This window comes from Chryseobacterium sp. FP211-J200, from assembly GCF_001643375.1.
Lineage (GTDB): Bacteria > Bacteroidota > Bacteroidia > Flavobacteriales > Weeksellaceae > Epilithonimonas > Epilithonimonas ginsengisoli.
This window is the reverse complement of record NZ_LSHB01000021.1, coordinates 1-57,671: the sequence shown is the minus strand read 5'-3', so window position 1 is coordinate 57,671 and position 57,671 is coordinate 1. Positions and strand designations below refer to the sequence as shown.

The window sequence follows — 57,671 nt, the reverse complement described above, 5'->3', positions numbered from 1 at the left end:
GATGTACCATTCCGTGCAGGATTTCAGCAAGTTGCCTGAATTTATTCAGGTTTGGCCAGGACATGGAGCCGGTTCTGCTTGTGGAAAATCTTTGGGAGCGGTACCTAGTTCTACCGTCGGTTATGAGAAGATCCGCAACTGGGCATTTCAATATGAAGATAACGAAGAAGGTTTTGTCAACTATTTATTGGAAGGTCAGCCGGAACCACCGAAATATTTTGCAATGATGAAGAAGCTCAATAAATTAGAAAGACCTTTGTTACCAGAAGTTCCAAAGCAGAAGAAACTTTCCAAGAAGGAGTTTTTGAATGCTTACCATGACGGAGTAAAAATAATTGATACCCGAAATAAGGTCGATTTTGCCATAGGTTTTATTCCCGCAAGTATCAATATTCAAGATAATAATTCCTTTTCTACGTGGATGGGATGGTTGATCGATTATTCAGAACCCTTTATTTTGGTCGCTCAGGACCATCAGATGGAAGATCTTACCCGAAAGCTTATGAGAATCGGAATGGATCATATGATGGGCTACATTGATGATATCGATCATCTGGAATTAGAACTTCACAAGGCTGATGTGATTGATATTTCAGAATTCAAATCATATTTGAATAAAGATCATATACAGATTGTAGATGTGCGAGGCAAAACAGAATTTGACGAAGGTCACATTAAAGGAGCCGAAAATATTTTCGTAGGTACGCTTCCTGACAATCTTTACAAAATGAATAAGGATAAGCCAGTCGTTATACACTGCCAGAGCGGTGATAGAGCTACAATTGCTTATTCTATTCTCAGAAAGAACGGTTTTACCAATGTTAAAAATTATGCAGGAGGAATGAAAGAATGGAAAGAAATGGAAAATCCTGTTACAAATAAAAATGTTTAAAATGATGCAGAATATATTTAAAAATTGGAACTTTGTTCGAATACTGCGCTTGGCAATGGGAATATTCCTGGTGGTAGAAGCCGTGAAATCAGGAATGTGGCTGTTGGTCTTCGTTGGAGCAGTTTTTGTAGCAATGCCTTTATTGAATATCGGCTGTTGTGCTACAGGAAACTGTTCTGTCCCGACAAGAAATTCAAAAAATAATAAGGACGAGGTCGAATATGAAGAAATCAAATAAAATCTGAAAAAATGAATAAATTTCAAGAACTTATCAATCAGGATAAGCCTGTTTTAGTAGACTTTTTTGCAGAATGGTGTGGTCCGTGTAAAATGCAGGCTCCTATTCTTCAGGATCTAAAAAAGAAAATAGGAGACTCTGCCAATATCGTCAAAATTGATATTGATAAAAATCAGGCGGTTGCAGCTCAGTTCGGAATCCGTAGTGTGCCTACCTTGATGATTTTTAAAGCAGGTGAAGTTAAATGGAAACAGTCCGGTGTCTTTCAGGCAGATGAATTGGAGAGATTAATAAAGCAAAACAGCTAAAATGTATAAAAACCTAATTGTTGCATTTTTTCTCATCGTACTCACAGGATGTGGAAAAGCACAAAACAATAAAAAAGGAAGTAGTCTTACTGCAACAGAATTTTCTCAAAAATTAGATCAGACCAAAGATGCACAATTGGTCGATGTGAGAACGTCGGGAGAATTCCGTAACGGACATCTCAAAAATGCAATGAACATTGATTGGACTGCCGGAGATTTTGCTGAAAAAGCAAAAGCTTTAGATAAAGATAAACCTGTATTCGTGTACTGTATGAGCGGACCGAGAAGTTCTGCTGCCGCTGAAAAACTCACAGAAATGGGCTTTAAAAATGTCTATGAAATGAATGGTGGAATGATGAAATGGAGAAATGCCAGTCTTCCCGAAATCAAAGCCTCCACTTCAGCCGGAATGAGTCTTGCCCAGTACAACGAAATGCTGAAAAGTAATACACCTGTTTTAGTAGATTTCTATGCAGAATGGTGCGCACCGTGCAAAAAAATGGAACCATATTTAAAAAAAATGGCTTCGGAAATGCCGGATAAATTGAAAATAATCAGAATCAATGTGGATGAAAACACAGAACTTTGCAAAGAGCTGAATGTTTCTGCACTCCCGGTTTTGAAACTGTACAACAATAACAAGATAGTCTGGGAAAACCTTGGTTTTGTAACGGAAGAGAAAGTTAGAAAACAAATTTCCAAATAAAACTATTTTATAAAGTCTGTTAATATTTTTGAGATAACTATATAAACCTCTACTTTTGTCTCAATGACCTCCAGGAAGTTACATATCAATCATACAATGAGAAGCATCATCGGAATGTTTTTCATTGTATGCATTTTGATTTCTTCGTGTGCCGTAAAGTATGGTATCAAAAACCTGCTCAATGTATCTCCGACTTCTAAAAGTCAAAGTCATTCTTCGGTTCCAAAAGACAGATTCACCACCACAACTTCTGTTTCGCAATGTAATTTCTGTAAGGAAAATGAAATGACGGCAAAAAACGATACCCAATTTGCCGTTTCGGATTTTCACGAGATTGCTGCATTTACATTTATTCTTTTTGCAGGCGCTTTTCTTTTTGTCAGTATTCCGAAACATCCTGTCTACAGCTCTTCCAAAATAGGGAATGCTGTTCCCATCTTTATACAATACCGCAAACTTATCATTTGATTTAAAATTGATTCAATCTGTTAGCAATAGCAGATGTAAATGATTTTATTTTTTTAAATCCTAACCGGAAAATTTTTGGTTAGCTATTAATTTCTAAAAAATGATAAGAAAAAGTCTTTCAGTCCTTTTCTTGGGACTGACAGCACAACACCCCTGTCCTTTTTTTCAGATGAATGAGTGTTCGATGCTTTTTCTCCCAAAGATAAAATTCTTGAAAGACCTTCCGAAGAAATAGAAGAAGGAAAAATACAAACCTCAAAAAAATAACAAAATGAATACAGTTTTAAAAACGAAAACAAATATTTTTATCCTGATTATGGCATTGATTTCTTTTGAACTCAACGCAAGACCGATTTCTTTTCTTAATGAAGATAAAATTTTGGTTTATCCTGAAAAAACAAAGGATAATGAAGACCTCATTCTGATTGACGAAAACGGAAAAAAAGTGGTATTGAGCGAACTGAAAGGAAAGGTGGTTTTTGTGAATTTCTGGGCAACTTGGTGCAGACCTTGTGTGGAAGAAATGCCGACCATCAGTAATCTCAAAAACAAATTTAAAGGAAATGACAACATCGTCTTTGTGCTTCTAAATGTGGAAGCCAATCTTGCGAAATCCAAGAAATTTATGAAAGATAAAAACTTTGATCTGCCCGTCTATGTAGCAGGGAACACCATTCCCTCAAAGTATTTTCAGGGTGCTATTCCTACGACATTGATCTTTAATAAGGATGGCGAACTTGAGGCGCAAATTCAAGGTGGCAGAGATTTTGACCAGCCTGAAATTTACGAAGCTTTAAAAACCTTAACTGAAAAATAATTTAAAAACTAAACAATGGAAAAATTTAAAATATGGCTTAGGAAGAACTGGAGCACGACGCTTCTGTTCACGGCATTTGTGGTTTTATTGTTAAGCCCTGATGCAAAAGCGTGGTTGATGCGACAAATTATTTCGACAGGTCTGCTTAATTCGAAAATCAAAGAAAAACCTGCCGAACAGCTTGCGACCGAAAATATTGCAAGTATATCTCAAAACTTTAGTGTACAAGATGAAAGCGGAAAAATTATCAATACCTCCGAACTGAAAGGAAAGGTGGTTTTTATTAACTTCTGGGCATCGTGGTGTCCACCGTGTCGGGCAGAATTTCCTTCAATTCAGAAATTTTATGATAAGTACAATTCAAATAAAGATTTGGTTTTCCTCACTGTAAATCTTGATGATGAAGTGGCATCAGGAAAAACGTACCTCGAAAAAGAAAAGTTCAACGTTCCGTTTTTAATTCCCAATGGGAATATTCCTAATGAATATTTCAGCGGTTCACTCCCAACTACGGTAGTTTTAGATAAAGCTGGAAAAGTGAGGATGCATCACGCCGGAATGGCAGATTACAGCAAAGATTCGTTTTACGACGAAATCAATCAACTTCTAAAAGAATAAAAAATGAAAAATTTAATAAGAATATTTATTTTGTCAACAATGCTGATGGCATTGAAAACTTTCGCCCAAGAATCTTCCTCTGTTTATCAACCTGCAAAATTGAGCAAAAAAGAGTATAAAGTATTGTATGTGATCAATGAATCTGATGAAAATAAGATCAGGGCAATTATTAGAAATATCAATAATGCATTGGAAGACCCAAGACTTAAGGGAAAACTGAAAGTGGAATTGCTGGCTTTCGGTGGGGGCGTAGAAATGTACAGAAAAAAGAATCCATATGGATCTCTTTTGATAGACCTTAAAAATAAAGGTGTTACGATGGTCCAGTGTGAAAATACGCTTCGGGAAAAGCAGATAGACCAATCGGAACTTTTCGAATTTGTGAATTATACATCCAGCGGAAATGGAGAAATGATTCTGAGACACGATGAAGGCTGGGCAATTATTAAACCTTAAAAATAAAATTATTAATAAGATTGATCAACGGTGTTCAGGGTTATCTGGAACCGTAGCCGGGACTTTGTTATGACAATTAAAAAGGCTAAAAAAAAAGTCTGGTGTGTACGCCGGAATTCAGGTTGTTTTTAAAATCATCAAAGTCCTCTTTTTTCAGACACCATAAGGAAGCAGGTCATGTCTAAGCTCTAATAATGTATAACCATCCATATTATTTCATCTAACCTGATATGTAAACACAGTGTTTTCATTAATTTTAGTTGATTGATATTGGTGTTTATATGTTTGAATTAGAGGTATATTTATAATCATTCTTAACGTAATATTTCTTAATTTTAATATGTGAAAAAATGGATTTCCATACTGTTACTTTCTTTTTATTTGGTTTCGACAACTGAACTGTATCAGCTATTAAAAATCCCGACACTGATAGAGCATTTTATTGAGCATAGTGCAGATAATCCTGAGATGACACTGATTTCTTTCCTTAAAATGCATTATGATCACCCTGTGAAAGATGCAGACTACCAGACAGATCAAAAATTACCTTTCGTAGTCCACTCATTTCCGCTCATTCTTGTATTTACCATAATTTCTGATTTCAAAGTTGAAATTAAAAAGGAAATACCATCAGATGATCATGAGAGCATCTTCTCCTATGACCGTCTATTCTATTACAAAGACGTTGTAAATTCTATCTGGCAGCCTCCTAAAAGCTGACAATTAACCTTTTTTTTATGTTTCAACACACATCCTGTGTTGAGCTCTACTTTGATTCTATTGTTTAAAATCAAAACAAAAATCGTTTCTGCACTTACTTGTAAGCGTAGAGGTTTTAATGAACATTGTTGATAGGATCGAAGAGCAAATACCATTTGTTTAAAATTAAGATTTAACAGAATTAATTATGCTTACAAAAATCATTGAGTTTTCTGTGAAGAATAAACTCATTATAGCATTATTGGTATTCGGGTTGATAGGCGTAGGATCCTATCAGGTGACCCAATTGCCAATAGATGCCGTTCCTGATATTACCAATAATCAGGTTCAGGTGATCACAACGGCGCCATCATTTGGGGCGACAGATATAGAGAGATTGGTCACTTTCCCAATAGAACAGGCCAACAGTAATATTTCAGGACTGAAAGAGATCCGCAGTTTTTCAAGGTTCGGGCTTTCACTGGTGACCATTGTTTTTGATGACGATACTGATATCTACTGGGCGAGACAACAGGTTGCAAAAAGACTTCAGCAGGTTCAGAATCAGATTCCACAGGATGTAGGAACACCAGCTTTAGGACCTATTTCAACAGGACTTGGTGAAATTTATCAATATGTTGTCCGTCCGAAAAAAGGATACGAAAGCAAATACGATATTACAGAACTCAGAACGCTTCAGGACTGGATTGTCAGAAGACAATTGCTTGGTGTAAAAGGCGTTGCGGAAGTCAGTAGCTTCGGTGGTAAACTGAAACAATATGAAATTTCAGTCAACTCGGATAAACTGAATGCTTATGGAATTACCATTACAGATGTTTTCGATGCGTTGAAAACCAATAATCAGAATACAGGCGGTTCTTATATCGAAAAAGGGCCGACTGTTTTATACATCCGAAGCGAAGGATTGGTTGGAAATCTGGATGATATCAAAAACATTGCTATCGCCACCAAAAACAATGATGTTCCTTTGTTTATAAGAGATATTGCAGAGGTGCGGTACGGTTATGCGACAAGATTTGGGGCAATGACTTACAATGACATATCAAGACGTCTTCTGACATTCCTCAGACAGGAATTTCTGCGGACTATGGGCAAATCAACAGCGCTTATCGTGATATGAAATTCGGAGTTTCCCAGAGCATTGCATTTCCCACCGTTTACAAAAAACAGAAAAATCTGTACACAGAAGAATGGAAAAAAAGCGAGCTGAATATTTCATTGAAAGAATATCAGCTGAAAAAAGGCGTGACACTGACATTCTACAACATTCTGTATTGGCAGGAAAAGGACAAAATCCTGAATGAATCATTGGATTTTTATGCTCAATTTCTGGACAAGGCAACTTTAAGATTGAAAAGTGGCGAGAGCAATATTCTGGAAAAAGCAACTGCTGCCAATCAAAAATCAGCTATTGAAATCCAGATCAAACAGGTGAAACAGGAACTCAGAACTTTACAGCTGCAATTGCAATGGCTTTTGAATTCAGAAACAGAATTTATTCCCGATGGAGAGCGTATTTTTTCTCTTTCAAATCTTCAAAATGATGTTTCCACAAATCCTTCGTTAAAAATATTGGAACAGCAAAAAACCATTGCAGCACAGCAAACTGCTTTGGAAAAATCCAAATTATTGCCGGGTTTGCAATTCGCCTATAATCTCAACAGTTTCCGTGGGATGGGTGCAGATGACAAAGTGTACAATGCTTCACCACAGTTTCATTCGGTTCAGGTTGGCGTTTCGGTTCCGATATTTTCTGGGGGACAAAAAGCAAGGATTGAAGCTTCAAAAATTGCAGAATCTGTGACCGAAAATGATTTGCAGAATGCGGAGTTTACGTTAAAAAACCAATATAAAAAACTATCAGAAATTCAGCAGAAAAACCTGGATATAGTTTCTCAGTACGAGAAATATGAACTGAAAAATGCTGACACGATTCTTGAAACCGCTCAAAAACAGTTCATCAACGGAGAAATTAATTATCTGGAATTTGTAATGCTTGCCAACCAGGCGATCAGCATCAAAAATAATTATACAGATGCCGTTTGGAATCTTAATGAAAGCATTGTTGAGCTGGAATATATCACTTTAAATCAATAAATTATGTCAAAATCAATTCAAAATAAATATTCGGTTTTATTAATGCTTGTCCTCTTTTTTGCGGTTCAGTGTAATCAAAAAGAAGAAACTGTTGTAAAGCCAACAGCTCCTAAAGATGAAACTACGGTTAAATTGACCGATGCTCAGCTTAAAAATACGACCATCGAAACAATGCCATTATCTGAGAAAAACATTTCTACGGTGCTCAAGATCAATGGAAAAATAGATGTTCCACCTCAGAATTTGGTTTCGGTAAGTGTGCCTTTGGGCGGTTATCTGAAAAATACCAATCTCCTTCCGGGAATGCGGGTAAGCAAAGGACAGGTGATTGCCGTGATAGAAAATCCTCAGTTTATACAGCTTCAGCAGGATTATCTGATGGCAAAATCGAAGCTTCATTTCGCAGAACTGGATTACAACAGACAAAAAAAGTTGAACCAAAGCCAGGCAAGCAGTGATAAAGTAATGCAGATGGCGCAGTCTGAGATGAACAGCCAGAGAATTATGATGAATACTTTGGCGGAACAGCTTCGGCTCGTGAACATCAATGCGGGAAGTCTCACTTCGGGAAATATCAGAAAAAGTGTTCTGGTTTACAGCACGATTAACGGTTTTGTGAGCAAAGTGAATGTGAATATCGGAAAGTTTGTGAATCCTTCTGATGTTTTGTTTGAACTCATCAACCCCAATAACATTCACCTGAACCTGAAAGTCTATGAAAAAGACCTCCAAATGCTGAAAATAGGGCAAAAATTTACAGCTTATACCAACACGCAGCCGGAGAAAAAATATGGCGGAGAAATTATCCTGATCAGCAAAGATATCAATGCAGACGGAACGGCAGACGTCCATTGTCATTTTGAGCAGTATGACCAGAACCTGACTCCCGGGATGTATATGAACGCCGAAGTAGAAACTGAAACATCCTTTTCCAACTCACTACCAGACGAAAGTATCGTAAATTTTGAAGGTAAAGATTATGTTTTTGTTCAGGAAAAAAAGCAAACTTATAGAATGATTCCGGTAACGCTGGGAGAAGCTGAAAACGGTTTCATTCAAATCAAAAATATTGAAGATTTCAAGAATAGAAAAATCGTAACTAAAAATGCGTACACGCTTTTGATGAAGCTTAAAAATACAGCGAGTGAAGAGGAATAATTCCGCCTAAATAATTAAAATAAATTCTAAAACCTAAAATAATGAATAAATCATTTTTCACCATAAAAAATATATTAACTGTGTTACTGCTGCTTTTTATCGGCATTCAGTTTATTGATGTCCAGAAAAATATCAGCCAAGATCAATCTGCCAATGCAATCGGAAATCATTACAATGTACCTCCAAAAGTAAAATCTATTTTGAAAACCAGTTGTTATGACTGCCATTCCAACAACACTATTTATCCTTTTTACAGCAAGTTGCAGCCTGTGAAATGGTGGTTGGCTGATCACGTCAATTCGGGTAAAAGACATCTTAATTTCGATGAATTCAATTCTTACACCCGTGAAAAAAAGCTTGAAAAACTGGATGAGATCGTAGAAACCGTCAAAGAAGGCGAAATGCCGCTTGCTTCTTACACGGTTATTCATCAGGATGCAAAATTATCTGCTTCTGATCGGGCTGAAATAGAAAAATGGGTAAATGAAACAAAAAAGGGGATCAAGTAGATGATCAGATTTAGCTTCAAAACTAAGAAAATATTAATAATCATTGGTTTAACCTGTTCAAATATTTGTTTTGGACAGGTTAAATCTGATTCAGCCGAACTGAAAAAACTCGATGTAGAAAATTACGGTGATTCAGTGTACAGACCAAGCTACAAAAAACTCATTATTCCAACAGTGTTTATTGGCTTCGGAGTGGTCAGCCTAAGTTCTGATGCGCTCAAAAATCTAAACAGTTCCACAAAGTATGAGATCGGAGAACATCAACCTAAGCATATCACGCTTGATAACTACACCCAATATTTGCCTGCAGCAATGGTCTACGGTTATCATCTTGCAGGCATAAAAGGAAAGCATGATCTTAAGGAGCGAACTATTATCTACGGAACCTCTCAGCTGATTTCAGCTGCATTTGTTTTGCCTTTAAAGCATCTTGTAAAAGAGGAACGTCCGGATGGTACCAATCATCTTTCTTTTCCTTCCGGCCATACAGCGACTGCTTTTTCTTCCGCCCATTTTCTCTTCAGAGAATATCAGGATGAGAATATTTGGATTGCCCTTTCAGGATATCCGATTGCAATTTTTACAGGTGTTTACAGGACATTAAATGATAAACATTGGGTAGGCGATGTGGTTGCAGGTGCTGGATTTGGTATCCTGAGCACCGAGATTGCCTATTGGATATTCCCCATTGTCAATAAGATCTTCAAAAATAACGAATCGAAAGGCGTCACCTTCATCTATCCGGTCATTCAATCGAAGTCTGCCGGTCTGGGTTTGGTTTTGAATCTATGATGGTGTAGTATTAGAATAAATCTAGAAGCATTAACCAACAGCTATATCAATAAAGCTGATCAACAATAAGGTCTTGCCATTACTCAAGTGTTCGATGTTAATTTTAATATTCGGATATGTACTGTCGTGTATTTTGTCAATAATATGACCTCATTTATAAATGACCTTGGTCTGCAAATGATAAATTGCTAACTATCTCGCCTTTGTGATTTGCTCTTCGATCTTGCGCCAATCGTAGTAATGAAATACTTTTCCATTGCTCATGGCCACAAGAACGCCTTTAGGAAAACGATCACCTAAAGGGATCGCTGTAACTTCAGATCCGTCACTTTCGCTTGTAGAGAATGGTACTTCTGCGATCTTTCCTTTTGCAGGATCTTCTCTCAGGTAGACATTGAAGGTATCTGCCTGCTGATTGGAAATTAAGATATAGCCTTTACCTTTTCCTGTCGGATAGATCGAGATTCCCTCGATATCTCTCTTGAAGTCGCCTTGGCCAAATAACAAAATTTCTTCATCTCCTTTTGCCGGGTCAGCATGATAGACGTGTACGCCAAACATCTCATCAGAATAGTAGATGAATCCCAATTCTGCATCAACAGCGATGCTTTCTATCTCTTTCAGTCCGCTGAACTGGCCTAATTTTCTCACGACATCAGCTTTTATCTTGCCTTGGTCATCAGAAAGCCTGTACTGCCACAAGTATTGATCACTCGGCCCTGTCTTCCTTCCTACGATCACATAGATGTCTTTCGATTCAGGGTCTTTGTATACGGATATTCCCATCGGTGAACGGAGCTCTTCACCATCGAATACTGAAAATTCACCAATTTCTTTTAATTCCGGTAATGAATAAATTCTTACTTTATCGGTGTCTCTTTCAGTAACTGCAGCAAAATCCACTAATTTGCCATTCAAAGAAAGTCCATAACCAATATCAACATTATTTGGACGACCAAGTCCTGTTACTTTATTGATAATTTTCCCTTCAAGATCAAATGCATATAATCCCCCATCAGTCAGCTTATCTGTTCCCACAATAATGCTTTTTGAGGCATCATCAGGATTTATCCATATTGCTGGATCATCAGTATCGAACATCACTTTTTCTGTAATGATGTCGGGTTTTAAAGCATTTTTGTTCTTTTTCAATACTGAGCAAGATGTCAACAACGTCAACATTCCAAGCACAACAAAACTTCTTTTCATATATATTCTTTTATTCATTTTCTTAAAAATCAAATTTTAATCCCAGCGTATATCTCGGCATATAATATTCCATCTGCATGGTTCTGTTTTTTTCACCCTGATAGTAACGTAACGGCTGGTTGGTCAAGTTATTGGCCTCTGCAAAAACTCTCATGAAGCTTGTAAGTGCGTAAGAAACATTGGCGTCCACAAAAGTCTGTTTGTCATAGTAGCGGTCATCAAAATCCGTGGAACCAAACTCATCAAGATAGGCCGCGGCGTGATTCAATGACAGTCTAGCAGTGAATTTTTTGCTCTCCCATGATAAAGATGAGTTGAACATATGAGGCGCCGTTCCCGGCAACATCACATTTGTCCTCAGATCTCCGTCCGCATTATATACACCTTTTGCCTTGGATTTTGTGTAGGTGTAGTTTAGATAGACGCCAAAATGCGAAAGAAAGCCAGGAAGAAAATCAAGCTGCCTCTGCACCGCCGCCTCAAAACCGTAGACCTGGACAGACTCACCGTTCTGTGGCAATACCAACGTGTAGTTCTGACCGCCTTCTAAAGTATTCGAGATATCTGGAAACATCTGTGCAAATTTTTCTCTGTTGAAACTTTGATCTCTGTAATCGTAGATGAAATTGTTGATCTTCTTATAGAAACCTCCCAAAGACAAGATCCCGACAGATTTAAAATAATATTCTCCCATCACATCATAATTATGGGCGTAAGAAGCCTTCAAATCAGGATTTCCAGCAGAGACCACTCTGTCATTCGGCAAGATATTGACATAAGGCGATATTTTGAAATAACTAGGTCTTGCCAAGGCGGTGGAGTATGCAACCCTCAGTACCAGATCCCTATCAGGAGCGTATTTGAAAGCAATGCTCGGCAACCAGTTGGTGTATTGGCTTTCGATACTTCTGCTTCCTGTAAGATTCTCTTCGTCCTCAACCACATTTCCAGTGTAGTCGATCTGGGTATTTTCAACTCTAACTCCGATGATCATGGAAAGTTGATCAGTAAAGTTCTGGTCCCACCTCAGATAACCCGCGTAAATCTTTTCGTTCGCCGAATAATTTGACGAAAGAAATTCTGAAGGCTCACTTGACTGCTCGTAAGATGGAGCGTTTAAATTTAGATTTCCTAAATAAGTGTTGCTTGCAAAAAGTCCGGGAGCATAAGCTGAATTTGGATTGAAACGTCCATTCCAATTCACAAGACCGGTCTGCCCTAGATTATCCATGAAATTTCCGGTAGGTTCGTAGGAAAAGAAATCATTTTCACGTTTTTTGAATTTCAATCTGGCCTTTCCACCAAATCTCAAACGGCCTTTTTGATTTTCAATGATAGAAAACGGAACTCTGAAATTCAATCTGCCCGTGATCTCCTCTTCATAAGTAAGTCCGTTTTGCTGGCTCAACTCATCAAAAGCATACTGATTGAGACCAACCTGATTCTGTAATGTGAACATTGGCTTTTTGGTTGAAAAATTACTTGACAGTCCGATGTCATCACCGTTATCTGCAGTTTCAGCTTCGTAGGTCAAATATCTTTCGTCGGGTCTCTGTTCCTCAGCCTTTGAGTAAGAGGCGCCCCAATCCATCTCCAGTTTACTACCGATAACGTGATTTCCGAGTATCGAATAATTCTGCATGATCTGTCTTTCCAGACGTCTTGAATCATTTAGCTTATTATTGATCCCACCTTTTGTTTGACGGTTCAGCACCGCATTGAATCCTGAGATATTGGTCTCGGAAGCATCAGAATAAATAGGTTCGATATCTTTTATTCTTAATCTGTATCTGTTTTCCCAATCGTCTCTCCAGTTGTACAAAGCAGAAACTCTGATGTTATTTTTATCATTAAATTTAAAATCAAGATCAGTTCCTATACTTTTTCTTTCACGTTTTACATCGTACTTTCGGATGTCCATTTCCTCCATATAAACATTTCCCGCATCATCTTTTGTCCAGACGCCTTCCACATTATCAGAACCGTAATCATTGTTATTGTATGAACCGTTTAAGACCAATCCTAATTTTCCACCTGCAAACCTGTTGCTGTACACAAAACTGTCCGCAAACAAAGCTTTTGAACGAATTGGATTGTAGCCCGAGGCCGTAGAAATTGAAATTCTCTCCTTTGCCGATGCGGTTCTAGTGATGAGGTCCACAGATCCTCCAATCGCGTCGGCGTCCATATCAGAAGTCAATGTTTTATTGACTTCAACGATCTGGATCATATCTGAGGGAATCAAATCCATCTGCACATTTCTGTTATCTCCTTCAGCAGACGGAATTCTGTTCCCATTTAAGGTTACGGAATTCAGTTCGGGAGCCAAGCCTCTAATGATTATATTTCTCGCTTCCCCTTGGTCATTCTGCATGGTGATTCCTGGAACTCTTTTCAAAGCGTCACCAATATTGGCATCAGGGAACTTTCCCATTTGATCCGCTGAAATGACATTGGTAATATTGGCATTGCTTTTTTGCTTATTGAGTGCACGAGCTTGGTTTTGTAAAGCTAAACCTTTGATCTTTACCTCAGAGATCTGCTCTTCCTTTGTAGTGAAAACAATATTCTGTCTTGTGTTCCTATCTGAATCTACCAATATGGGGATACCTTTTTGACCATATCCGATATAATCGACATTCAAGGTGTAATTTCCTGCAGGAACATCAAGGAAGACGAAATTACCGTGTTCGTCTGAGACCGTAAAAATATTGCCTGGACTCAACGTGATTTTTGCGCCAGGCAGTGCTATCCGAGAGTTGTCGTTGATATTTCCTGAGACTGTGCCTTTCTGTGCGAAAATGATCATTGATGCACACAGTAAGACCGTGCATAATACTTTTTTCATTTTTAAATTTTAGATAGCAACAAAACTATGAGATTCGAGACCATTCTTGATTAATGCAACCTTATCAGTAAATGAACAAACCCTTAACAAATCCTTTTAAATACTGGTTATTGTAAACAAGATGTTATTGATTGATTAAATAAAATTTAATTTTCACAGTACCGAGACTGTATAAATGGCCTAGCTATTTAAGCTTCAATATATTAGCGCGATTTTGATTTCATAGGTTAATGTCTTCGACATTTTTGTGCATTTAACTGTCCATAAAATTGGAATGTATCGTTTCCTCTTTGGAATAAATAAAAATGGTTAAAACCAAATTTACTCTAGGTGGGACCACTTTAAAAAAAAGATCACTTCTAATATCAAGCAATATTTTCCACATCAATGGGCGAATGTTCTCATCATAAGAGATATAGTTGCTCATAAAATGAGGATCTACACAGATGGCGTTCTCATCTCTAAGGGCGATGAGACGGCTATTACTGGACTTGGTGATGCTAGTGATCTTGTCATTGGGAATATTGGCGAACTTGAGTTCAAAGCGGATACTGCTCCTTCGCCGTAAAAAGCTACGTTTGCTGAATTTAAAATGTTCAATTATGCATTGTCTGATCAAGCGATATGAGTGGAAAAGTTATCCTTAAAGAAAAAATCAATTGCACATCAAAAGAAGTTTTCAACCTTGATATGGCTAAAAAAAAGTGTCGGAAACTACTATCCTTAAGAAATATCAGGTCTAGTTTTTCACTGAAACCCTTCTAATTGGTTTTTGAAGGTTTTTTTATTACTATTTGTTGACAAAGTTCAGAGATCGATATACCTTATTAAAGATCAGAATGGTGATTTTTAAGTTGTCTATTATATCTTTTGCTCCTATGAATACTTACTTCTACCGAGATTTTGTGGTGCTCGATCTAAACTGTCTTGTACTGTCCTGTGCTGATGTTTCAGAAAATATATATAATTTTAAAAAGCAGGAAATTTTAAATATGGCTAAAGACTTAAAAGTTTTATTTAAAAAACACTTTGTGCGATCGATTAACCTTTAAATTGATTCAGAGGAAACAATCTTTAAAACAAACCAGATCAATGAATAATACCACTCCAGAAAACCCAATTTCTTCTTCGAAAAAGAGGAATTACAGTTTTCCACTCATTCTTATCACGAGTTTGTTCTTCTTCTGGGGATTCATCCATAATCTGGACCCTATCCTGATCAAACACCTGCGAAGTGCTTTTCAATTGAACCATTTTCAAGCTTCGCTCGTAGATTCATCTGTTTTTGCAGCTTACTTTTTACTGGCAATTCCTGCCGGACTGATCATTCAGAAATATGGCTACAAAACCGGAATTCTGGTTGGTCTGTTCTTTTTCGCAGCGGGCTGTTTTATGTTTGTTCCGGCTGTCAATACAATTAGTTACCCGTTTTTTCTCGGAGCTCTTTTTGTCTTGTCTTGTGGGTTGGCGATTCTGGAAACAGCAGCAAATCCTTACATCACCGTCTTGGGGCCGCCTGAAAAAGCAACACAAAGATTGAACTTTGCACAGTCTTTTAATGGTTTAGCCGCTTCTGTTGCCCCTATTATCGGCGGAATTTTTATTCTGGGTGAAGAACCAAAATCACAGGAAGAAATTACAGCACTTGACCAGGCAGCAAAACTAGCTTACATTCAGGCCGAAACTTCGCTTGTAAAATGACCTTACATCATATTGGGACTGATCATTCTGTTGGTTATGTTTTTATTTTTATTGGTAAAACTACCGGAAGTAACAGAAAGCAAAGAAAAATCAACAAAGAATTTCCTACAGGTTTTAGGTGTGAAAAATGTCGGATGGGGCGTTCTAGCTCAGTTTTTTTATATCGGTGCCCAAATATACATCTTCAGTTTTCTCTTGGTCTTTGCTGAAGATGCCATCAATATGAAAGGTCAGGAAGCAAAATATTACGCTGGTGTGGCAGGATTTCTATTTATGACCGGACGTTTTGCAGGAACTTTTTTGATGAGATATATTTCGCCACAAAAACTATTGACGATCTATAGCATTATCAGTATTGTTCTCAGTATCTGGGTAATTGCAGGGTCAGGGGTCTCAACATTGTATTCGCTTGTCGCGCTTACATTTTTCATGTCAATTATGTTCCCAACTATTTTTGCTTTGGGAATAGAAGGTGCAGGATCAGATACGAAACCTGCCTCCAGTTTATTGATAATGTCAATTGTTGGTGGTGCGATCATACCACCATTGGCAAGTAAGATCACAGATATTTCGGGGAATATCCATTTCTCTTATGTTGTTCCCTTGATATGTTTTGTCATTGTGCTTATATTTTCACTTGTATCCAGAAATAAAAAGCCATCATTATAATTAATGCAAATCTAAGTAATGAGCAATTTGATTTTAAAAATAAACCATAAAGATAATGTTCTGGTCGCTTGGCAGGATATCGCTGCGGAAACCGAAATTATATTTGAAGGAGTCAATTATACGACCCTTGAGGTCATCCCTGCCAAACACAAATTCTTTATTAATGATATGAAGCAAGGTGACGCGATCTTTATGTATGGCGTTTTGGTAGGTAAAGTGCAGTACGATCTCGCAGCGAGAACCCGAATGACTACAGACAACACCAAACACGCTGCTGAACCTTACTATTACCGCGATGTTGACTATCATTGGACAAAACCCGATGTGTCAAGATTTCTACACAAGACCTTTAAAGGTTATCACCGCTCGAACGGCGATGTGGGAACGGCCAATTACTGGCTTTTTATTCCGACAGTTTTTTGTGAAAACCGTAATCTTGATATTATCAAAGAATCACTTTATGACAACTTAGGATATTCGGTTGATGCAAAATACAAAGATTACACCCATCAATTGGTGGAAGCCATTTCAAAAGGAGAAAGTATTGATGATCTAAATTTTTCACCGTCAAATATTCCTGCAAAAGATCGAGTTTTTAAGAATGTAGACGGTATCAAATTTCTCAATCATACAGGTGGTTGCGGCGGAACAAGACAGGATGCTGATACACTCAGCAAACTGTTGGCAGCTTATGCCGACCATCCAAACGTCGCTGGGATCACTTTGTTAAGTTTAGGTTGTCAGCACCTTCAGATCGACAATTTTAAAAAGGATTTATACAATCGAAATCCTGATTTCGATAAACCTCTGCTTGTTTTCGAACAACAAAAAGCGGTAAGTGAGGAAACAATGATCAAAAATGCCATTTTTGAAACCCTGAAAGGACTTTTAGAAATTAATAAAATTGAACGTGAAGATGCCCCAATCAGCAAACTTTGTGTCGGTGTAAAATGTGGCGGAAGTGACGTTTTCAGTGGTATTTCTGCCAATCCAGCTGTAGGACATCTTGCTGATATCCTTTCGGTTTTGGGAGCTAAAGTTTTATTGGCAGAGTTCCCTGAATTGTGTGGTGTCGAACAGGAATTAATAGATCGTGCCGTTGATAAACCAACCGCTGAAAAATTCATCAGATTGATGACAGAATATGATGAACTTGCCCACGCAGTAGGTTCAGGATTTTATATGAACCCATCACCGGGAAATATTAAAGACGGATTGATCACAGATGCTATCAAATCTGCAGGCGCCGCGAAAAAAGGAGGTTCAGCACCAGTTGTTGATGTTTTGGATTACACTGAACCTGCAACCAAACCGGGATTAAGCCTTGTCTGCACACCGGGAAATGATGTGGAAGCTACCACTGGAAAGGCAGCTTCCGGAGCAACTTTGATTCTTTTTACGACAGGTTTGGGGACACCAACAGGAAATCCGGTTTGCCCTGTCATCAAAGTGGCTACCAATTCTGTTTTAGCAACAAAAATGTCAGATATTATCGATATTGATACAGGTGCGGTTGTAAGTGGCGAAAAAACCATTCAGGAAATGGGGGAAGATATTTTAGATTTCTGCATCGACGTTGCCAGCGGAAATATCATTCCCAAAGCAGTAGCATTGAATCAAGATGATTTTATCCCTTGGAAAAGAGGCGTCAGTCTTTAAAAAAGTTAATCTTTTAATTAATAAAAATGTTTTCATTAAAAAGTAAAAAAGCCGTTGTAACCGGCGGAGGAAGCGGGATTGGACAAGCCATTGCCGTTCAGCTCGCAGCCAATGGTGCAGAAGTTCACATTCTCGAAATTACAGAACAAAGCGGACAGCAAACTCTCGAAAAAATTAGATCGTACGGAGGCAATGCTACAGTGTATGCTTGTGATGTTTCCAAACAAAAAGATGTTTTGGAAGTTTTTGCACAAATTGGGGCGATCAATATTCTTGTCAATAACGCAGGCATTGCGCACATCGGAAAAGCGGACACTACTTCAGAAGATGATTTCGACAGAATTTATAATGTCAATATTAAAGGAGTCTACAATTGTCTGTTCGCAGCCATTCCACAAATTAGAAAATCAGGAGGCGGTGTGATCATCAATATGGCTTCCATTGCCGCATTGGTCGGGATCCCTGACCGTTTTGCCTACAGTACGGCCAAAGGTGCGGTGAAAGCAATGACCATGAGTGTTGCCAAAGATTATATTAATGAAAATATCCGTTGCAATTCCATTTCTCCGGCACGTGTACATACGCCTTTTGTGGATGGATTTTTACAGAAAAATTATCCGGACAACATAGAAGAGATGTTTGAAAAATTATCCAAAACCCAACCAATCGGAAGAATGGCTCAGCCTGAGGAAGTAGCCTCTTTAGCATTGTATTTATGCAGTGATGAAGCTTCATTCATAACAGGTGTAGATTACCCTATTGACGGTGGTTTTACAACTTTAAATAATTAAAAAATATACAATGAAATTAATAAAATTCGGAAAACCGGGACAGGAAAAACCAGGCGTCATCATTGACGAAAAAAGATATGATGTTTCCCACTTGGTAAAAGATTATGATGAAAACTTTTTCTCTGGTGAAGCTTTAGAAAATTTAAGGTCTGAAATAGATATTCAGAATCTACCCGAAGTTTCTCCAGATGAGAGATTGGGTGCACCTTTGGCAAGACCATCCAAAATCATTTGTGTCGGACTGAATTATAAAGACCACGCGGCAGAAACCAACGCTCCGATTCCTGAAGAACCTATTCTGTTTTTTAAGGCAACCACAGCAATCGTAGGTCCAAACGATGATTTAATTATTCCAAAAACAAGTACAAAAACCGACTGGGAAGTTGAATTGGGAATTGTCATCGGAAAGAAAGCAAGCTATGTTTCTGAGGAAAATGCGCTTGAACACGTTGTAGGATACGTTTTGCACAACGATTATAGTGAAAGAGCCTTTCAACTCGAAAGAAACGGACAGTGGGTAAAAGGAAAAAGCTGCGATACCTTTGCGCCAATCGGTCCTTTCATCGCGACACCTGAAGAAATTGAAGATGTCCATAATTTACGTTTATGGTTGAAAGTTAATGGACAAATGCTTCAGGACGGAAATACTTCCAATCTGATTTTTGATGTTCCTTTTATGATAAGTTATATCAGTCAGTTTATGACTTTGCTTCCGGGGGATGTGATCAGTACAGGAACGCCTGCCGGTGTCGGTTTGGGACAAAAGCCTGAGCCTTGGTATCTGAAACCGGGAGATGTGGTAGAATTGGGAATTGATGGTTTGGGGAGCAGTGTTCAAAAAGTAAAAGCGTACGGAGAATAAAGGAAATTCTGAGTGTTAAGTAAAAGATGCTATTAATTTTGTCTCGGAAATAAACTGCTTAAGATGATAATTGATTCTCACGTCCACTTTTGGAAATTCGATGCGATCCGCGATGCTTGGATCACGAAAGATATGATGGTCATCCGGAAAGACTTTTTGCCCAACGATTATTCCTTGGCCATTGGAGAGAACAGCATTGATGGTTGCATTGCGATTCAGGCTGACCAGAGTGATGAAGAGACAGTTTTTCTATTGAATATTGCTAAAGAAAACACTTTTATCAGAGGTGTAGTGGGTTGGATCGATCTAACTTCTAAAAATATTGAAAGGTCACTTCAAAACTATCATTCTGAAAAACTCATTAAAGGTTTCAGACATATCGCTGAGGGAGAAAAAAATGGTTTTTTGTTGCAAAAAAATGTACTCAATGGAATTGCTGCACTTCGTCAATATGACTATACGTTTGATATTTTGCTGCGACAGGATCAACTTTCTGACGCTGTCAAACTTTCGGTAAAACTACCAGATCAACCTTTTATTTTAGATCATTGCGGAAAACCTGACCTTAATACTAATGAGTTAAAAGACTGGAGATTTAACATTACAGAATTGGCTCAAAACCCCAATGTTTATTGCAAAGTTTCGGGACTTTTAACTCAAGGGAATTGGAATATTATTAATGAAAAATCAATTTTTGAAGTTCTGGATCTTATATTTTCACAATTTGGAATAAGACGTGTCGTATTTGGAAGTGATTGGCCTGTAATGTTATTAGGCGGAAATTATATTACCTGGATTGAATTGATTTCAAAATATCTTCGCCAATTTACAAAAAGTGAACAGCAACTTTTCTTCTGCGGAAATGCAGTAGAATTTTACAATTTATAAATTATGAATTTAAATCTCGACAATAAAATAATCATTGTAAGTGGCGGTACAAAAGGCATCGGAAATGCAATTGCGAAGATCTTGGCTGAAGAAAAAGCACTGCCGGTGATCATTGGCAGAAATGAAATTGATAACAAAAATGCCATTCAGGAAATTATTGAAAATGGAGGAAAGGCCGACTATGTAACTGCCGAACTGTCCCAGCCCGACGAATGCAAAAAAGCGATCGAAGAAGTCGTGAAAAAATATGGAAAAATTGATGGGATAGTCAATAACGCTGGAGTAAATGATGGGGTAGGTCTGGAAAAAGGTTCTTATGAAGGTTTCATAGAATCGTATCATAAGAATGTGGTACATTACTATCTTTTGGTACATCATGCACTGCCTTAAAAGCGTTGCAACAAAAAGGGCAGTACGTGGCCATGACCGGTGATGGTGTAAATGATGCTCCTTCGTTAAGAAGAGCTAATATAGGTATAGCCATGGGAATGACAGGTACGGATGTCTCCAAAGAAGCTGCACACATGATTTTATTGGATGATAATTTTTTAACCATTGTTAAGGCCATAAGAGAGGCCAGGAAAGTATACGATAATATTCTCAAATTCATCAAGTATCTTATGACCACCAACTCCAGCGAATTACTGGTTTTGCTTCTGGGACCACTACTGGGGCTGCCCATCGCATTATTACCTATCCATATATTATGGATAAACCTTATCTCTGATGGCCTGCCTGCTATTTCATTATCATACGAGAAGGCAGAAAAGAACATAATGAAACGGCCGCCCCGCCCTCCACAACAAAATGTCTTTGCTAATGGAAGAGGCTGGCATATGGTCTGGGTAGGAATAGTTATGGCAACTATTGCACTGGCAGCACAGTTCTGGGCTATTAGGTATGATTTACATTGGCAAACCATAGTTCTGAACGTTTTATGTCTAAGTCAGATGGGACATTTGTTGGCTATAAGGACTGAAAATAATTTTTTTATCGGAGTTGGTATGTTTTCAAACAAACCGCTGATTGCTGCGGTATTTCTCGTTTTGATCCTCCAGATCGTTATCACCTATGTTCCTTTTTTACAGCAAATTTTTCATACTGAAGCCTTAACAGTTAACGAATTTATAGTAGTTGCGGTCTTATCCGTTCTCGTATTCTTTGTTGTGGAGATCGAGAAAGCTTTCAGGAGAAGAAAAGAAAACAAACAAAACAGATGAAAAAAATAACTGAAAGTAGGTATAGAATCCCAAAAGAGCTAGCCATAATGGGATATTGTAAAGTCAATTGTTCATAATTCTCATGGCTGATCTATAACAATTTAGAATCTTCGATCGCATCAATATGAAGGAAAGCTTTTTCTTAAGTAAGGAAACTATCGAACTACGAAATCAAAAAGTTGATTCTCTGATTTCCTTTTTCGTCCATAATAAGATTTAAAAGTGCCTTTGCCTATGAAAGTCAGTTTTTTGAAAAATATCGCCTTCTCGTAGCAGATATTCTTTTTTATGAAATTTTTTATGGATGAAAATGATTTTTGCAATTCGATCTGATTTTCTTCAATGTCAACATGGTACATAAAAAGATCCAACACAAGATTGCTTTTTCTCTGTAAGGATATTGTCTATTAATGATTTGATCTTATCTGTAATAATTCTCCCTTTTTCAGATTTGAAATCAGAATGTATTATCAAAAATTAAAATCAGTAAACATTTGAAGCTACCACGCAATGAGCAAAAATTTAACTTCTAAAATTTAGAAATTATATTTAACATGAAAACCGGTGAAGAAATAGGCTTTGTTGGGTCCAGGATTGACATCCGTAAATGTGTTGCCGTTGTATTGATTGTCATTGTCTGAATCATTGATGCTGTTCCCGTAGAACAAAAATGTATAGTTGATCTGGCTCGTCAAATTGTTGCCCATTACAAATAGGTCCATATCAAATTTATAAAAGCTATACCTATATCCAATTTTGGAGTTTAATAATCCAAAACTGTTAACTCTGGTTCCATTAGCAAAATCAGAATAGACACTTCCCATATAACTGTAAGTATTTTGCCAGTACAAACCAATCCTAGTATCAAAATCTAGTCCTAATGAAATCTTGGTCTTCGGAAGGCCAACTACATTGTTGCCGGAATAGTCCGCAGTGGGTGCAGATGCCAAATAGGTCTTAAAATTTGAGTATTTGAAATCATTATACGTGTAGCTTACAAAAGGCCGAATCTTACTTAGAAACGAACTTTTTGGTGTATAAACGTAGCCGGCACTCATTTCTAAACCTTTATTTTCCTGATCTCCGGTATTTGCCCAGTAACTGTAGGGCGTAAGTTCTGCATTGGGGATCACGCCTCTCAGTTGTGTCAGTTTGTCTTTCACATTGATGCTAAATAATGAAAACTGATAATCTATTGCGGTATTCGCTAAAAGACCTTGGACACTCAGATCCCACATCTTTGCTTTTTCTGGAATTAGATCATTATTGGTCTGGTTTAGACCAGTGATAAATGACGTTGCCGATGTCGGCGCATTATAACCTGCGCTATAACTGAGATTGAAAATCTGGTTTTGCCATGTTTTTTGAAGGGCAAAATGCGGTGTTGCTACCGCTTTAAACTTTTTATCAAATGACAAATTTTTATTGTAACGGTCTACGCCTCCAATAATGAAAAGTCCTGGTAGGGCTAACATGTCATTTCTTGTGTAACTAATTTCATTGATGCTAAGCCCTGCTAAAAACATCAATTCCCATGGTTTGTATGTCAGTTTTTCTACTGCAAAATAATTACTTTGATTATTCAAATTTTTGAAATAAGAACCATCGTACAAAGGTCTTAGTATAGGTTCTTCATCGATACTTACACTTTTGAAACGGTAATTGGTGATCAAAGATCTGGACTGTTGAAGCTCGATCCCAAATTCTGTTTGACTCTTAAAGTTACCCCAGTCTTTAGAGTAATTGAAAACGGACCTCAGCCCGTAATTGGGTGCAGAGTAGGTTTCATAAGCACCTGCTGCAATTCTGTCACTCGTGGTTCCTGTGTAGAAAACAGTGGTGCTATTGCTGAGGTTTTTATTAATGTCCCAAATGTGGCCTAGTCCTACGCGTGTTGTGACGAATTTGGTTTTTGCTCCTCTCCTGATGTAGGCTTGATTGCCATTGTCGATACCATTGTAATAATCTTCAAAAGAAATCTGTCCAGAGACTTGTTCCAGTGAGTTGCCGTGTGATGCCAGCAAAGTCAATTTTTGTTTTTGATTAAGCTTTACCTCGCCGTTGATATTTAAAAAATTCTTGATGCTCTTCCCGTGTGGTCTGTATCCATCCGTTCCAATGTGGCCGTAATTCGCGGTGATAGAATGACCGTCGCCCACATCTGTAATGGACGTCGAGGTCTGGAATAATCCGAAAGAACCCGTCATGAATTCTTCCGAGATAGAAGTACCTTTCTTGGTAGAAGGTCTGCTGTACAATCTTACGGCACCACCAGAACCACCGCCATACAATGTGGCCGCTGGTCCTTTGATAACTTCTATATTATTAATGAATCCAAAATTGACATCATCCAAGATTGTGATGCCATCTGCATTGGTCAAAGGAATATTATTCCAATACATTTTAATTCCCCAGTTATTAAACTTCTGGTCATTACCGTAACCTCGGACAACAATCCTTTGACCACCAAAAATAGTTCTCTTCTCAACTTGGACTCCGGCTATGCTACTCAGACTTTGCTCGATCAGGTTGGGATTGTTTCTGTTTAGTTCATATTCCGAAAGTGTTTCTGTGGATTGTGCGTGTCTTTTGAATTCTTCACGTTCCTTGTTGACTTTGGCACGGGCATGTATTTTTACTTCTTCAATGTCACCTTCGTTTTCTTGCGCTTTAGCCATTATGACGACAAATAAAGATAGAATGATAAGATAGTTTTTTCTCATGTATTTCTAGGTATAAAACAAAAAAAGGTAGAGTGCGAAAAGACACTCTACTTTTTTATTTGTTTAGTAAATGATTTTTATTTTCTGATGATAGCGTAGGAATAGATAATATTACCGTTTTGAACGACCTTCAAAATGTAGTAGCCTTTCACAAGATCACCAATATTAAATTCTTCTTCAGATTTAACGGCATTCTTTGTGAATACCAATTTTCCGGAAACATCAAATACCTCAACATTTGCAATGTTGGATACTTTCGTATCAAACTTTACCCGGATAGGTCCTCTTGTTGGATTAGGATAGACTCTGTTTTTGAAAATTTTATGATCCACCTCATTATTCGCCAAAGCACTATCATCTATTCTGGTCGTAAAAGCTCCTCTGCCATATGTCACTGCTAGGATGGTTTGATCCGAAGGCCTATGATCAAAATGAGTCACTTTGTACTTTCCTAGACCATTAGAATATAATGACCAAGTAGGTGATGTAGATTGAAAATTAGATGTTCCCCACACCCCAAAATTTGTTCCCAATATCACTTCATTATTATCCCCAGGATTCATAAGTATAGCCTTCACAGGAATGTTGGGAAGATTTCCTTCTTTAGAAATCCAGCTAGTTCCACCGTTGGTAGTGTAATAGACACTTGTCACATTAAAGTTGGAAACTGTAACCATAATTTCGCTTTCCGAAGCACCTAATTTGATATCAGAGATATTTCCGACGAAATTAAAATTGATCAAAGTGGTGACCGGTGTGGTGTCAGCATTCGTAACTTTATATAGTTTTCCTGTGCTAAGACCAATCAATAGAGTAGAGCTGGTTGTCGTGTATGGCGAAACATATATTCTGGAAATGTTTTCACCAGACGTAACATTGGCAATCGTCAATTGAGTTACAGGAATGGATAATGGATTAGATGCTAATCCTGTCACTCGGTTTAGTTTTACAGTAGATGTTCCATTGCTGTTTGCATTGGTATATGCAATATCTAGATTTCTGTCGATTGCTAGCGGATTGATAAACTGTCCAGCAGATCTATATCCTGCGTTCTGTATGAGATAATATCCGCCTTGTGGCGTAAATAATATGTGCTGATTATAAACGTATGATGCAATGAGGTACTTATCATCATCATCAAAAGCAGTATATGCACCATCACCTCCATAAACTTCAGAATCATCATAAAAGCCATTAGGCAGAACAGCTCCGGAAAGTCGTTGGGTTCCATTGTCCTGCGCTCCAAGAATCATCTCTTCATTAGCATAATTAGCAGTCGGATTCAGAGTACCGTGATAAAATTGAGTGATATTAAATCTATTATTCCTCATCTGAACTGCATTGGAACCAGTTAAGGTATTTTTGTCTGGTGTAAAGAAAATACCACCATCATTACCAAGTAAAAATTGAGTTGGGTTTTTAGGATTGAAAACCAAGGCATGTTGATCAGCATGTACTATTGGAATGTTTGAGGATCCCAATGCATTATTATTGGACCATTTGGAGTATTGTGTCCAAGTAGCGCCTCCATTGATCGATTTGTAAGAATCTATACCACCAACATAGAGATTGTCATCGTTCTGTGGGTCAGTCTCGATCATCAAATCGTAAAAAGCCTGACCTCTGGTAAAGTCATTGGCTGGCTGTCCTGTATCAATAGGTGTTGGCAGAGTAATACCAGAGCCACTTACATTGGTAGAGATCCAAGTACTTCCGCCATCCACGGTTTTTATGATTCTAAGCGGTTCCGAAGACGTTGCACCTTGCATCAGAGCATAAGCTTTCAGTGGATCGGTTTCAGAAACTTCTACCATTACACGAGACCCATTGGATCCTACATTATAAACTTCTGTAAAAGTTGCGCCGTAATTACTAGATTTGAAAATCCTGCCTCCAGAAGTTGAACCACTAAATCTACTGCCTCTTGTAGAAACCCAAATAGAATTATCCACGCCAATCTCTATATCCTGGATGTCGTATCCAATACCAGAAGTCCATTCTAGGTTGGTCAATTTTGTAAAACTTGTGCCACCATTTGTAGACTTGTATAATCCAGATTGGTTTAGCCCCATAAAAGTCAAACTATCAGAATTATAGTTGCCTGCAACCCCAGCGTATACTTCTGAAATGCCATTGTTGTTCACCACTTTTATTGTGGGAATATTATAATTTCCATTTTTTACATTTCCAGATTGCGTGCCTTCTGTTGCAAAGATCTGTATCCATGTAGTTCCACCATCAGTGGTCTTCCAAATGCCTAATCCAGTGATGTCGCCTGTTTCTACTTCTCCAGTTCCTACATAAAATATCTGCGAATTATTGGGGTCTGGGACAATACACGAGACAGAAGTATTCGCCCAAAAACCATCCACCAAAGTCCATTCTGAAGTTTCGCTTGTAATGTCATTATTGTACCATAATCCACCTGAAACACCAGCAGCCCATACTTTTTTTCCTGTAGCATCATTTGGGTCAAACATAATTCCTCTCACTCTTCCTCCTACGCTATAAGGTCCTCTTTCTTTCCATTCGTTGGGGATTTGTTTACCGTCTTTTCCCAGCGTTTGTCCAAAAAATTTCAGATTCTTATCACTTTTGAATTTTCCAGCTTTGATCTGGCTTTCCAATTCTACGTAGTTTTGGTTGTGAAGAACTCCTTTTTCAGGATCCATTGTAGCAAGATATTCTGCTACGTTATATTCATTTGGTGGTTTTTGATTATGTTCTTTAGAATAAGCTAGATCTTTTTTGTAAGATCTCATCACTTGTTCAATATTTTTCAGGTAGTTTTTACTAACCGAAAAAGTAACTTTCTTTTGATCCTGCGCAGTAAGATATAGCGATGCTATTGTGAATCCCGCTCCCAAAATAATTTTATAATTCATATTCTATTTTTTAGTTATTAAAAATACATTTTTTTAACTATTATTATGATAAAAATACTAATACTTCTAATAAAAATAGCAGAATATCTTTGATTATTGAAAAGGACTTTCCAATGGGAGTTGATTGTCACTGGCTTTATGTGAATTTGTGACTTTGATTTTTTGTTTTACGATCTTTTTGTTTTTAACATTTTCTGAAACTAAAAAAAAAATTTCGGGATTATAATTGTTGTTTTTTTTGACAGTATTACTTGTCTTTGGGTCAATTTGCAAAGAATTCTCTTTCAAAGGATAATACTCTGCTTTGATATCAATGGTATTATTTGAAATAGTTTTTGCAATTTCAAGCTTTTCCGAACCTACCAATAAATATTTCGCTTCTAACTTTGGGTTGTTCTTTAGTGACAGGTGGAATATCTGTCTTCTAGATTCTTCTCTACCACCAAAAGACACCTCGCTTTCTGCCTTTAGTACTTTATAGCATTGACCTTTGTAAAAACAACTGATAAAAAAAAGTCCTGTGATTAGTATTTTTATAATGTGATTCATAACCTTATATTGTAAAATAAAGATAATGTAATTACTGGACATGCAAATACATTTAAAGTTTAAGTTAAGCTACAGTTTGATATAGTTTGTTTGGATTGCTTAATGATCTATTGTTCTGTAATTTAGAGTACTGTAAAGTCATTTTTTGTACCTGATCTCAATCTATTCAAAGATCTACAATTTCATTTTTTCTTTGGAGATCAGTTTGTTGCCATAGGTCCACTCCGTTTTTAATAACTTGAGAAAGCTTTCCGGTAAACACTAACCTTGAAGCTGCGCTATCCGAAAATGATTCGGAGATACGCCCTTGGCCGATCTGAAATACTTTCCAAAATGGGAATTATCACTGAATCCTAGTTCGTAAGAGATCTCGATAATGGTGAGTGTGGTATGGAGCAATAATCTTTCGGCTTCCAGAATAATTCGGTTTTTGATCACTTGACCTGCTGTGATATCAAGTGTCTCCTTTATCAAGGTGTTAAGGTAATTGGGGGTCAAATGTAATTTTTCGGCATACTTTGATGTGGTCTTCAATTCTTTGTAATGCAAATCCACCAAATCTTTGAAATCCTCTACCAGTTTTTTCTTATGGTCAACGGAACGTTCTATGAGGTCTTTTTTGGCAGAATTTCTAATATACTTCAACATAAACACCTTAAGAAGGAGGCAGAGGATCTCCTTTCTTGACAGTTGATGAGATCGATACTCATTACAAAGTTCCTTGAAAGTACATTTCAGGTCTGCCAAATTTTCTGATCTCAACGATATAAACGGTGCAACATTATGAAGTGCGGTATCACTTTTTATCATTTTATTACCCGTATACACATGATTGTAAAATGACTTGGTAAATAGGATAACTTCACCTTCAATAGGATTCTGGTCCTTAAAGTAATAGATCTGATCATAGTTCAGGAAAAAAAAACTTTGTGGCCTCAATTCATATTCATTATCATCTATAATTAAGGAACCTGTCGCATTTTTGAAAAGCAAAACGGCATAAAACTTATTTTTATAGCGCGCATCCGAATTTAATTTATCCCGGAACGAAGAATAGGGTATAATCAACAATTCATTCCTTGTGGAAGAATGAACATTGAGTTTGCTTAAGGTCAGAGAAAGTATGTTGGGGGTCAGATCTACTTTTTTTTACACTCAAATATAAGGATATAAATTGAGAGTATATGTCACGTTATCGAGCATTTGGGTCATTTCAAGGTCTTAGTTCTTATTCTCTAGAATCTTCAGTTCTTTGGGATTGATGGACTGTTCTATCACCTTATCGACGTACTCGGAGTTCATCGCTCGCAAAACGGCCATATAGTTCATCCTGAACTCTACATTGTCACCTACCTTTAGGTCATCAGGATTATCCGAGAGGTCTAAGATCATCATGTCTGAACTTGCTCCAATGATCTTTACACCTTTTGAAAACGGTTCGATCTGTTTCGGGTCTATGTCCAGAATACCAATATCCACTATGGCCCGTACAGAGGTCTTCCCCTTGTTGGAAAGGTCATGTCGTGGTTTTTCTCCTAACAGGTTGGTTCCTGCGTCACCTGCTGGTATCATTGGTTTTTCTGCCATCAGTTCCGAAAATGCTACAAGTATCAACGTTTCCAAATTGGAGAAAGGAACTTATGTAGTTCAGGTAAAAACTAAAAATGGAGTCGAGAGTTCCAGATTCATCAAAAATTAAAATTAAGATATTATCAATGAATATTTGCCTGAGTTACTTCCGGCATTTTTTATTATTTGACATGATCCAATTTGGAATCAGTTAGTGACTTGGGAAGATTCTTCTATTTATCAGTTATAGTAGGATCACAGCTTTCAATTTATTCTGGCTGAATGACCACAAAACGCACCAATGGGAATTCATTTTTTATATTATCGCGAATTCTGTGTATAGCCTCTGTGATCTCCTCTGTATCAAGATGATCTTCAAAATCGATGATCAACCAACATCAATACGACTTCCTCTGGCGATTGATAGGTCGATAATATGTTTTTGGTTCTTACCACGGCAGCATCTTTTTCAGCAAGTTTAGCGATTTTCTCTCTTGTTTCTGGAGCTATTCCTTCGCCCATCAATAAGCTTCTGCTTTCCCTGGCCAAGATAAAAGAAACGAAAACAAGTATCAGTCCTACGATAACAGATGCAAGCCCATCCAGTTCCGGAATTTGAAATGAATGGCTGATTCCCATCAATACCATGACGATGATCAGGCCGGCGACTGCAGCTCCGTCTTCAAAAACAACGAGAAAGCTAGCCGGATCTTTGCTTTTGATGATCGTATCCCACCATCCCATGCCTTTACGGGTTTTATTGAATTCTTTGACGGCGATAAAAAGGGAAGTGCCTTCGAAAATAAGGGAAAGGATCAGTACGATATAGTTCCAGAACGGGTCCTTCATCAATTCTGGTTCCAGGATGTGAGAGATTCCCTGGTAAATGGACAAAGCACCACCTAAACCAAATATTAAAATCGAAACTACAAAAGACCAGAAATAGAGTTCCTTGCCGTATCCAAAGGGATGGGATTCGTCTGCTGCTTTCTTACTTCTTTTTATTCCATACAAAAGCAACAGCTGATTGGTCGTGTCAACGGTGGAGTGGATACCTTCAGAGATCATAGAGGAACTATTGGTGTACGCCCCAGCAATGAACTTAGTTAATGCAATAAGAAGATTGGCAGCAAGTGCGCTGTAAATTGATTTGTGATTGTTGGCCATTTATTCCGAAGCAGATATGAAACTGATAAGATTATTTTAATACTTGAGTATGATCGATATGTTTGTTTGTTGCAGATCGGTCACATTGATTACCATATTTTCATTCAAATACATTTCTACAATTCTTACAAGTTATCATACAAGTCTATTATAAATTTAATCAAAAATTAAACCTTAAGTAGCTTTCCAAGTATTTTTTATTTTTAAAGTTATTGATCACCAAGAACACCATTCGTAGTTCTGATCATGGTTTATGTAGAGCTTTAGCTTTATCTGATTTCTTTAATTTTTTTTCTTTCTTTAGATCCACATCTTCAGATCGTACGCTGCTTCCCAGAAATGATACTCCATGATTGATGCGGTGATGAAAGCTTCTGTCATCTTTTCTCTGATGGCAGGTGTGGTTTCAGCAGCCGTGTTATCACAAATGTCAATGGCTTTTTGGACAGCCTCTGCAAATTCTTCTCCGCCGTAGGTATCGATCCATTTTTGATAAGGATTATTATCAGATTGAAGATTGTTATAGATATGATCACCAACTTTTTTATAGATCCAAAAGCAGGGTAGAACCGCTGCCATTCCGACCTCTACAGGATCCAAAGCTGCCGTACTTTTCAGAAAGTGAACATAATGATGGCAAACAGGTTGCATTTTTCCTCTTTCGGTCAAGCCAAAATCATCAAAATAGAATTCGTGCAAAGCATTCTCAACAACAATCGCCGTTTCCGCATATCGCATATATTCTAATGTATCTCTGATTTGATGCGCTCTGGCAGCGATCAAAGACAAAGCTCTTCCAAAATGTTCAAGGTATAAAGAGTCCTGAGCCATATAGAATTGAAACTTTTCCCTAGGCAAACTTCCGTCGGATAATTCTGTGATGAAGGGCATTGTCAGTATTGATTCGTAGCGTTCTTCAATTTGTTGCCAGGTAGATTCAGACCATTTCATATTTAATTGATTTATTGGGGTTAAAAAAGTGATCAAGTGGGCCATTTCCTTTTCCGGTGACTACATCTTTACCACTTTTTATAGCTTCGAAGACATATTCCTGAGCTCGGGTTACTGCATTTTCGAGATCTTCCCCACGAGCCAAAAAAGCGGCTATCGCAGAGGAAAGTGTACAACCTGATCCGTGCGTGTTGTTGGTAATGAATTTCTCAGTTTCGAACAAAGTAACTTCTCCATTTTCGCTTAATAACAAAGATGTTATCCTAGATGTTTCCTGATGTCCACCTTTGAGCAGGATGTTTTTGCATCCGGATTTTAAAATGATTCTTCCTGCTGTCTTCATATCTTCTAGAGTTTTGACTTCCATATTGGCAAGTATTGCCGCTTCGTCCATATTCGGAGTAATGATCTCAGCTATTGGGAAAAGCTTTTCTACGATGGTTGTGATGGTTTCTTCTTCGATAAGTCGATGTCCGCTTGTAGCAACCATCACAGGATCGAAGACGACTGGAATCTTTGGGTATCTATTTAAAGTATTTACAATCACTTCCACCAATTCCGGCGTATGCACCATTCCGATCTTTATGGCCATCGGAACGATATCATCTAGGACAGTTTCTATCTGATCAGCAACGGCTCCCATTGGAATGGGATATATCTTCCTTACGCCTTGGGTATTTTGTACTGGCAATGCGGTCAGAACTGATGTTGCATAACATCCCAAAGCAGAAAATGTCTTGATATCGGCTTGTATTCCTGCGCCACCGCTTCCATCGAAACCTGCTATGGTAAGTACCGACGGATAAGTATATTTTTTCATTTCAGTATTTCATTTTTAAGTTCATAAGCTGCTTGTTCCGGATGTTCTGCAGCACATATGGCTGAAACTACAGCTAAAGAATTTGCGCCTGCTTTTATTATCATTTGTGCATTATTTAGATTAATATTTCCAATGGCTATCAGAGGTTTGTCGGTTAAAGTTCTGATGAGGGAAAGACCATCCAGTCCCCATTCCGTCACGGTATCTTCTTTGGTTTTGGTACTGAATATAGGACTTACACCCAGATAATCCGAGATAGAGGTCTGCTTGTTTTCCAACTGTTCAAGATACTCGATGGAATAGCCTATCATTTTCTCTTTGAAGAATGATTGGCCTCTCAAAGTCATAGGCGGTGTATCGCTGTTTCCAACGTGGATTCCAAACGCGTCTGTTTTTTCAGTTACTTCTGGATGGTCATTGATGATGAGCGGAATGTTGTATTTTTCTGTAACTTCTTTCAGCTGTAATGCTTTGGTGAGAAATTCTTTTGTACCGGTATTTTTCTCACGTAATTGGATGATATCAACTCCGCCGAGAATGGCATCCTCTGCAACTTTCAGAAAATCCTTTCCTAAACAATCCTTTTCTGAGATCACCAAGTATAACTGATAGGGAAATTTTGGATGAAGATTCATTAACTGTCTAATTTTAAATCAGCTGAAAATTCCTCTTCTGTAATGTTGTAAAGTTTATCAATAATATGAAGTTGTAAACTTCCCGGGCCAGCACTTTTATTAGCGGCCAATTGACCTGAAATACTCAATAAGCTCATCGCTGCAACTACTGCTTCCGTTTTATTTTCGATAACGCCAATGAAGGCTCCGATCAACGCAGAAGCGGTGCAGCCTAGACCTGTTACTTTTGTCATCATTTCATGCCCATTTTTTAGAAATATTTTATCATTGCCATTGATGATGATGTCCGTTTCTCCGGAAATACAAACAATGGAACCATAATTTCTGACAAGATTTTCCGCTGCTTGGATGGCCTCATCACTTTTGGCTGTGCTGTCAACACCTTTTGTAGCAGTGATATTCGCTTTTGATAAGGCAATGATCTCGGAAGCATTTCCACGGATCACTGTAGGTTTTAATATTAACAATTCACTTAGAACGTTGTCGCGATAGGAAGTTGCGCCTGCACCAACAGGATCCAAGATCCAAGGTTTTTTCAATGATTTTGCTTTCCTAGCAGCAAGTATCATAGATTCTACCCAGTATTCATCCAACGTACCAATATTCACAACCAAAGCAAGAGAGATGGCAACCATTTCTTCGACTTCTGACTTGGCGTGCGCCATGATAGGAGAAGCGCCAGCAGCAAGAAGTGCATTGGCAGTATTGTTCATGACGACATAATTGGTGATGTTGTGTACGAGTGGCGATTCCTGTCTTACGGTCACGATGTGTTTCCAAAGATTATTTTCCATTTTTAAATTATTTAAAATAAAGGCTTTAGGAAAATAGAAAAGAAACAACAGTCATTAATAGAATAGTGACCTATTGCTTTTCCCTACGTCGGTGTTAGCCGTATCAGGTTCAAAGGGACTCTCTCAATTCTTTTCAGAATACCCCTAAAGCATTACAAATCTATGGAAAAATTAATGATCTGATCTAATTTGTTATATGTTTTTTTGTTTTGAACTTTACAAGAAGATATTAAATATTTACAGCAAAATAAGTTGTAAGAATACATTACTGACCTTAAATAATGATTTTGAAAAAGGTTGATGGCAGATATTTGTGGGATTTGATTCCTCTGGTTAGATTTTCGTTTAACATCGATAAAATGAGAAGTTAGACGCTTGTATTAATTGGGATTTTTGATCAATGAATTCCCAACAACAAAAATTCGCAACTTGGTTGGGAATCAATTTTAATCAGGCAAAACTAATTTTGAGTTCTTTGAATTGGCAAGCCTATCATTTACTTTGCTTTGGCGAGCTTATAAGCTGAAAAAATCTTATTTGATCATAATGTCAATGGATAACCTTCAACTCGTCAGTAGGTATGACAACGGAAAATATGGTGCCTTCGTCTTTGGAACTTTTTACTTGGATAGTACCGTTATGAAGTTCAATGATTTCTTTACATAGGTAAAGTCCAATCCCAAATCCTGCTATGGATCTACTGTTCATATCTTTTACACGATAATAGCGATCAAATATGCGCTGTTGGTCATCTAAGGATATTCCGATTCCCTGGTCTTTAACATTGATCTTTAAACTATTTTCACCTACCGTTAGATATTCCACGGTGATGATCTTACCAGGTGGGGAATACTTGATGGCATTTCCAATAAGGTTGTGGAGTACCTGCGATATCTTTTCACGATCTGCATGTATCATAGTTTTACCAACTGGTCTAAAGACAAAAGTACGGGTATCGTTTGTTGAAAGGACCTCGTCCTCGATCTCTGAGAATAGGACTTGGAAGTCAAAAGTGGTTTTTTCAATGTGCAATTGTCCAGAATCAAGTCTCGAAACATTGAGGAAGCCATTGATCATACCGTTCATATAATCCGCCTGCTTCAAACATTTTTCCAATATATTTTGCTGCTTGTTGTCATTTTCTTTTGATGCAATTCGTTGCAAGATCTGAATATAGGCCTTGAGTGACGTCAGCGGTGTCTTAAGCTCATGGCTGACCATACCCATAAAATCATCCTTGCGCTCTTCTTCCTTTTTTTGTCTGGTAATATCCCTAAGCGTCCCGTTCAGACTGAGCGGCTGACCCTCTTGGTCATAGAAAACTCTGCCATTGGCCTGTAGCAGCCTGATCTTTCTATCTATTTTATTTTGGATACGATATTCTATAGAATAATGACCGTCAGAATCTTTACTGAGCGCATTCGTGATAGCTGTTGCCACTCGATCTCTTTCCTCCGGCAAGATTGTCGCCAATGCAACGGAAAGGTCTAGATTTTCATCAGAAGACAGGCCGAACCATGTTCTAAGGAGATTATTTCCGGAAAAGAGATTTGTTGCAGGCTGATAATAGAAGGTAGCAAGTTCTCCAGCATCGATGGCTAGCGCCAACATTTGCTGGTCATTTTCATTCTTGCGACGTGCAAGGACCTGCTCGGTGATCTCTTCAATAATGACAAGGACACCTGAAATATCGCCACTATCAGTAAAGATCGGTTGATATATGGAATTGACTATGGCTTCCCTCAATCCATCGTTATGGCGTAGTTTGACCGCAAATTCGCTATTGATCTTAGGTTTTCCGCTGTGGTAGACTTCTTTAAGCCAATTATTGACAGGCTGGCCTCGTAGTTCTGGCCTTGCGCTCTCGTGTGGATAGCCTATCACTTCAAATTCTGTACGCCCCCATATTGCAAGAATAGCCGGATTGGCGATCTCAATAAGGTGTTCCGGACCTTTTAACATGGCAATCCCAACCGGAGCCTGTTCTATGATGGTCCGGATATATTCCCTGCTTTGTGCAAGTTGCTTCATAGATTTGTTGAGCTCTTCGTTGGTAGATGTCAGCTCTTCAAGTGTTGCGGCCATTTCTTCATTGAGCGCATGTTTCCTTTCTTCTTTCTGCTTGATCTGTTGTAAAAATTCCCTGCGGGACGTTACCTCAAGCGCTGTATTGAGGATGCACCATGTTTTATTTTGATGATCGGTCAGCGCTTTATATTCGTAATCAAAATAATCAAGTGTTTCAACGCCATTTTTTATCAATTTTGCAGGAGCCTCATACACAGAATAGGTTTTACCGGAACGCCAAACCTCTCGCAACAACTCTAAAAAGGGTTGTCCTTCAAGTTCTGGAATTGCTTCCATCAATGGTTTTCCGATGACAGATGAGTCTTTGCCCCACAAAGACAACATGCCTTCATTGGCGAAGTGTATGACCATATCCTCTCCCGAATATATGGATGTGGGTGCGGGAGATGAAACTAATGCCTGGATGATCAGGTCCTGGCTGAAATTTTTATCGGACAAATTCTCTTGGGTACTCATAGGTCTGACAAAGATAGATAAAAGTCTATTTATTGTCCTCAAAATAGCTTAGATGAAATTACTATAAAAATTAAAAAAGAAATATCATTAAATATGGTGCTGAAGATGAATAGCAAATTTTTCTATTGTCCACTACTTACATTTTTAATCTTGGTTCTACCTCGAATATCTGATATGCCAACGGTTTTTGGATGTAAATGAATCGGATCAGGATTTAGGAAAGTGATTTTTGATTGATTTTGGAGCAAATTTAATTTTTACTGTTTTGATTTTTTTGATTCGCAGACAAAAGGACGTTTCATGATTTATTTTAGAATATTAATTATTTTTCTAATATTCCTATTCATAATGATTAATAGTTGATATATTAGCATATTAATTGTAATATGATTATTAAAAGAACTTAATATGCTAAAATTTTATAGTTTATCCATGTTATTTTGTGCCCTTTCGTTAAATGGACAATGGTTGACCTCCAAATTTTCGGCAACCAATGACTCCCTAACGAACATTTCGAACTTTCAAGATAGGGAACTTAAGATATTAGAAAGTGATCATACTCTGGCGCCTAACAGCTATATTTTTTATAGAGATGGCATTCTGCCGGATGGTACCAAAACTGACGGATTGTACATTCCTGTAGCAAAAGCCTATCAAATGTGGAAAAAAGGAAGGTATATGCAAAGTGACGCCGGTTCACACACGCCGATCAGTGAGAATGGCCAACAGACCGCTGCCGTATTTTGGGAAGATGTGAATGGATTGATAAGTTCAACTTCTATTGTCGGGACAGGTACGGACGCTAAGATCAAAATCATTATTGATAAGACCAAAGGTGAGGGTAATGCGAGCATAGCATTTAAGGTCAATGGTATCATCTATTGGACATGGCATATTTGGGTGACGGATGATCCTAAAAATGGGGCATCATATGGACAAGGCTTTGAAACTGATGTTTTGAATCAACCATTCACACCACAGTATATGGACCGGAATTTGGGAGCAATCAATGCCAACTTTCTTGGTCATGACTGGCACAGGTCCGGAGGCCTGATGTACCAATGGGGCAGGAAAGACCCCGTGCCTCCGCTGGAATATAAAGATGGAACATTCTATGAGGTGACGGGCGATCTTGGAAGCAGAAGACATGCGCAAGCGACTTTGCAATCTTCCCCTATATCTGTAAAACAAAGAGGAACTGATACCGGTACCAATAACATCAATGGAAACATAAGATATTCTATCAATAATCCTATAGACATCATAACGCATGCTACCAATGATGGCACGTGGTTTTCCAACCAGCAATACAAGAGCAATAATTCCAATCCAGATCTGATAGAAACTTGGGACCTATGGGCAGACAATAGAAAAGGGCTGCACAGCAATGCGTCTAGTGGAAATAACACTGTTGCCGCAGATAGCAGATCATATGAGTTAAAATCAGAATATGACCCTTGCCCAAATGGATGGAGAGTTCCTTCCCATTATGGTAGAAATACCGTGAATAACAATCTCAACCCATTAGGAAGGAAAAATAGTGGTTTCAATGATGATACGAATGTCGCTTACAGTCAGATATTACCCAATTCAGTTAATGATGCATTGATCGGAGTGAAGGTGTATCCCGGTAGAGGAATTGATTTCAACGGGACAACTAATAGAAAGATCGGATCACTACCTACTACTGGAAACTATATCTATTATTCTGCAAGTGGCGGTAATTCTGCACAAGTGGTCTATCAGGATCAGGCGTCTGATGGGTTTTTACTAAATGCCACCTATGGGATTGGAGGCGTCAGAGGGACCATTATTCGTAATGATCCTACAAGAGCCGATGTCTCAAGTACTGGCTGGAATGGGATCTACGTCAATCAAACCTTTAAAACAAATGGTTTGGGGGCAGTAAGATGTATGAAAGATCCAAATATGGCATACTTGCCTGCGTTCTATGAAACAGAGTATGTTTTGTCAACAGATAATGATAATACAAACTATAATGCATGGACAAAAGAACCCAATAGCTTTGTGGTCATGACCGGTGAAACAAATGATGCGATATCACAAGACAAAGAGTTGTTCATTAGCCTTAAAAAAGCGTACGCCATGCACAAACTTTATCTTTCTCAAAATAAAGAACTTCCATTGGGTAATATCCATACCGGAAGTGTGGTATGGACCGATAACCAAAGTTTGATCAAGAAAATTCAAATTGTTGGTACATATCCAAATCAGCAAATGAAAGTGACCATAGCAGCAAAGAAAAAGGGCAATGCTGTAATCGCTTTTCATAAAGGTAATAATGGGGTTTGGGGAACATCTAATCCTGATAAGGTCCTGTGGAGCTGGCACATTTGGGCACCAGTTACGGATCCGTTGTCCCCGGAAAACCAAATAACCTATACAACTGAATCTGTTGAGAATGGAGGGATTACATCTACTACAAACGGTCAAATAATAGACCCTGCTAAAGGTGGAACGCCGCTTACCACTACTTTTATGGATAGAAATATTGGCGCTTTGCAAGCATTACCATCATCCTTGGTAAGGCCGGATCTGGCAACCGAATTGAAATCCAAAACACAAATTCAGCAATCGGGCGGACTTCACTATCAATGGGGAAGAAAAGATCCTTTGCCGACTTTCCATAATCCGGGCGGAACCCAATATATCTCAGGCCACAACAATAGTGTACAGGTTGGCGCAACATATAATATTTATAGACAAACTGGAGTGAATTCCGCTGGCAATGTTGTTTTAGGAATATCAAATCCTATCACCGATGCAATGTTCTCGTCAACAGACAATGCTTCCGGATACTCCAGAGAATGGACTGTATATAAATCGTCTGCAGGAATTGCTGCTTCTGATCCCAAAAATGAAAAGATCAGAAAAATTATAAAATACGCTACTGAAAATCCTTTATATTTTTTTTTCAGGTCCAAAACAAGCAATGAACTGGGGATGGAAGATGCCGGGACATTACTCACAAAATCAATACAGGTAAAAGATTGGATATCAGATGAGAATGGCCTGGCACAGGACAGATGGGGACACGCCACAGAAAAATCACCTTATGACCCATGTCCTGCAGGATGGAGAGTGCCAGATACGGCTAATGCAAATTTATTTGCTGCAGGCAACAACGGTTCTTATGCAAAAGGCTCATCCCCGTGGTTCTATAATGGATATAATACCAGCACCAATTTTGCAAATTATGGTATTGTTCAAAGTACGATCGCCAATCTTACTGGCGGGGCAGTTAATAATGCAGTAAACGTTAGACAATACCCAGGCTATACACTTTCTATTACTACAGAAACTACAAGTCCAACAAGCAGAAGTGGATGGGTATTCAGTTTCCCTGGCTCCAAATACAATATCGGAAATATTCCTACAACCGGCATCAGGGGAATTCTTGGTGGGAATGATTGGAAGAATGCCAGAAGCGGATTTCCCAATGTAGACAATTATAAATATCAAACTGGCCTATGGACCAGTTCTCCCGCAGATTTCTACACGGGTTACGCCATTGGGCTTGATATCAGCAGCACATCTGGATATGGTGGGAAACTCGCATCCGGAACAGGCTTTTATCCGCAAGCTGCCATGGGCGTGAGATGTGCAAAGGATACAGAAAGATATATGGGAGACTTGCCTTACACTATCAATTCCGGAGGAACGACCCTTAATACTGTTATTACAATAAAAGATCATAAAAGTGACGATTTTCAAATTCATCCAAACCCTGTAAAAGATGTACTCCACATAGTTTCAAAAGACAATGATAGACAGGATCCTGGATTTGTAATTTTCAATGCGGCAGGAGGTATTGTGAAACAAGGTCACTTTAATAACAGCAGCATAAATATAGCAAACTTGCCACCAGGCGTTTATATGTTGACTGTTGAAAATTCTCCGAAGGCTTTCAAAGTGATCAAAAAATAGAGATGTTTCATTGAAAAGTGAATTGAGTGAAATTAAGAAAATTGGTTTTTAAAAATAAACTTTTATAAATATCAAATTTGTGATCTTTAAGACCAGACATCAATGACAGTTGATCACCGGTAGGTCTCCATGATCTCTTCAATTGTCATTGTCCTATATTTGTTATAGATATGAGAATGAAAGGCATTTAGCTTTTGAAGTATTTTTAGTAGCTTTTTTTTTTCATCACTGTCCAAGTTTGCAGATAGTACCTTCGAGGTCTTGTTGACATTGTCGACAGATCGATGGAATGTTTTTTCACCTTTTTCCGTTAGATTCAGTCTTTTGATGCGTTTGTCGCCTTCGTCATTTTTTTCTTCCAAAAATCCTGCATCAAGCAGTCTTTTGATTATTTGTGTTCCGGTTTGCTTTTCGTGTCCATTCTTTTCAATGAGCTGTATCTTTGTCAGATAAGGCTCGTCCATAAGACGATAAATGTAAGTGAATTCTTCGTTGGCCAGTTCCGGGAATTCGGACAGACCTTTTCGTATCAAAAGTTTAGAATACCTCCCCAATAAGAGGACCTGCTTGCAGATCTCGTTCTCGGTGAAGGAAACAAGATGGCCTTCATTTTTAAAAAGCTTGGTCGGACTTTCATCAACATATTTCCTATCATTCATCCACATACGGAAATCGTCAACACTTGAGTTGGGTCTGTGCGAGTCGGAGTTTTCAAATTCCTTGACCTGATAGAGGAGATCAATGATAAAGTCGGTTTGCATGGTCTTGAATTTTGACAAAGATATTGGTTTTAATTTCTTTTTCGATCACAGCCTCAAGTTTCCCAGACCACCGTCGATCCCTATGATCTGTCCTGTGACCCAAGAAGAATTCTCTGACAGTAGAAACTCGACCATCTTTGCCACCTCTTCGGCATTTCCGACCCTTTGCAGCGGATGTCTTTTGCGTGAAGCTTCGCGTTTTTCGGGAGTCGATAGAAGTTGCGAGGCCAGATTTGTATCGGTCAAAGACGGTGCAATGGCATTGACCCTGATCTTTTGAGATGACAATTCTGCAGCCAGACTTTTCGTCAAACCTTCAACGGCGCTTTTACTTGCAGAAATGGAGGTGTGGAAAGGCATTCCCAATTTTGCGGCAACCGAAGAGAACAATACTATGGAAGCACTTTCCGCTCTCTTCAAATTTGGTAAAAGCTTTTGAATGGTTTTTACTGCGCCTAATACATTGATATCAAAATCACTTTTAAAATCGTCTTCCGAAAGTCTGTTGAAAGGTTTTAAGTTGATACTTCCCGGCGCATAGACCAATCCGTCGACCACATCGGGAAAAGGCATGTCATCCAGATTCCCTGTAAGAATATCCAACTTGTAGAATTCAATATTCAAATTTTTAACTTCGATATTTTCTGTTCTCGAAATTCCGAAAACTTGATTCTGCTTGTAAAGAAGCTTTGCCGCAGCAAAACCTATTCCTTGTCCGCACCCTATGATCACTATATTTTTCATCGTTTAGAAATTTTGTTATGACTGATCGTTCTCTGTCTGCTGCATTTAAATCTTGCTATTTCAGGATTTCTCTTCATCAGATGTTTCCGGCTCACTCCCGAGTTTACCCTTTTTCGCCAAAGCTTGAAACTTGACTGTTTCAGCTCGGTTCTCATCAATTCAATGACCTCAGATTCATTGATGCTAAATTGGAATTTTATCGCTTCGAAAGGTGTCCTGTCTTCCCAGGCCATTTCAATGATCCGGTCCTTTTGTTCCAAATTAAATTCTTTCTTCATTATATAAGGTCATTAATAGTTTGTTTTGATGTCTGCAAGCTGCCCGATCTCTACTATCGGGCAGTTGGTCTAGGATAATTATCATTGAAAAGCTGATGCTGACATATTATTTTTGTCGTGGTTGGTCTCTATGATGACCCTGTTCTTCAGATCTTAATTTGAAGTTCTAACATTTTTATTTCTTCGGCATCTTTCGCTGCAATATTTTACCTCGTCCCAGTTCTTCTGCCACTTCTTTCGCCAGTTGAACGGTAGACCGCAGACCTCGCAGGTTTTTGATGGTAGTTCCGCAGGCATTATCGGATGAATTCTTTATAGCGGTCGACCAGGACGTTTTCTGCCTTCAGGTCGTGCATCATATTGTAAAGTCCAAAAAAGGTCCTGTTCAGGTAGATGAAATGCTTTGATCCTCTGTTTGTATTCATTCCCTTTATGTCGCTAAGTTTTGCATAACGCTGACCAAGGTCTGCAATTTCCTGAAAGAATGTTTCATCGGAAAAATCAAAGGATATTGCATTGAAAGGCCTCGTGAAGAGTTCCAATAGTTCATAAAACAGCTTGGTAAAGAATTCTTTTTCCCTCTCAGAATCGTCTTGACGTAAGATTTCGAGCTGATAAAGTTTTTCGTTAAAAATCTCAGGGTTGTTCAGGTTTTCTCTTTTAGCCAACTCAAAATATGGCTTGTAGAAATCATTGGGTATTTCCTTGATGCAGCCAAAATCGATCACAAGTAGTTTTTTCTCATCAGAAATCAGGAAATTTCCAGGATGCGGATCGGCGTGGACCTTTTTCAATACGTGCATCTGGTACATGTAAAAATCCCACAATGTCTGACCTATTTTGTTGAGATCTTCCTGTGAATGGTTCTGTTTTGTAAATTCGGAGAAGTGTTTTCCGCTCATCCAATCCATCGTGATGATCCTTTCACATGAGAACTCTGGATAATATTTTGGGAATTGAAGGTTCGGGAGGTGTGCACAATTTTCTGAGATCTCCTGGCTTCTCTTGAGTTCGAGATCATAATCTGTTTCCTCGAACAACTTATTCTCAACTTCCTGAAAGTAGGATTCCGAACCTTCCTTCTTGATGTTGAACATTTTCATCGCGATAGGTTTTACCATCTTCAGGTCGCTGGAAATGCTTTCCCTCACGCCGGGATATTGGATCTTCACTGCGAAGTTCTGGCCATCTTTCTTAGCTCTGTGCACTTGTCCGATACTTGCAGCATTCACAGACTCTGTGGTGAACTCATCAAAGATCTCTTCGGGGCCTTTTCCAAAGTATTTTCTGAAGGTCTTGTTCACCAAAGCGCCGGAAAGTGGTGGGACAGAGAATTGGGACAGGGAAAATTTATCTACATACGCCTGTGGAAGGATGTTCTTCTCCATGCTCAACATCTGCGCCACCTTCAAGGCGGAACCTTTGAGTTCTTTCAGGGAATCATAGATATCGGTGGCATTATCTTCGTTCAAGGTCTTCAGCGCATCATCCTCATTTTTATCTTTTGTGATCTTGTTCCCATAATATTTGATATAGTTGACACCGACCTTTGCTCCGGCTTTCAGCAGACTGCTGGTCCGCTCGAGTTTTCCGGTAGGTATTTTATTGAGTGTTTTCATCTGCTAGTTTTTTTTGAAAGTTTCTTTGAATAAAAATTTTCCAAGATCCAATACTTTCCGCAATGGTTCGTTGTCCATGAGTTCAAATCCTGTATCAATGGTCTTTTCAATAAAAATATCCGTCTTTTCAAATGCTGGTGATGTGTCTTTCTTCCAAAACTCGATGGCCGAGATAAGGTGAAACCACAAAGCTTCTTCTCTGGCCTTTTCATGAAAGTCCTTCACACCGTCCTTGGTTTTTTTGATAATTTCCCAGTCATTAAGATCTAATGTTTTGACGAATGAACGATGTGATAATTTTAACTGGGTCAAAATTTTTGCGGAATGCAATCTATCAGCTCCCAAGATCATCAAGACCAGAGAACGATTCATGGTCATGTTTTCAAAAAAGATGAAATATACGTTCAGGAGTTTTTCTTTTGATGTAAGCTCATTGGTATTGTTTACCTCTGTGGCCAGATCTACAGACTTGCTGAAAAGGCTTTCCAATATCAATCTTTCTATCTGTTCGAAACTGGCAAAATGCTCATAGATCTCTTTCTCCTCAAAATGATTGTCTTTTGCAAAACGATACATATTTTTAGGTCTTTCACCATGGTTCAAAATGTGATCCTCATACAGGTCATATATTTTATCTTTTGTAATTGAATGTTCGTGTTCCATTTTTATATTTTATCTGTCATCAAATTTAGTAATTAAAATTACTAATATTTAAAATTATGTATATAATTATATTATGTAAGTCATTCAAATAATCGATAATGTAGAAAATCGTCATCAATTGATCCCACCACGATATTTGGAAACAGTGGACAATTCTCTTATTATTTCAAATGATTGACATGAGCTATCCTAAACTTATGATTTGGAGAGCATTTCTTGATGTTGTTGCTTTCTTGAGTTATTAATTGAACGATGGTAATTAAGCTTTTACGAAGGAGCTTTATCATGGTAGGCTGTCAGAAACAAAGTACTGTCCATAAGATACAAGCAATTGGTCATCAAGATCTTGATGACCGATATAGCCTTTTTATCAACAATGGGGAATTTATTGTGGATCTAAAATCTGGAAAGATAAAGAATGATAACGATGAGGTGATTGGTTCTGTTTTACTTGGACATGCTGACAAAAAAACTATTGGACGTCTCTTTATGGCAGGCTCCATCAATGCCATTATGGGCTGATATTACGTATCAGATCATAAGACCGATCTATTGACCTCCAATGATATCATTATAGTTAACAAAGATAGCATCAGCCAGTCATTTCTTTATTTACGAAAGAACATCGATATCCATGACGTTACAGATGAAAAGGATAGAAACATCATGTCGTTGTATAACTGTATTATGAATGTTTTGAATAAAAATAAGAACTATAAAATGCTGTATAAAAAGTCAAAAAAAGAAAATACAAACCTATATCTATAAATTCAGAAAAATTTTCATCCGCATTGCAAATCCGATGTTTTACTCAACAAGCAATTTTTCAGTGTATTCGGTAACAAAACTTCTCAAAAAGGCATCAATGTCTTTTTGTTTCCCTCCGTCTTTCTCTAGTTCTTTTTTATGTTGTAGATATTCTTTGGTCTTTTTGTAAGCTTCAAATTGTTTTTCTTTAAGGTTTTCATAGTCTTTAAAGTTGAGGTCTTTGGTTCTGGTAGATTTACCTTTTTCAACTTCGATCAAAATGTAATTTTCATAAGTTGAACCATATCCCATGTGGACATAATTGACCATTTCTCCATACGGTAATGTCAGTATGCCATTGAACCAATCGATTTTGCGTTGTTTTGCTTCAGGGAAAACTTCATGTATCACACTTTTCCATTGGGCATTATCGGAGTTCTCATTCCAAATTTTAATTTTTATATCTTTTACAAAAAGTTGATTTTCTATGATCTCAAAGCTCGCAATGTAACCCCGCCACAAAGCAGTTGAAATCATACCTCCTTTTGGACGTTTTTCTTCATTTTTTTCAAAATATTTTTCAAGCGGATTTGTGAGCAAAGAATATTCTTTGCCGTTATAAGATATCTTATCCGGATATTGCGCAGTGGCTGATACTTTGGCAAAACTTAAAATGGATAGTAAAATTGCGGTTAAGATCTTCATAAGATAGGTTTTATATGATGAGTGATATTTTAGATCATCAATTGACCAAAGGGATTTCAGCAAAGATCAAAAAGTTTGCAAATCTATATTTTTTGCTTTCTAATTTTTTGATATGATCCGCACAACCGAATAATTCCAATTTTGCATAACTTGGTTTGAAATGAGAGCTTGTAACAAGCATATATTTTTTACTTTTTTCTAATTTATAATTCGCAAGAATTTCAAACATATCCAGACCTTTGATCTCCATTTCTGAATGCGGTTTGAGTATAAATATGTTTTCGCGACATTCTTCATTTTCCAATTCTGCTGGATATCCTGCTAGAAAAATACTGTCGGGAGAAACGACCTCTTTTTCACTTATAATATAATTTTGTTTTTTGAAGCCGTATCTGGAAATTATCAAATACTCTGGAGTATTATTTTTCACTTTGAAATTATAGTCGGTATTCCCACTTAATAATTGCGATCGAGAGATCTCATTGCCTAAAAAGTAAACTTCTATATCTTTTTCGTAGGTCAATCTAATTTGAGAAAAAAGAATATTTGAGAGAAAAAATAAAAAAGATATTAAAACTTTCATAATTCTTAAAGTTTTTTTTTGATTGCTAATATTGTTTCGGGCATTTCGATGCTGGGTGGTATTTTTAGTCGTCGTAGGCTTCTATTCTTTCAACTTCCTGTCCAGTATCTTCTTCGATCTGTGCAAGTAGGCCGAGTAGGGTTAAACTACTTTTAGCATCTTCAATTTTCAATTCTTTCAGATCTAATTCTTTTCTACCAGAACCCCTGGCAGGTAAAATATCCCAAAAAGTGATCTCATTTTTTTGATCAATTTCTAAAAATATGGTGTCCCATTTGTTTGAGACAAATATTTTGTCCAAGTTAGCGACTTTGTATTATCCGATTTCGTCAACTCCTAATTCTGAACTTACCAGCGGTGGCGTCTGATACAATGCTCTCCTGTAGAGAGACATTTGGCAAGCTCTCACATCACTATCCTTTTCTTCATTGCAATGATTGCGTATGTCGTAATCTACAACTCGGAAAGGTCTCTGTGTACTTTGGAGTTTAAACTTCTTGATTTTAATATCATCAACGATCAGCTCTGTCAATCTATTTTCAAAGACCTTTGCGCTTTCTCTGAATGGTCGGGATATTTTCACTTCGTCAATCCAGTCAATGAAAATTGCCGCAGCCGAAAGCCCTCTTTCGTGGTAGCGTATTCCTCCATACACCGAAAAGCTGATCCTGATGTCACCTAAGAGCCATTTGGCACTGTAGACGACCGTGCCTGAAAGATATTCCTTTTTTAAATAGGGCTGATCATAGAGGTCTTCAGTTTTAGCAGGTTTGCCTAAGGCCTTTTCCAATTGTTCCAAAAAAGGTGAATGTCGTTTTTCAAAAAAGCCTGTCTTTATTGGTGCAAGTTCATAATGGACCTGCAAAACGGGTCTGTCCTCAAATGGCGCTCGGATTTCGCATTCTGTTGACTCTAGACCAAATATGCTTGAGCATCTGTACCTGATGTTGGGCCAGCCGCCATAAGATTCGAATTGCTCAATATTCTCAAGCATTGGACGAACCTCATTGAGAGTTTTTCCCCATTCAATTTTAAGTCGGTCGATCTCGAAATAGGTAGTTTCAATATTCATTTTTGTGGTACATTGTCAAAATAACTGACGGTCAATTTAACGTTAACTTTTTTTTTTGGTTCTGCTTGCAAAATCTGTTCGCTTTTTATCATCAAATCTAACGCAGATCCTTCTTAATGACCAGATATTTCAGGTCATCCGGACCAGTATTACTGATGCCATGTTCAGCATTAGGAGGACAGTACAAGCTGGTATTGGGTCCTGCCTCAACGGTTTTGCCGTCGAGATAGAATGTCGCCTTTCCCTCAAGGATATAAAAGAATTCTTCTTCTGGATGGCGGTGCGGTGGATGTGTTGATTTTCCAGGTGCCACGATGCTAATCTTCAACGTATTCTCCTGAGTGAAATTTTTATCGGCAAACCAGTATTGATAACCTGATTTTGTCTCTTTGGCCTTGTTGATATCAAACTTGTTTACACAGTTTTCTATCGTGTAGAAGGGTTGTTCTTGCTTTGCTACCATCTTTTGACCATACGCTAATTGATGTGTCATTATAGTGATTGCGAGGGCCACTATGTACTGCGTTGCCTTTTTCATTTTTTGGTATTTAATATGATAAAAGAATTCAATCTTAAAATTTAAAAGTACTAATATAATATGATCTAAACAGCCTCTTACATTGATATTTCAAAGATTATAGAACCAGGCCGTCGGAATTATTCTATTATCTCAAAAAAACACTAAAACAATTATCCTGTTGCCATTTCTTTGTTAATACACCACACAATTTCGTTATTTCTGCTCGTTGAGGTCTATTCACAAATTCAAATCATTGTCGGAGTTTCATAGGATGTTCGGTTTGTCCAAATCAGAGGATCCACCGTTAAGTTTTATCCGTTTTGAGGATATGAAAATGCCCGAGGAAACAATGCCTGATTATCTGATTCTTAACTTTTACAAGATCACTCACAAGGATAGTATCGGAAGTGCGAAGTACGGCAAGGATTATTATCATTTTGGGAAAGGTGAATTGGTATTTACTGCTACTGGAAAATTGTTTTGAAAAATCGAAAAGAAAAAACTGTCTATGAAAGATCTTACAATATCAGAAATTGCACATTAACTAGGATTTGATTACCCACAGTCTTCTATCAGATCATTCAAGAGTAAAACCAAACTACACCTTATGAGTTCCAGCAGTGGTTTAGCTGAAACACCAAAATTAATTCTTCAAATTCAAATCTGATACTATTTATGAGACTTTTACTCCAAACAAATGACCCACTAAAGTGGTAATTCCCATAGCAACCGTTCCCCAGAAGCAGATGCGTAAAACCGCAATGCCAATTTTTGAACCTCCTATTTTTGCGGAAATAGCACCTAGGACCATTAAAAAAATGATAGAAAATCCGTACTGATAATAGATCATTTCTTTATCAGGAGCGAAAATAGCAAGAATCATCGGTAACAATGCGCCTGCAATAAAAGAAAAGAAGGAAGCCAGTGAAGCCAGAAATGGTTTTGCCTGCGTCATTTCGTTGATGCCCAATTCATCGTGTGCATGTGCGCCAAGAGCATCGTGGGCTGTAAGTTCGGTTGCTACAAGCAAAGCGGTCTCTTTGGTAACGCCACGATTTTCATATATTTTAGCCAACTCTAGAAGTTCTATTTCTGGTATTTCTTCAAGTTCCCGTTTTTCCCGTAGAAGGTCAGATTTTTCAGTGTCTTCCTGGGAACTTACAGAAACATATTCTCCTGCAGCCATCGACAGTGCACCAGCGATCATTCCTGCCAATGCGGTAAGAATGATCGTATTCCTTTCCGGTGATGCCGCTGCCACACCAACCACAATACTGGTGGTGGATAGCAATCCGTCGTTCGCACCTAAAACAGCTGCACGAAGCCAACCGACTCTGTTGACGTAATGTTTTTCCAATTGATGATGCATCGGTATTTTATTGAATTAAAATATGAACTTATTTAAATCTTAAACTTAACGAAATAATATCAGACTGCATACCAATAGATTTTGTATAATGGCCGTATCTGATTTCTAGCATATTGAGCCTTTCGATACCAAATAAACCGTTCTTCGGACTGAATCGGATTCCGGCTCCGTAAAAATGACTATCGAATTTTGAAAGGTCATAATTACTGGTGTAAAAATCATCAAAAGCTGTATGCTGCTGATAAGGTGCAAAATATTTCGCAGAAGTCTGAGAATAATATCTGTAAAAAGGACTTACCGAAACAAAAGGTGAAATTTTCATAGGGGTTTCCAGACTGAATGTATTTGATTTTAACCCCCAATCATCTGTGTAATAGCGATAATATGCTTTTATGATGAATTTATCTCCTAAGAAATAATTGGCTCTTACCCCCAAAGGAATTTTAAAACGCTTATCCGGCAACGCTTCCTGATGAACAGAATTGTCTGTAAAATAAACTCTGTGGAAAGGTAAACTCAAATATCCGGTCTGTTGTATTCCGTCTGCCAAAAACTCCACCTGAAAATTCTGATTGATGATCTGCGAATAGGAGAGGGAAAGGGCAAAAGTATTTCTTGCGCTCGTTCCATTATTATCTGCAGTTCGCAATTCTATGGGAGCTATCATCTTTACCTGATCCAGATAAGCCTGAAGTTTAGCGGTAAATTCACCCATTTTGTTCGGGGTTTTCTTTGCAAAGCCAATGTTGGCACCGTAAGACTGGTAATCATATTCAGAAGAAAATGAAACTCCAGCCATTAAAGTCGTTCCTTTATTTTCATTTTCTCTACTCCAGTTTAAACTTGGATAAATTCTGTTATCTGAACGGGATGCTGATGAATTGGCTTTCAGGTCGACCATATCGGAAGATGCGGAAGTGTAATGATCAATTCCGACACTGAAATCAAATTTGTTCTTTCTCAGTTTTTTATCATACTTCACCATTGTAACATCAATGGTATTGGAGACGTCGGTTAGTTTCTCAGTTCCAATTCCTCCTGTTACCGCAGAATTATTTCCGTCTTGTTTATAATAGCTCGATACAAGATTAATCTCATCCAGACTTAGTTTTTTTGAAGGCTCAGTATTGGTATTTTCCTGCGCTTTTGCATTGGAAATTCCGAAAAGAGCAATGATACTTATGATAATTTTTCTCATTTTAAATCACAATTAAATTTTACAATTACTCTTCTTTTTAATTACACCCGCAACCTCCGCCCACTTTTCCGGCATTAGCGCCTGAGGAACCTTCTCTGTAAGACTGAAAGCTCAGCTCGGTTTTTTCTATAGTTCTGTTTCCAAGAGCCATTTCAGCATCGTTTAATTTGTTTTTTTCGTATTCTTTTACGGTTGTACAGGATTGTACAGAAGCGATGGTCACTAAAAAGCAAATTACTGTTGTTATTTTTATGAAATTTTTCATTTGAATTAAATTTGTTTTTAAAATTTAAAATCCAGTCATGGATTCATTTTAAATTAATGTTTTGTGATGAATATATTTTGTCCTGATCATCGATGATGATGCATTCCATGTGGTTGATTTGATTCACCATATTGAGGGCAGAATCAATTCCCATAATGCTTACGGGAGTTGCCATAGCATCGGCAATTTCAGCGTTTGGACAAAAAATGGTTACACTTTTTACACCCGAAACTGGCATTCCTGTTTTCGGATTGATGGTATGAGAATATTTTTTACCGTTGATGACCACAAACTTTTCATAATTTCCTGAGGTAGCGATGGCCATATCGGTGATGTTCATATATGAGAACGGCTGTTGTGCATTTTCGGGATCGGCAATTCCAATGGTCCACGGTTTTCCGTCTGCCTGATTTCCCCAGGTCGTCAAATCGCCGGAAGCATTTACAATTCCCGAAGCAACACCTCTTTTCTGAAGAAGTCTTTTTGCCATTTCCGCTGCATATCCTTTTCCGATTCCACCAAAACCTATTCTCATACCTTTTTCTTTCAGAAATACGGTTTGGTTCTCGCGATTCAACAGAATATTCTGATAGTTGACCAACTTCAAATGTTCTTTAATCAATTCCGGATCAGGAAGCTGTTTCATTTCACGGTCAAAATTCCAGAAGCTTTTATCGATTCCGCCGTAGGATATATCAAAATAACCATTGGTAATATGGCTGATTCTCAAGCTTCTTTCAATCAGTTCAAAAACTTCGCAATCAACTTTTACAGGTTGTATTCCTGCATTTTGATTGATAAGGTTGGTCTGGCTTTCTTCACTGAAGGTGGTCAGTAGCTTTTCGATTCTCCGGATTTCTTCTATGGCAGCGTCGATGTCCTGTTGTACCGTCTTTTCATCATCATTAACAACGGTAATTTCAAAAGAATTGCCCATTAATTTCTGAGGTCTTTTGAATTCTCTAAACATCATTGTCTACTGTTTTTGATTTTCTTTGATTTCCCTGATCTCTTTACTGAAAGCCAAAGCGTTTTCAGAAGGTAGACCTTCCCAGCTTTTTAGTATTTTTCCTTCAGAATTTAATAAAAGGGTATAAGGAAAGAGCCCTTTTTGATTATACTGATCTGCAAGCGAAGCGTTCTCTTTTTTTAATTCGGGAGAAAGCTGGTTTTTCTTGTTTCTCGGAAAATCTGCGTTAAGGTAGATAATCACATTTTCGGTTTCCAGTTTTTTAAAATCTTCAGTTTCAATAATATTTTTATGAAGTTTGATGCACGGAATGCACCAGTCTGAACCCGAAAAATTGAGTAAAATAAGCGCTTTTTTTTCCGTAGCTTTTTTCTTGACATTTTCCATAAAGCTCTGAGCATGAACACCAAATGAAAAAACAGACATTATCAAGCCTAAAATAAATGTTCTCATAATTTGATCTATATTTAATTTGAATCGTTTTGATTTAAAAAATATTTATGGCAAGTCTTTGAACATCGGCCTCTATCAAATTCGCAGGAACTTTTTGATGACCAATGTTATGTAAGATGATCTCATTCCTTAAGATTGAGATTCGTTGCTCCTAAAATGATTCTTTTGTTTTTACTAATGCGTAAAGGTGAAATATGATCTTGTAGAAATTTAGAATTTTTGGACCTTTTTGAAAATTTGTAGCGACTCTTCCTGCGGCAACAATTTTTCACTTGTAACTTGTATCAGATTCCAAAGCGATATCTAGCGTAAAATCGACGATTATTTGACAATAAAGCTCTTTAAAGTTTACAGTCGCCTACACTCAAAACAGCGCTCAACTCCTTATATCTGGTTTTTTCCTTGTTAATAAATTAGTGCACAGATACACGAATCTAACCATTCAAATTAAGTGGCATCTCATACTCAGATTGTCGACATTTAAGCTGTAATAAATCAGATTATATCTTTTCTTAATTTTTCGACAGCACGCTTCATTCTTAAATTGAAAAGTTCTTTTTCAAGCCTTACTGGTGGCGCTTGTCTTACTTCGCAATTCGTAATGCTACAGCTTTCGCAGGTCACACCAACTTCAATTGTTTTTAGAAAAGAAGATCGGGCAAAATTGATCTTTTTGATCGTTTGGTTATTGAGCAGAATTCCCAAGCAATAACTGCGGTTGCTGCCATCCGCAAAAGGATTTTTTTGAGAAGTGGAAATCACCAGATAGCTCACGCCTTGGTCTTTGTAGTGAGAGATCTGTGCAGAGGTCAATGATCCACTTTCCTGAAGATGATCGAGGTTTTTCACAGCGATCCATCTTCGGCAATAATGTTCATTTGTAGCATTGGCGTGCGGCGCTTGCTGGTGGTTGAGGTGCAATTCTTTTAGAATGCTGATCTTGTCAGAACCATCTTTCTTTATAAAACAGAGATAGAACAGATCCTTGACCCCAAACTCTGAAGACAGGATATTGGTCAGTCTGTAATAGAAAGTTTCAGGCGAATCTGTAAAATGATCGATCAGTTTTTCAAAGTGATCGGCGTTCCATTCTTTCTGGTAAAAGAGATCCGAGACTTTTTCGATAAGCTCTTTTTTTGAGATCAATAAGCAGCCAGCAAAATAAGAAGCATAAAAATTGTTGAGGATCTCTTCAAAACTTCCAAAATCCAACCACGAATAAGTATTGGGACGAAGATTCAGCTTCAAAACATTGAAACCTATTTCCTTTGCCAAGATGAATATTTTTTGATTCTTGTCCAGTCTTTCATTCAACAAAAGCAATTTTTTTTCTGGAACAAAAAGTGAGCGGAGTTTATTCAAAGTTTCATCTTGCGAGAAATTCTCCGACCTTATTTCATAACCAAATTTCTCTTCCAGTAGATTCCCGAGCGTTTCTGTTTGGAGTTCTTTATTAAGCTCAAGATTATTTTCTTTCGCAAACTGGACCGACGTCTCCTCGATGTCAGGAAAATAATTATCGTACAATTCCTGAAAAGAACGCATGACAGCAAAATAAAAACGCTCTTTTCCGAGATTGTAATTCTGAGAGATCTCTATCAAAGCATTGATGAAAGCCGTTACTTTTTTCGGTGCATCGCTGATGATGCTGATGAGATTGTTTTTATTGATCCCAAAAAGATCCAACGGCACTTCTTTGAAAAAATCCGATTGCAGGATCTCATTGATCGGCGTGAGCGTCTTGTCCAGTTTGGAGGAGACCAGGTCGTCAAAAGTACAACTTAACGCATTGGAAAGATGAACGATCTTGTCGTGTTTTGGATACTTTTTCCCATTCTCAATTTCGTTGAGATAAGATTTGGATAGACCTGTCTTTGTGGCAAGATCTTGCAGAGACCAGTTTTTTTTCTGTCTCTGCTGTTTCAATTTGAGTCCGAAAACTACGCGGATATAGTCGCTTTCTGCAATCATAGATTCAAAGATAAATAAAAAGCGATTATTCGCATAATAATTTTTATAAAAAATTAGCGAACGTTCGCTAATTGTGAAAATCTTTTTTATACATTTGTCAAACCAAATCACAAAATATAATTAATATGGAAACGATAAATCAATTGAAAGTGATTGCTACCAGACCATTTAGAGAAGTTTTCACGCCGGAACTGACAGATTTTCTGATTGCGCTACATCAAAAATTCAATCAAAGAAGACTTGACCTTTTAGATGAGAGAAAGAAAATCCAAAAAAAGTTTGATAATGGAGAACTACCAAGTTTTCCAATAGAAACCGAATCTGTTCGAAATGGCGACTGGACCTGTGCAAAACTTCCGAAAGACCTATTGGACAGAAGGGTAGAGATTACCGGACCTGTTGACCGCAAGATGATCATCAATGCTCTTAATTCTGGTGCCAATACTTTTATGGCAGACTTCGAAGACAGCAATTCGCCGACCTGGGAAAACTGTATTCATGGTCAAATTAATTTATCCGATGCCATTAATAGAAACATAGATTTTACGAATGAACAAGGAAAATCTTACAGGCTTAATGAAAAAACCGCAACATTGATCGTCCGCCCCAGAGGTCTTCACCTATCAGAAAAAAATATTGAGATCGAAGGCGCATTATCATCTGGTTCTTTAACCGATTTTGGAATCTATTTTTTCAAGAACGCAAAGCAACTCATGGAGAAGGGTAGCGGCCCTTACTTCTATCTTCCAAAATTGGAACATTACGAGGAAGCGCGCTGGTGGAATGATGTTTTTATCTTCAGTCAGGATTATTTGGGGATTCCTCAAGGCACGATAAAAGTTACCGTTCTTATCGAAACGATAATCGCTTCTTTCCAATTGGATGAGATTCTTTTCGAATTGAAAGACCATAGTTCCGGACTCAATTGTGGCCGTTGGGATTATATTTTTTCATACATCAAAAAGTTCAGAAACCTTCCCCATTTTATTGTTCCCGATAGAGATCAGGTTACGATGACCTCGCCTTTTATGACTGCTTATTCCAAACGCGTGATAGAGATCTGCCACAAAAGAAATGTCCACGCCATGGGAGGAATGGCAGCCCAGATCCCAGTGAAAAATGACGATGAGGCCAATGAGACGGCTTTCGAAAAAGTCAGAAATGACAAAGAACGAGAAGTCAGAAATGGCCACGATGGAACTTGGATCGCGCATCCCGCTTTGGTTCCTGTTGCTAAGGAGATCTTCGATCAATATATGCCCGAACCGAATCAAATCGATAAAAAATTTGATTATAAAATCAAAGAATCGGAATTGCTGGAAGTTCCCCACGGAACGATTACCGAAAGCGGTGTCAGAAAAAATATCAATGTCGGAATTCTGTACATAGAATCTTGGCTGATGGGAACTGGCGCAGCTGCACTTTATCATTTGATGGAAGATGCTGCAACGGCCGAAATATCGCGGTCGCAAGTTTGGCAATGGCTGAAAAACGAAGCGATTTTAGAGGACGAAAGAACGCTGACAAGAGAATTGGTATTACAATGGGAAAAGGAAGAACTCATCAAAATAAAAAAATACGTCGGAGAAGAACGATATGCTAAAGGGAAATTCAATTTGGCAAAGGAGCTTTTCAATGAATTGATCTTCTGTGGGAATTTTGAGGAATTCCTGACCCTGAAAGCTTATCCATTTATCTGAGCAATTAAGAATCATAAACAAAGTACAAAAAGTCAAGAAACAAGATGAAAGAGATTTATTATAAAGTCTTGCATCTAGGGTCTTGTCTCTACAACCTAAATCACACCAAATCACAAAATATATCATTATGAAAACCAAACAAGAACAGATCCAGGCTTTGGAACAGGACTGGATGACAAATCCAAGATGGATCGGCATTACAAGACCTTACACGGCAGAAGAAGTTCTGAAACTTAGAGGATCTTACAAACTGGATTACACGATCGCAAACGAAATGTCCAAGAAACTTTGGGACAAATTAAACAATCAGGATTGGATCGCAGGATTGGGCGCTTTGACGGGAAATCAGGCTGTGCAGGAAGTCGACGCAGGATTGGAAGCAATCTATCTTTCCGGCTGGCAGGTTGCTGCAGATGCGAATCTTTCCGGGGAGATGTATCCCGACCAGTCACTTTACCCAGCCAATTCGGTTCCGTCTGTGGTTAAGAAGATCAATAATGCTTTGTTGAGAGCAGACCAGATCCAATCTGTGAATGGCGGCGGAGAAAAGGAATATCTTGTTCCTATCGTGGCTGATGCAGAGGCTGGATTTGGAGGAAATCTGAATGCTTATGAATTGATGAAACAAATGATCGAAGCCGGCGCTGCTGGTGTCCACTTCGAAGACCAATTGTCATCAGCCAAAAAATGCGGACATCTTGGAGGAAAAGTTTTGGTTCCGACGCAGGAAGCGATCAACAAACTGATCGCTGCAAGATTGGCGGCCGATGTTTGCGGTGTTCCAAGTCTTATTGTTGCTAGGACAGATGCGGACGCGGCGGATCTTTTAACTTCAGATATTGATGAAAGAGACAGAAAATTCATCACTGGCGAAAGGACGTCCGAAGGTTTCTACTCTGTGAAAAATGGAGTAGAACAGGGAATTGACAGAGGTTTATCTTATGCGCCGTACGCTGATCTCATCTGGATGGAAACGTCCAATCCGGACCTGGAATATGCGAGAAAATTTGCAGAAGGCATCCACGCCAAATATCCAGGAAAGATCCTGGCGTACAATTGTTCGCCTTCATTTAATTGGGCTGCAAAATTGACTGTTGAAGAGATGGAAAACTTCCGGGAAGAATTAGCGAAAATGGGATACAAATTCCAGTTTATCACTCTGGCTGGTTTCCATGCTTTGAATACGGCGATGTTTGAGTTGGCGTTGGCCTATAAAGAAAGAGGAATGGCAGGCTATTCAGAATTACAGGAACGTGAATTTGCACTTCAAAGTAAGGGTTTCCGTGCGGTAAAGCATCAGAGTTTTGTAGGAACAGGTTATTTTGATGAAGTACAAAATGTGGTGATGAGCGGAAGATCTGCAACTGTTGCAATGAAGGATTCTACCGAAACAGCACAGTTTCATTAAGACACGAGTATCCCATATCTTAATTTTAGCCTTCTCATTTTTGAGAAGGTTTTTTTATAAGGGAATAAGTAGAGGGCTAAATTTTGAATCTACAATTATTAATTTTCAACGATGTTGATATTAATTGGCAAATACATAATCTAATTTTTTGTAAGTTCGTGATGTTTATGAATGAACTCATCAATCAAATTAACAATTATCATCAATTGTCTCCTAAAACAATTGAAGCTTTACAAGGCATTTTCACTGTAAAAACATTCAAAAAGAATGAGATTATTTTAAGAGCCGGAGACGTGGCAAGATATTATTACTTCGTCAAATACGGATTGTTGGGATATTATACAATTGATGAAACCGGTAACAGGATCAGTTTCAAAAACTGGGGACGAGGCGAAAAGTTTGGATAATCTAAAAAGGAAAAATGCTTTGGCTTT

General features: G+C 38.0%; 59 protein-coding genes, 1 pseudogene and 1 riboswitch (1 of these 61 running past the window's edge). Of the genes and pseudogenes, 30 read left to right on the top strand and 30 right to left on the bottom strand.

The features are described from left to right. The 14 genes and pseudogenes from AXA65_RS07380 to AXA65_RS07315 all read left to right on the top strand — a co-directional run. Window positions 1-892: the 3' portion of an MBL fold metallo-hydrolase gene (locus AXA65_RS07380; RefSeq protein WP_063969481.1), read on the top strand. 509 nt of this gene lie to the left of the window's left edge; only the last 892 of its 1,401 coding nucleotides appear in the window; the start codon falls outside the window, past its left edge; its stop codon occupies window positions 890-892. Between the two features lies 1 nt (window position 893). Next, on the top strand, window positions 894-1,130 hold the full coding sequence (locus AXA65_RS07375; protein WP_218281637.1) for a hypothetical protein: 237 nt from the start codon (window positions 894-896) through the stop codon (window positions 1,128-1,130). A gap of 11 nt (window positions 1,131-1,141) precedes the next feature. Further along, window positions 1,142-1,438: a thioredoxin gene (gene trxA / locus AXA65_RS07370; RefSeq protein WP_028123190.1), complete on the top strand. Its 297-nt coding sequence runs from the start codon at window positions 1,142-1,144 to the stop codon at window positions 1,436-1,438. A 1-nt stretch (window position 1,439) separates the two neighbouring features. Continuing rightward, the gene (locus tag AXA65_RS07365) at window positions 1,440-2,144 is read left to right on the top strand and encodes a thioredoxin domain-containing protein (RefSeq protein ID WP_063969480.1); all 705 of its coding nucleotides are present in this window, start codon (window positions 1,440-1,442) and stop codon (window positions 2,142-2,144) included. A gap of 96 nt (window positions 2,145-2,240) precedes the next feature. Next, the gene (locus AXA65_RS07360; RefSeq protein ID WP_131797788.1) at window positions 2,241-2,612 is read left to right on the top strand and encodes a hypothetical protein; all 372 of its coding nucleotides are present in this window, start codon (window positions 2,241-2,243) and stop codon (window positions 2,610-2,612) included. A gap of 271 nt (window positions 2,613-2,883) precedes the next feature. Beyond that, complete coding sequence (locus tag AXA65_RS07355) at window positions 2,884-3,429, top strand: TlpA family protein disulfide reductase (RefSeq protein WP_086048111.1); 546 nt, start codon at window positions 2,884-2,886, stop codon at window positions 3,427-3,429. Window positions 3,430-3,444: 15 nt separating this feature from the next. After that, window positions 3,445-4,047, top strand: coding sequence for a TlpA family protein disulfide reductase (locus tag AXA65_RS07350; protein WP_063969477.1), 603 nt, complete (start codon window positions 3,445-3,447; stop codon window positions 4,045-4,047). A 3-nt stretch (window positions 4,048-4,050) separates the two neighbouring features. Then, complete coding sequence (locus AXA65_RS07345) at window positions 4,051-4,503, top strand: DsrE family protein (RefSeq protein WP_063969476.1); 453 nt, start codon at window positions 4,051-4,053, stop codon at window positions 4,501-4,503. A gap of 492 nt (window positions 4,504-4,995) precedes the next feature. Beyond that, window positions 4,996-5,223 carry a hypothetical protein gene (locus AXA65_RS20135; protein WP_228391639.1) on the top strand — a complete coding sequence of 76 codons (228 nt, stop codon included), beginning with the start codon at window positions 4,996-4,998 and terminating at the stop codon, window positions 5,221-5,223. A gap of 187 nt (window positions 5,224-5,410) precedes the next feature. Beyond that, window positions 5,411-6,262 (top strand): annotated as a pseudogene (locus AXA65_RS20550) (efflux RND transporter permease subunit); the annotation flags it as partial. A gap of 2 nt (window positions 6,263-6,264) precedes the next feature. Continuing rightward, window positions 6,265-7,320, top strand: coding sequence for a TolC family protein (locus AXA65_RS20545; RefSeq protein WP_410492744.1), 1,056 nt, complete (start codon window positions 6,265-6,267; stop codon window positions 7,318-7,320). 3 nt (window positions 7,321-7,323) lie between these two features. Next, window positions 7,324-8,478 carry an efflux RND transporter periplasmic adaptor subunit gene (locus tag AXA65_RS07325; RefSeq protein WP_086048110.1) on the top strand — a complete coding sequence of 385 codons (1,155 nt, stop codon included), beginning with the start codon at window positions 7,324-7,326 and terminating at the stop codon, window positions 8,476-8,478. A 41-nt stretch (window positions 8,479-8,519) separates the two neighbouring features. Continuing rightward, on the top strand, window positions 8,520-8,987 hold the full coding sequence (locus AXA65_RS07320) for a heme-binding domain-containing protein (RefSeq protein WP_063969471.1): 468 nt from the start codon (window positions 8,520-8,522) through the stop codon (window positions 8,985-8,987). Then, a complete protein-coding gene (locus AXA65_RS07315; RefSeq protein ID WP_063969470.1) occupies window positions 8,988-9,779 on the top strand; it encodes a phosphatase PAP2 family protein in 792 nt (263 codons plus the stop codon). Window positions 9,780-9,971: 192 nt separating this feature from the next. On the opposite strand, the gene AXA65_RS07310 is transcribed toward AXA65_RS07315, so the two are convergent. Further along, complete coding sequence (locus AXA65_RS07310) at window positions 9,972-10,988, bottom strand: phytase (protein ID WP_063969469.1); 1,017 nt, start codon at window positions 10,986-10,988, stop codon at window positions 9,972-9,974. A gap of 22 nt (window positions 10,989-11,010) precedes the next feature. Further along, on the bottom strand, window positions 11,011-13,836 hold the full coding sequence (locus AXA65_RS07305) for a TonB-dependent receptor (protein WP_063969468.1): 2,826 nt from the start codon (window positions 13,834-13,836) through the stop codon (window positions 11,011-11,013). Window positions 13,837-14,266: 430 nt separating this feature from the next. Between AXA65_RS07305 and AXA65_RS19870 the strand changes: the two genes are divergently transcribed. The 9 genes from AXA65_RS19870 (at window position 14,267) to AXA65_RS07270 (ending at window position 21,626) form a co-directional block, all read left to right on the top strand. Next, window positions 14,267-14,404, top strand: a complete 138-nt coding sequence (locus tag AXA65_RS19870) for a hypothetical protein (protein ID WP_165596577.1) — start codon at window positions 14,267-14,269, stop codon at window positions 14,402-14,404. A gap of 524 nt (window positions 14,405-14,928) precedes the next feature. Then, on the top strand, window positions 14,929-15,537 hold the full coding sequence (locus AXA65_RS20130; protein ID WP_228391638.1) for an MFS transporter: 609 nt from the start codon (window positions 14,929-14,931) through the stop codon (window positions 15,535-15,537). Window positions 15,538-15,573: 36 nt separating this feature from the next. After that, window positions 15,574-16,206, top strand: coding sequence for a hypothetical protein (locus tag AXA65_RS20125; protein ID WP_228391637.1), 633 nt, complete (start codon window positions 15,574-15,576; stop codon window positions 16,204-16,206). Between the two features lie 18 nt (window positions 16,207-16,224). After that, window positions 16,225-17,865: a UxaA family hydrolase gene (locus AXA65_RS07295; RefSeq protein WP_063969467.1), complete on the top strand. Its 1,641-nt coding sequence runs from the start codon at window positions 16,225-16,227 to the stop codon at window positions 17,863-17,865. A 26-nt stretch (window positions 17,866-17,891) separates the two neighbouring features. Further along, window positions 17,892-18,656, top strand: coding sequence for an SDR family NAD(P)-dependent oxidoreductase (locus AXA65_RS07290; RefSeq protein ID WP_063969466.1), 765 nt, complete (start codon window positions 17,892-17,894; stop codon window positions 18,654-18,656). Between the two features lie 10 nt (window positions 18,657-18,666). Beyond that, on the top strand, window positions 18,667-19,518 hold the full coding sequence (locus AXA65_RS07285) for a fumarylacetoacetate hydrolase family protein (RefSeq protein ID WP_063969465.1): 852 nt from the start codon (window positions 18,667-18,669) through the stop codon (window positions 19,516-19,518). A 63-nt stretch (window positions 19,519-19,581) separates the two neighbouring features. Then, window positions 19,582-20,406 (top strand): amidohydrolase family protein, encoded by an 825-nt coding sequence (locus AXA65_RS07280; protein WP_063969464.1) that lies wholly within the window; start codon window positions 19,582-19,584, stop codon window positions 20,404-20,406. A 3-nt stretch (window positions 20,407-20,409) separates the two neighbouring features. Continuing rightward, window positions 20,410-20,796: an SDR family NAD(P)-dependent oxidoreductase gene (locus AXA65_RS07275; RefSeq protein WP_063969463.1), complete on the top strand. Its 387-nt coding sequence runs from the start codon at window positions 20,410-20,412 to the stop codon at window positions 20,794-20,796. 5 nt (window positions 20,797-20,801) lie between these two features. Then, entirely contained in the window at window positions 20,802-21,626 is an 825-nt protein-coding gene (locus tag AXA65_RS07270) for an HAD-IC family P-type ATPase (RefSeq protein ID WP_063969462.1), read from the top strand. Between the two features lie 536 nt (window positions 21,627-22,162). Here the strand turns inward: AXA65_RS07270 and AXA65_RS07260 are convergent. The 5 genes from AXA65_RS07260 to AXA65_RS20120 all read right to left on the bottom strand — a co-directional run bounded on the left by AXA65_RS07260 (window position 22,163) and on the right by AXA65_RS20120 (window position 29,406). Further along, a complete protein-coding gene (locus AXA65_RS07260) occupies window positions 22,163-24,304 on the bottom strand; it encodes a TonB-dependent receptor (RefSeq protein WP_228391636.1) in 2,142 nt (713 codons plus the stop codon). 122 nt (window positions 24,305-24,426) lie between these two features. Next, window positions 24,427-27,234 carry a WD40/YVTN/BNR-like repeat-containing protein gene (locus AXA65_RS07255; protein ID WP_063969459.1) on the bottom strand — a complete coding sequence of 936 codons (2,808 nt, stop codon included), beginning with the start codon at window positions 27,232-27,234 and terminating at the stop codon, window positions 24,427-24,429. A 93-nt stretch (window positions 27,235-27,327) separates the two neighbouring features. Beyond that, window positions 27,328-27,783 carry a hypothetical protein gene (locus AXA65_RS07250; RefSeq protein WP_063969458.1) on the bottom strand — a complete coding sequence of 152 codons (456 nt, stop codon included), beginning with the start codon at window positions 27,781-27,783 and terminating at the stop codon, window positions 27,328-27,330. A 261-nt stretch (window positions 27,784-28,044) separates the two neighbouring features. Continuing rightward, window positions 28,045-28,854: a helix-turn-helix domain-containing protein gene (locus tag AXA65_RS07245; protein WP_131797787.1), complete on the bottom strand. Its 810-nt coding sequence runs from the start codon at window positions 28,852-28,854 to the stop codon at window positions 28,045-28,047. A gap of 150 nt (window positions 28,855-29,004) precedes the next feature. Next, complete coding sequence (locus tag AXA65_RS20120) at window positions 29,005-29,406, bottom strand: hypothetical protein (protein WP_063969456.1); 402 nt, start codon at window positions 29,404-29,406, stop codon at window positions 29,005-29,007. Between the two features lies 1 nt (window position 29,407). Between AXA65_RS20120 and AXA65_RS20540 the strand changes: the two genes are divergently transcribed. Then, window positions 29,408-29,482 carry a T9SS type A sorting domain-containing protein gene (locus AXA65_RS20540; RefSeq protein ID WP_371131542.1) on the top strand — a complete coding sequence of 25 codons (75 nt, stop codon included), beginning with the start codon at window positions 29,408-29,410 and terminating at the stop codon, window positions 29,480-29,482. A gap of 245 nt (window positions 29,483-29,727) precedes the next feature. On the opposite strand, the gene AXA65_RS07235 is transcribed toward AXA65_RS20540, so the two are convergent. From AXA65_RS07235 to AXA65_RS07210, 6 genes are all read right to left on the bottom strand, one after another. Further along, window positions 29,728-30,519, bottom strand: a complete 792-nt coding sequence (locus AXA65_RS07235; RefSeq protein ID WP_218281640.1) for a cation diffusion facilitator family transporter — start codon at window positions 30,517-30,519, stop codon at window positions 29,728-29,730. A 300-nt stretch (window positions 30,520-30,819) separates the two neighbouring features. Then, the gene (gene tenA, locus AXA65_RS07230) at window positions 30,820-31,470 is read right to left on the bottom strand and encodes a thiaminase II (protein ID WP_063969455.1); all 651 of its coding nucleotides are present in this window, start codon (window positions 31,468-31,470) and stop codon (window positions 30,820-30,822) included. Beyond that, complete coding sequence (gene thiD, locus AXA65_RS07225; RefSeq protein ID WP_063969454.1) at window positions 31,457-32,290, bottom strand: bifunctional hydroxymethylpyrimidine kinase/phosphomethylpyrimidine kinase; 834 nt, start codon at window positions 32,288-32,290, stop codon at window positions 31,457-31,459. Before thiD ends, tenA begins: the two co-directional genes overlap by 14 nt. Continuing rightward, window positions 32,287-32,925: a thiamine phosphate synthase gene (gene thiE / locus AXA65_RS07220; protein ID WP_063969453.1), complete on the bottom strand. Its 639-nt coding sequence runs from the start codon at window positions 32,923-32,925 to the stop codon at window positions 32,287-32,289. Before thiE ends, thiD begins: the two co-directional genes overlap by 4 nt. Continuing rightward, window positions 32,925-33,719: a hydroxyethylthiazole kinase gene (thiM, locus tag AXA65_RS07215; RefSeq protein WP_063969452.1), complete on the bottom strand. Its 795-nt coding sequence runs from the start codon at window positions 33,717-33,719 to the stop codon at window positions 32,925-32,927. The genes thiE and thiM overlap by 1 nt, the downstream gene beginning before the upstream one ends. A 63-nt stretch (window positions 33,720-33,782) precedes the next feature. Further along, window positions 33,783-33,875: riboswitch (TPP riboswitch) on the bottom strand. Window positions 33,876-34,268: 393 nt separating this feature from the next. Further along, window positions 34,269-36,263 carry an ATP-binding protein gene (locus tag AXA65_RS07210; RefSeq protein WP_086048107.1) on the bottom strand — a complete coding sequence of 665 codons (1,995 nt, stop codon included), beginning with the start codon at window positions 36,261-36,263 and terminating at the stop codon, window positions 34,269-34,271. Window positions 36,264-36,671: 408 nt separating this feature from the next. On the opposite strand from AXA65_RS07210, the gene AXA65_RS07200 reads away from it, so the two are divergent. Continuing rightward, window positions 36,672-40,211 (top strand): T9SS type A sorting domain-containing protein, encoded by a 3,540-nt coding sequence (locus AXA65_RS07200; RefSeq protein ID WP_086048106.1) that lies wholly within the window; start codon window positions 36,672-36,674, stop codon window positions 40,209-40,211. 113 nt (window positions 40,212-40,324) lie between these two features. Here the strand turns inward: AXA65_RS07200 and AXA65_RS07195 are convergent, their stop codons facing one another. The 6 genes from AXA65_RS07195 to AXA65_RS07175 form a co-directional block, all read right to left on the bottom strand. Further along, complete coding sequence (locus AXA65_RS07195; RefSeq protein ID WP_063969448.1) at window positions 40,325-40,972, bottom strand: MarR family winged helix-turn-helix transcriptional regulator; 648 nt, start codon at window positions 40,970-40,972, stop codon at window positions 40,325-40,327. 45 nt (window positions 40,973-41,017) lie between these two features. Further along, window positions 41,018-41,716: an SDR family NAD(P)-dependent oxidoreductase gene (locus AXA65_RS07190; protein WP_063969447.1), complete on the bottom strand. Its 699-nt coding sequence runs from the start codon at window positions 41,714-41,716 to the stop codon at window positions 41,018-41,020. Further along, window positions 41,713-41,994: a TIGR03643 family protein gene (locus tag AXA65_RS07185; protein WP_063969446.1), complete on the bottom strand. Its 282-nt coding sequence runs from the start codon at window positions 41,992-41,994 to the stop codon at window positions 41,713-41,715. The genes AXA65_RS07190 and AXA65_RS07185 overlap by 4 nt, the downstream gene beginning before the upstream one ends. Before the next feature lie 153 nt (window positions 41,995-42,147). Next, a complete protein-coding gene (locus tag AXA65_RS19450) occupies window positions 42,148-42,291 on the bottom strand; it encodes a DUF2256 domain-containing protein (RefSeq protein ID WP_086048105.1) in 144 nt (47 codons plus the stop codon). After that, the gene (locus AXA65_RS07180) at window positions 42,291-43,613 is read right to left on the bottom strand and encodes an ABC1 kinase family protein (protein ID WP_063969445.1); all 1,323 of its coding nucleotides are present in this window, start codon (window positions 43,611-43,613) and stop codon (window positions 42,291-42,293) included. The genes AXA65_RS19450 and AXA65_RS07180 overlap by 1 nt, the downstream gene beginning before the upstream one ends. A gap of 3 nt (window positions 43,614-43,616) precedes the next feature. Next, on the bottom strand, window positions 43,617-44,276 hold the full coding sequence (locus AXA65_RS07175) for a TetR family transcriptional regulator C-terminal domain-containing protein (protein ID WP_063969444.1): 660 nt from the start codon (window positions 44,274-44,276) through the stop codon (window positions 43,617-43,619). A 285-nt stretch (window positions 44,277-44,561) separates the two neighbouring features. Between AXA65_RS07175 and AXA65_RS07170 the strand changes: the two genes are divergently transcribed. Further along, window positions 44,562-44,798, top strand: coding sequence for a hypothetical protein (locus tag AXA65_RS07170; protein WP_063969443.1), 237 nt, complete (start codon window positions 44,562-44,564; stop codon window positions 44,796-44,798). Window positions 44,799-45,083: 285 nt separating this feature from the next. Here the strand turns inward: AXA65_RS07170 and AXA65_RS07165 are convergent, their stop codons facing one another. The 5 genes from AXA65_RS07165 to AXA65_RS07145 all read right to left on the bottom strand — a co-directional run bounded on the left by AXA65_RS07165 (window position 45,084) and on the right by AXA65_RS07145 (window position 47,921). Next, window positions 45,084-45,728, bottom strand: a complete 645-nt coding sequence (locus tag AXA65_RS07165; RefSeq protein WP_063969508.1) for a hypothetical protein — start codon at window positions 45,726-45,728, stop codon at window positions 45,084-45,086. A 37-nt stretch (window positions 45,729-45,765) separates the two neighbouring features. After that, window positions 45,766-46,311 carry a hypothetical protein gene (locus AXA65_RS07160; RefSeq protein ID WP_063969442.1) on the bottom strand — a complete coding sequence of 182 codons (546 nt, stop codon included), beginning with the start codon at window positions 46,309-46,311 and terminating at the stop codon, window positions 45,766-45,768. Window positions 46,312-46,375: 64 nt separating this feature from the next. Then, on the bottom strand, window positions 46,376-46,612 hold the full coding sequence (locus tag AXA65_RS07155; protein WP_063969441.1) for a hypothetical protein: 237 nt from the start codon (window positions 46,610-46,612) through the stop codon (window positions 46,376-46,378). Window positions 46,613-46,627: 15 nt separating this feature from the next. Continuing rightward, the gene (locus tag AXA65_RS07150) at window positions 46,628-47,383 is read right to left on the bottom strand and encodes a hypothetical protein (protein WP_063969440.1); all 756 of its coding nucleotides are present in this window, start codon (window positions 47,381-47,383) and stop codon (window positions 46,628-46,630) included. Between the two features lie 97 nt (window positions 47,384-47,480). Next, window positions 47,481-47,921 carry a cupin domain-containing protein gene (locus AXA65_RS07145; RefSeq protein WP_063969439.1) on the bottom strand — a complete coding sequence of 147 codons (441 nt, stop codon included), beginning with the start codon at window positions 47,919-47,921 and terminating at the stop codon, window positions 47,481-47,483. Window positions 47,922-48,156: 235 nt separating this feature from the next. On the opposite strand from AXA65_RS07145, the gene AXA65_RS07140 reads away from it, so the two are divergent. Beyond that, window positions 48,157-48,387: a hypothetical protein gene (locus AXA65_RS07140; protein WP_131797786.1), complete on the top strand. Its 231-nt coding sequence runs from the start codon at window positions 48,157-48,159 to the stop codon at window positions 48,385-48,387. A 189-nt stretch (window positions 48,388-48,576) separates the two neighbouring features. On the opposite strand, the gene AXA65_RS07135 is transcribed toward AXA65_RS07140, so the two are convergent. The 6 genes from AXA65_RS07135 to AXA65_RS07110 form a co-directional block, all read right to left on the bottom strand. Continuing rightward, window positions 48,577-49,272, bottom strand: a complete 696-nt coding sequence (locus AXA65_RS07135) for a VIT family protein (RefSeq protein ID WP_063969437.1) — start codon at window positions 49,270-49,272, stop codon at window positions 48,577-48,579. A gap of 28 nt (window positions 49,273-49,300) precedes the next feature. After that, window positions 49,301-50,470 (bottom strand): DUF3570 domain-containing protein, encoded by a 1,170-nt coding sequence (locus AXA65_RS07130; RefSeq protein ID WP_063969436.1) that lies wholly within the window; start codon window positions 50,468-50,470, stop codon window positions 49,301-49,303. Window positions 50,471-50,507: 37 nt separating this feature from the next. Next, window positions 50,508-50,735, bottom strand: coding sequence for a DUF4266 domain-containing protein (locus AXA65_RS07125; RefSeq protein ID WP_063969435.1), 228 nt, complete (start codon window positions 50,733-50,735; stop codon window positions 50,508-50,510). Between the two features lie 43 nt (window positions 50,736-50,778). Next, complete coding sequence (locus AXA65_RS07120; RefSeq protein WP_063969434.1) at window positions 50,779-51,705, bottom strand: FAD:protein FMN transferase; 927 nt, start codon at window positions 51,703-51,705, stop codon at window positions 50,779-50,781. A gap of 6 nt (window positions 51,706-51,711) precedes the next feature. Then, a complete protein-coding gene (locus AXA65_RS07115) occupies window positions 51,712-52,158 on the bottom strand; it encodes a thioredoxin family protein (RefSeq protein WP_063969433.1) in 447 nt (148 codons plus the stop codon). 495 nt (window positions 52,159-52,653) lie between these two features. Next, a complete protein-coding gene (locus AXA65_RS07110; protein WP_063969432.1) occupies window positions 52,654-54,129 on the bottom strand; it encodes a helix-turn-helix domain-containing protein in 1,476 nt (491 codons plus the stop codon). Window positions 54,130-54,254: 125 nt separating this feature from the next. Here AXA65_RS07110 and aceB point away from each other — a divergent pair, with 125 nt between their 5' ends. From aceB to AXA65_RS07095, 3 genes are all read left to right on the top strand, one after another. Beyond that, window positions 54,255-55,829 carry a malate synthase A gene (gene aceB / locus AXA65_RS07105; protein ID WP_063969431.1) on the top strand — a complete coding sequence of 525 codons (1,575 nt, stop codon included), beginning with the start codon at window positions 54,255-54,257 and terminating at the stop codon, window positions 55,827-55,829. A gap of 127 nt (window positions 55,830-55,956) precedes the next feature. After that, window positions 55,957-57,237 carry an isocitrate lyase gene (gene aceA, locus AXA65_RS07100; RefSeq protein ID WP_063969430.1) on the top strand — a complete coding sequence of 427 codons (1,281 nt, stop codon included), beginning with the start codon at window positions 55,957-55,959 and terminating at the stop codon, window positions 57,235-57,237. 167 nt (window positions 57,238-57,404) lie between these two features. After that, a complete protein-coding gene (locus tag AXA65_RS07095; RefSeq protein WP_063969429.1) occupies window positions 57,405-57,644 on the top strand; it encodes a Crp/Fnr family transcriptional regulator in 240 nt (79 codons plus the stop codon). The last annotated feature ends 27 nt before the right edge of the window (window positions 57,645-57,671 follow it).

What these genes read in the sequence shown, in the direction of transcription:
- AXA65_RS07375 (WP_218281637.1), top strand. Translation starts at nt 894, where the DNA reads ATGATGCAGAATATATTTAAAAATTGGAACTTTGTTCGAATACTGCGC.
- trxA (WP_028123190.1), top strand. Translation starts at nt 1,142, where the DNA reads ATGAATAAATTTCAAGAACTTATCAATCAGGATAAGCCTGTTTTAGTA.
- AXA65_RS07365 (WP_063969480.1), top strand. Translation starts at nt 1,440, where the DNA reads ATGTATAAAAACCTAATTGTTGCATTTTTTCTCATCGTACTCACAGGA.
- AXA65_RS07360 (WP_131797788.1), top strand. Translation starts at nt 2,241, where the DNA reads ATGAGAAGCATCATCGGAATGTTTTTCATTGTATGCATTTTGATTTCT.
- AXA65_RS07355 (WP_086048111.1), top strand. Translation starts at nt 2,884, where the DNA reads ATGAATACAGTTTTAAAAACGAAAACAAATATTTTTATCCTGATTATG.
- AXA65_RS07350 (WP_063969477.1), top strand. Translation starts at nt 3,445, where the DNA reads ATGGAAAAATTTAAAATATGGCTTAGGAAGAACTGGAGCACGACGCTT.
- AXA65_RS07345 (WP_063969476.1), top strand. Translation starts at nt 4,051, where the DNA reads ATGAAAAATTTAATAAGAATATTTATTTTGTCAACAATGCTGATGGCA.
- AXA65_RS20135 (WP_228391639.1), top strand. Translation starts at nt 4,996, where the DNA reads ATGCATTATGATCACCCTGTGAAAGATGCAGACTACCAGACAGATCAA.
- AXA65_RS07325 (WP_086048110.1), top strand. Translation starts at nt 7,324, where the DNA reads ATGTCAAAATCAATTCAAAATAAATATTCGGTTTTATTAATGCTTGTC.
- AXA65_RS07320 (WP_063969471.1), top strand. Translation starts at nt 8,520, where the DNA reads ATGAATAAATCATTTTTCACCATAAAAAATATATTAACTGTGTTACTG.
- AXA65_RS07315 (WP_063969470.1), top strand. Translation starts at nt 8,988, where the DNA reads ATGATCAGATTTAGCTTCAAAACTAAGAAAATATTAATAATCATTGGT.
- AXA65_RS07310 (WP_063969469.1), bottom strand. Translation starts at nt 10,988, where the DNA reads ATGAAAAGAAGTTTTGTTGTGCTTGGAATGTTGACGTTGTTGACATCT.
- AXA65_RS07305 (WP_063969468.1), bottom strand. Translation starts at nt 13,836, where the DNA reads ATGAAAAAAGTATTATGCACGGTCTTACTGTGTGCATCAATGATCATT.
- AXA65_RS19870 (WP_165596577.1), top strand. Translation starts at nt 14,267, where the DNA reads ATGAGGATCTACACAGATGGCGTTCTCATCTCTAAGGGCGATGAGACG.
- AXA65_RS20130 (WP_228391638.1), top strand. Translation starts at nt 14,929, where the DNA reads ATGAATAATACCACTCCAGAAAACCCAATTTCTTCTTCGAAAAAGAGG.
- AXA65_RS20125 (WP_228391637.1), top strand. Translation starts at nt 15,574, where the DNA reads ATGTTTTTATTTTTATTGGTAAAACTACCGGAAGTAACAGAAAGCAAA.
- AXA65_RS07295 (WP_063969467.1), top strand. Translation starts at nt 16,225, where the DNA reads ATGAGCAATTTGATTTTAAAAATAAACCATAAAGATAATGTTCTGGTC.
- AXA65_RS07290 (WP_063969466.1), top strand. Translation starts at nt 17,892, where the DNA reads ATGTTTTCATTAAAAAGTAAAAAAGCCGTTGTAACCGGCGGAGGAAGC.
- AXA65_RS07285 (WP_063969465.1), top strand. Translation starts at nt 18,667, where the DNA reads ATGAAATTAATAAAATTCGGAAAACCGGGACAGGAAAAACCAGGCGTC.
- AXA65_RS07280 (WP_063969464.1), top strand. Translation starts at nt 19,582, where the DNA reads ATGATAATTGATTCTCACGTCCACTTTTGGAAATTCGATGCGATCCGC.
- AXA65_RS07275 (WP_063969463.1), top strand. Translation starts at nt 20,410, where the DNA reads ATGAATTTAAATCTCGACAATAAAATAATCATTGTAAGTGGCGGTACA.
- AXA65_RS07260 (WP_228391636.1), bottom strand. Translation starts at nt 24,304, where the DNA reads ATGGCTAAAGCGCAAGAAAACGAAGGTGACATTGAAGAAGTAAAAATA.
- AXA65_RS07255 (WP_063969459.1), bottom strand. Translation starts at nt 27,234, where the DNA reads ATGAATTATAAAATTATTTTGGGAGCGGGATTCACAATAGCATCGCTA.
- AXA65_RS07250 (WP_063969458.1), bottom strand. Translation starts at nt 27,783, where the DNA reads ATGAATCACATTATAAAAATACTAATCACAGGACTTTTTTTTATCAGT.
- AXA65_RS07235 (WP_218281640.1), bottom strand. Translation starts at nt 30,519, where the DNA reads ATGGCCAACAATCACAAATCAATTTACAGCGCACTTGCTGCCAATCTT.
- tenA (WP_063969455.1), bottom strand. Translation starts at nt 31,470, where the DNA reads ATGAAATGGTCTGAATCTACCTGGCAACAAATTGAAGAACGCTACGAA.
- thiD (WP_063969454.1), bottom strand. Translation starts at nt 32,290, where the DNA reads ATGAAAAAATATACTTATCCGTCGGTACTTACCATAGCAGGTTTCGAT.
- thiE (WP_063969453.1), bottom strand. Translation starts at nt 32,925, where the DNA reads ATGAATCTTCATCCAAAATTTCCCTATCAGTTATACTTGGTGATCTCA.
- thiM (WP_063969452.1), bottom strand. Translation starts at nt 33,719, where the DNA reads ATGGAAAATAATCTTTGGAAACACATCGTGACCGTAAGACAGGAATCG.
- AXA65_RS07210 (WP_086048107.1), bottom strand. Translation starts at nt 36,263, where the DNA reads ATGAGTACCCAAGAGAATTTGTCCGATAAAAATTTCAGCCAGGACCTG.
- AXA65_RS07200 (WP_086048106.1), top strand. Translation starts at nt 36,672, where the DNA reads ATGCTAAAATTTTATAGTTTATCCATGTTATTTTGTGCCCTTTCGTTA.
- AXA65_RS07195 (WP_063969448.1), bottom strand. Translation starts at nt 40,972, where the DNA reads ATGCAAACCGACTTTATCATTGATCTCCTCTATCAGGTCAAGGAATTT.
- AXA65_RS07190 (WP_063969447.1), bottom strand. Translation starts at nt 41,716, where the DNA reads ATGAAAAATATAGTGATCATAGGGTGCGGACAAGGAATAGGTTTTGCT.
- AXA65_RS07185 (WP_063969446.1), bottom strand. Translation starts at nt 41,994, where the DNA reads ATGAAGAAAGAATTTAATTTGGAACAAAAGGACCGGATCATTGAAATG.
- AXA65_RS19450 (WP_086048105.1), bottom strand. Translation starts at nt 42,291, where the DNA reads ATGCCTGCGGAACTACCATCAAAAACCTGCGAGGTCTGCGGTCTACCG.
- AXA65_RS07180 (WP_063969445.1), bottom strand. Translation starts at nt 43,613, where the DNA reads ATGAAAACACTCAATAAAATACCTACCGGAAAACTCGAGCGGACCAGC.
- AXA65_RS07175 (WP_063969444.1), bottom strand. Translation starts at nt 44,276, where the DNA reads ATGGAACACGAACATTCAATTACAAAAGATAAAATATATGACCTGTAT.
- AXA65_RS07170 (WP_063969443.1), top strand. Translation starts at nt 44,562, where the DNA reads ATGGTAGGCTGTCAGAAACAAAGTACTGTCCATAAGATACAAGCAATT.
- AXA65_RS07165 (WP_063969508.1), bottom strand. Translation starts at nt 45,728, where the DNA reads ATGAAGATCTTAACCGCAATTTTACTATCCATTTTAAGTTTTGCCAAA.
- AXA65_RS07160 (WP_063969442.1), bottom strand. Translation starts at nt 46,311, where the DNA reads ATGAAAGTTTTAATATCTTTTTTATTTTTTCTCTCAAATATTCTTTTT.
- AXA65_RS07150 (WP_063969440.1), bottom strand. Translation starts at nt 47,383, where the DNA reads ATGAATATTGAAACTACCTATTTCGAGATCGACCGACTTAAAATTGAA.
- AXA65_RS07145 (WP_063969439.1), bottom strand. Translation starts at nt 47,921, where the DNA reads ATGAAAAAGGCAACGCAGTACATAGTGGCCCTCGCAATCACTATAATG.
- AXA65_RS07135 (WP_063969437.1), bottom strand. Translation starts at nt 49,272, where the DNA reads ATGCATCATCAATTGGAAAAACATTACGTCAACAGAGTCGGTTGGCTT.
- AXA65_RS07130 (WP_063969436.1), bottom strand. Translation starts at nt 50,470, where the DNA reads ATGAGAAAAATTATCATAAGTATCATTGCTCTTTTCGGAATTTCCAAT.
- AXA65_RS07125 (WP_063969435.1), bottom strand. Translation starts at nt 50,735, where the DNA reads ATGAAAAATTTCATAAAAATAACAACAGTAATTTGCTTTTTAGTGACC.
- AXA65_RS07120 (WP_063969434.1), bottom strand. Translation starts at nt 51,705, where the DNA reads ATGTTTAGAGAATTCAAAAGACCTCAGAAATTAATGGGCAATTCTTTT.
- AXA65_RS07115 (WP_063969433.1), bottom strand. Translation starts at nt 52,158, where the DNA reads ATGAGAACATTTATTTTAGGCTTGATAATGTCTGTTTTTTCATTTGGT.
- AXA65_RS07110 (WP_063969432.1), bottom strand. Translation starts at nt 54,129, where the DNA reads ATGATTGCAGAAAGCGACTATATCCGCGTAGTTTTCGGACTCAAATTG.
- aceB (WP_063969431.1), top strand. Translation starts at nt 54,255, where the DNA reads ATGGAAACGATAAATCAATTGAAAGTGATTGCTACCAGACCATTTAGA.
- aceA (WP_063969430.1), top strand. Translation starts at nt 55,957, where the DNA reads ATGAAAACCAAACAAGAACAGATCCAGGCTTTGGAACAGGACTGGATG.
- AXA65_RS07095 (WP_063969429.1), top strand. Translation starts at nt 57,405, where the DNA reads ATGAATGAACTCATCAATCAAATTAACAATTATCATCAATTGTCTCCT.